A 44,303-nucleotide genomic window follows, 5' to 3' on the forward strand; every position below is an offset into this window, starting at 1 on the left:
TGCCGGTTCCCAGCGTGCCGGTGCCCACCGTGCCCGTTCTCACCGTGCCGGTTCCCAGCGTGCCGGTTCCCAGCGTGCCGGTTCCCAGCGTGCCGGTTCCCAGCGTGCCGGTTCCCAGCGTGCCGGTTCCCAGCGTGCCGGTTCCCAGCGTGCCGGTTCCCAGCGTGCCGGTTCCCAGCGTGCCGGTTCCCAGCGTGCCGGTGGCGTCCGTGCCGGTTCCGCCGGTGACTGTCCCCGTCGCGCCGGTCCCCGCTCCCAGCGACCCGACGAGCGGCAACGGCCGGCCCGCGACCGCGCCGGGCACCGCCGTCCCCGGCGCCGACACCCCCGCGACGGGGCCGTCCACGACCGGCTCGGCTCCGACCACCGGGACCGGCACCCCTGCCGTGCCCGCCGTCGACACCCCCACCACGGCGACCCCGCCGGTCGCCGTCCCGGTCGCGACGCACCCGACCCCGGTCGTCGTCCCCTCGCCGGCCGACACGACGACCTCGAGCTGCACCAGCACGACGGCGGCGGCCACCGCCCCGACGACGACCGCCACCACCGCCGGGACGGCGACCGGCGTCCCGGTGAGCTGCCCGGCTGGCACGGGCACCGCCGCAACCCCGGAGCCGGGGAGCGCGGCGACCACGACGACCGCCGCGGACCCAGGCGTCGCCATCTGCGCGGCCACGGCCGTTGGGCCGGCGACCGACCAGCCGAGCACCTGCCCGGCACCCGCCACCGGTGCACCCACCGAGGCGCCACCGGCCCCCGCCGTCTGCAGCCCCCTGCCCGCTGCGGTGGCCGCCGTGCCGGGAGCTCCTGACGTGCTGGTCGGCGAGCCGATCACCCAGCTGCGCCAGGCGCCCGCCGAGCAGCACGCCGGCCGGTCGCAGGTCACCGGCACCCGGAGCGCCGGCGGGCACGATGCCGTCAGTGGGGGAGCCCCTGCGCCGCACGGTGGCGCCGCCCCGCCGGCCGGGCTTCCCCAGCCGATCCCGGCGCCCCTCCCGCAGGCGCCCCCGCCACCACCACCGGCGCTGCCGACACCCAACACCGGGACGAGTTCCTGCGGTGGTGCCCGCGCGTCGGACGGCGGGCCGGACAGGAGCATCGGCATCGACCTGCCCCTGGTCGTGCTGGCCGCGAGCGACAGCGACGAGCTCTTCGGTTCCCTGCGGCCGTACACCGGCCGCAGCCTCCCCGTCGTCGGCGCCGCCGAGGACCCGGCGGTCGCGCCGGACTGACGAGGCCTCCGGGCCGGTGCGTCCTGCGCCGCCCGTCGAGATGCATCGTCCTCGAGAACACCGTGTCCGCCGCAGCTGCTGCGCGGGCCGGCAGCGCCGGACAGCGCCCGCCTGCTCGTCCCCCAGCGACTCAGCGCGTTCCGCACCTCACCTCTCGTCTCCTCCACTCCCACGGCTCCAGCGCGACCGGCGACCTGCCCGGTCCGCGCTCCGAGCGAAGGAAGGCCAGCCATGTCCCGGTTCCCAGTCGATCTGACCAACGCCGAAGAAGTCCGGTACGCCGACGTGCCGAACACCGTGGACGACCCGTCGCGCACCGTCCCGCCGACCGACCGGTCGGTGTCGCCGCCGGCGACCGGTACGACGGTGACGCTCGAGCAGGACCACGCCCGCCGGCAGCCGCGGGTGAGCGTGATCATCCCGACCTACAACGAGGCCAAGAACCTGCCCCACGTCTTCGCCCGGCTGCCGCTGGACGTGCACGAGGTGATCGTGGTGGACGGCCGGAGCGTCGACGGCACCGTCGAAGTCGCCCGCTCGCTGCGGGCCGACGTCCAGGTCGTGCTGCAGAACCGGATGGGCAAGGGCAACGCGATGGCCTGCGGCTTCGCCGCCGCCACCGGTGACGTCGTCGTCATGCTGGACGCCGACGGGTCCGCCGACCCCGGGGAGATCACCCGGTTCGTCGACGCGCTGGTCGCCGGCGCCGACTTCGCGAAGGGGACCCGGTTCGCCCAGGGCGGCGGGTCCGGCGACATCACCCCGCTCCGGCGGTGGGGCAACCGCTGGCTGAACCGGCTGGCCAACGCCCTGTTCGGGACCCGGTACACCGACCTCTGCTACGGCTACAACGCGTTCTGGCGGGACTGCCTCGACCACCTCGCGCTCGATCCCCGGCTCGCGGTGGGCGGTGGCAAGCAGTGGGGTGACGGCTTCGAGATCGAGACGATCATCAACACCCGCATGGCGCTGGCCGGGGCGCGGATCACCGAGGTGCCCAGCTTCGAGCACCCGCGGATCCACGGCACGAGCAACCTCAACACCTGGCGGGACGGTGCGCGGGTGCTGCGGGCGCTGCTCATCGAGCGGGCGGACCGGGAACGGCTGGTCCCGCGGGGGGTGCTCGGCCGGCGACCGGTGGCACCGGGCGGCGACGCCGCGGGCCTGGGGCAGGGGAGCCGGGATGGCCGGCGCCGCTCGGCCTGACGCGCGCTGCGGGCTGCCGGCTCGTGGTCGTCGCCGCGTCGACACCGGCTGGTCACGTGCGGCCGTTACGCTCCCCGCACCTCGGGACGCCACAGGACGGGAGCCCCACATGGACGCCGGTGCGGACACCCTGCAGAAGGCCCTGCAGGTCAACCTCGACCCCCGTTGGTACGGGACGATCGCCGAGATCGGGGCCGGCCAAGAGGTCGCCCGCTGGTTCTTCCGCGCGGGCGGCGCGGCCGGCACGGTCGCCAAGTCGATGTCCGCCTACGACATGGCGGTCAGCGACGCGGTGTACGGCAAGTCCGACCGCTACGTCTCCAAGGGCCGGCTGCAGGCGATGCTCGACCACGAGTTCGAGCTGAACCTCGACCGGCTCAGCGAGGCGCGCGGCGACGAGACGGCGTTCTTCGCCTTCGCCGACACCGTGGTGGCCCGCAGCTACCGGGGCGGGAACGAGTGCCACGGCTGGATGGGCGTGAAGTTCCAGTCCCATCCCCGCGACGAGGCCAGCCAGGTCATCGTGCACGTCCGGATGCTCGACGACGAGGCCGCGTTGCAGCAGGAGGCGCTGGGCGTGGTCGGGGTCAACCTGCTGCACGCCGCGTTCTTCCAGCACCACGAACCCGAACGGCTGGTGGAGAGCCTGCTCGACCGGCTCACCACCGGGCGCATCGAGATCGACATGATCGAGCTGCAGGGCATCGAGTTCCGCTCGGTCGACAACCGGCTGATCGCGCTGAAACTGGTCCAGCTCGGGCTCAGCGGCGCCGCCATGTTCGGTCCCGACCGGCAGGTGCTGCAGCCCAGCGAGGTGCTACGGAAGCGGGCGATCCTGGTCGAGCGCGGCAGCTTCCGGCCGCCCACGGTGGTCAACATCGACATGCTCGAGGCAGCCGGGGAGAAGTTCGCCGAGGACCCGGCGGTGGCCGGCCGGGACGTCCTGGTGCTGACCGAGCTGACCATGGCCAACCTGCGCGCCGGCGGGGACGCCGTCGACCGCCGGGACTTCCTCGCCCGCGCGGACCTGCTGGCCGCCTGCGGGATGACCGTGCTGATCTCGGACTTCGCCGCCTACCACCGGCTCGCCGCCTACCTGAGCTGGCGCACCGACGGCCGGATCGGCATGGTCATGGGCGTCCCCAGCCTCCACGACCTGTTCGACGAGGCGTCGTACTCGGCGCTGCCCGGCGGCATCCTGGAGGGCTTCGGCCGGTTGCTGAAGAACGACCTGCAGTTGTTCGTCTACCCGATGCTCCGGGACGGCGAGGTGGTCACCGTGGACACCGTCCACGTCGCCGAGGAGCTCCAGCCGCTCTACGACTACTTGGCCCGCCGCGGCAGCTTCGTCGCGCTGGACAACTACAAGCCCGACTACCTGCCGATACTCAGCCGGGACGTGCTCAAGCGGATCCCCACCGACGACGAGTCCTGGGAGGCGATGGTCCCGCCGGCGGTGAGCGGTCTGATCCGGAAGCGCGGCTTCTTCGGGTTCCAGCGCGATCGCTGAGCCGGCGGGTCAGCCCCCCGCGAAGAGCCGGACGACGGCCTCGTTGAACGCGGGGATGTCGTCGGGGTCGCGGCTGGTGACCAGGTTCCCGTCGACGCACACCTCCTGGTCGACCACGGTGGCACCGCCGCGGCGCAGGTCGCCGCGGATGCTCGGGTAGGAGGTCAGGGTGCGGCCGGCCAGCGTGCCGGCCTCCAGCAGGGTCCACGGGGCGTGGCAGATCGCGGCGACCGGCTTGCCGGCGTCCATGAAGGCCCGCACGAACGCCAGCGCGTCGTCGTCCTGGCGCAGGGTGTCGGGGTTGACCGCGCCACCGGGCAGCAGCAGCCCGTCGTAGTCGTCGGGGGAGACGTCCCCGACCAGCCCGTCGACCGGGAACGTCGTCGACGGGTGGATGTCGCCCTCGACCGCCTGGACGGCGCCGGCCTCGACGCCGTCGGGGACGGAGAGCAGGTGCGTCGTCGCGCCCGCGGCCTCGACGGCCTTGCGCGGTTCCACCAGCTCGACCTGCTCGACGCCCTTGGCGGCGAGCACCGCGATCCGCTTGCCGGTCAGTTCAGCCATGTGCCGGTCCTGCCCGGGGACGGCGGGGCGGCAAACGCCGGCTCAGGTGTCCAGCCACTCCCGGACGGCGGCGCGGAGGAAGGCGAAGTCGTCGGCGTTCGCGTCGGGGTGCGGTGCGCCGGCCCGGTGCCCCCAGATGCTCGGGATCGGCCGCAGCTCGGCGTCGGCCAGGTGCGCGAGCTCCGCGGCGTTGTCGGCGACCCGGAAGTACAGGTCGGTCTCGCCCGGCAGCAACAGCACCCGCGCCCGGATGCCCTGCAGCGCCCGGGTCAGGTCGCCGTCGTGCTCGGCGGCGCTGATGTCGGCGTGCACCCAGGTCTGCGCCTGGGCGTACAGGTCGGCCGCCGGGAGCGGGAACCCGGTCTCCCAGTCCCGGACCAGGTAGGTCTCCAGGTCCGGGGCCCCGAGCACCGTGCGGTACAGCTCAGCCCGGTAGAAGTCCTGGCTCAGCCCCCAGCCGGCGTAGACGTGCGAGAACGCCCGCAGCGCCGCGGTCGGCTCGGCGGAGAACCGGCCACCGCCCCGGTGCTCAGGGGCGGCCTCCAGGATGCGCAGCAGGCCGGACAGGAAGACCTTGTTGTGATCGGCGGTGCGGGCGCTGCCGCAGACGACGATCGCCCGCTGCACCTGGTCGGGGTAGAGCGCCGCCCAGTGGTAGGCCTGGATGCCGCCCATCGAGAAGCCGTACACCGCCGCCACGCTCGTCGCGCCGAAGTGCTCGGTGACCAGCCGGTGCTGGGCCCGCACGTTGTCCGCGGCGGTGACCACCGCGGGGTAGTCCGGCTGCGCGGACGCGCTGCTGGACCGGCCGTTGGAGAACATGTCCGGGACGACGACGAACCACCGACCGGGGTCCAGCACGCCGTCCGGGCCGATCAGCCAGGCCAGGTCGTCGGCGGTCGCGCCGTAGCTGCACGGGTAGACGACCAGGTTGTCCCGGGCCTCGTCGAGGGTGCCGTGGGTCTGCCAGGAGAGCCGGGCGTCGGTGATCGTGCCGCCGCGCTCCACCGCCAGGTCACCGAGTGCGAACGTCCCGCGGTCCACCGGCCAGCTCATGACGAGGACGCTAGGCGTCCCCGCCGTCCCGGGCCTGTCCGAACTCCGCCGCCCACGCCGGGTGCTCGGTCTCGGCCCAGCGCCGCGGCACCGTGCCGGTGCGCAGGCTGCGCAGCGCGACCGGGTCGCGCAGCGCGAGGGAGAGGTGCCCGAGCACCAGCAGCCCGACGGCGAGCGCCGTCCAGTCGTGGACCAGCGTCGCGCCGGTGCGCCAGGACAGCGGGGCGAGGTCGGTGGACAGCATCACCACGCCGGTGAGCAGCAGGACGCCGATCGCGCCGGTGCTGAGCGAGCCGTTCAGCTTCTGCCCGGCGTTGAACTTGCCGACCGGGATCCGCCCGTCCCGGCGGGTCCGCGAGCGGAGCCAGCGCCAGTCCGCGGAGGTGAACCGGTCGAGCCGGCGCAGCTCCGCCCGGTAGCCGGCCGAGGCCAGACCGAGCACCAGCGGCACCGGCAGCGCTGACCCGCACCAGACGTGCACCAGCTCGACCACCCGGCGGTGCCCGACGAGGACCTGCAGCGAGCTGTTGTAGAGCACCGCCGCGGTGAGCAGGCAGACCAGCATCAGGACGCCGACCAGTCCGTGCACCCAGCGCGCCGTCCGGCCGAACCGGGGCAGCTCCGGCTCGACCGCCCGGGCCTCAGCCGGTCGGGTCATCGTCGCGTCCGTTGGAGGAGCCGACCCAGCCGTCGACCGCGTACCCGCGCTCCTCCCAGTAGCCGGGGACGACCTCGTCGGTGAGCTCGATGCCGGACAGCCACTTGAGGCTCTTGTAGCCGTACATCGGCGCGACGTAGAGCCGCACCGGGCCGCCGTGGTCGTGGGTCACCGGGGCGTCCAGCATCCGCAGCGCGACCAGGACGTCGGGGCGGCGGGCCTGGTCGAGGGTGAGGCTCTCGGTGTACGTGCCGTCGAAGGAGCTCAGCCGCACCGCCGTCGCAGCCGGGGCCGGCGCGGCCAGGTCCAGCAGGTGTCCGAGCTGCACCCCGGCCCACGGCACGTCGGGGACCCGCCAGCCGGTGACGCACTGGAAGTCGCGCACCAGGTCGGTCTGCGGCATCGCCTGCAGGTCGGCGAGGGTGTGCCGGCCCGGTTGCGCCACCAGCCCGGACACCGAGAGCCGGTAGTCCCCGGCGTCCTGCTCGTCGACCCCGCCGGTCACCGAGTAGTAGCGGAAGGTGTTGCCGAGGGGGAGCAGGCCGCTCAGGCCGGTCGGGTCGCGGGTCTGGATCGGTGCCAGCGCCGCCCCCAGCGCGTCCTGCAGCCGCGCGCCGCCGACGATCCCGAGCGCACCGAGCCCGAGCAGGCCGAGCACCACCCGCCGGCCGACCGGAGCGCCGCCGTCGACGTCGGGCTGCTCGGTGGCCATGCCGCCACGGTAGGCCGCACTCCCGGGGCACGAGGGCGCGCGGCATCCCATGGCGCGCCACCGGTGACCAGGCCTACGGTCGGCCAGGTCAGCGTCGTGGCCACGGGGAGCGCCGATGCTCGAGAACGCAGTGCAGAACGCAGTGCCGGCGTGAGGGCGGGCTCGGGGCGTCGCCGTCGACGCGGGTTGGTCGTCGGCCTGACCGCGGGTCCGGTCGCCGCCCTGCTGGCGCTCCTGCCGACCGGTGCCGCCGGCCCGGCGGACGCCCGTGCCGTGGCGTCGCTGCCGCAGGGACCGCTGGTCGAGGTGGCCTGGCCGGAGGTGCCGGCGCAGACCCGGACCTCCACCCCGGCGGCGCGCAGGCAGCTCGCCGTCCCGCCACCGGAGACCACCGCGGCGCCGGTCGCCCCGGCGCTCGCCACCCCGGCCTCGGCCATCCCGGCCTCGGCCAGCCCGGCTGCGACCACCCCGCCGCCGGCCGATCCCGCCGAGCTGCCCGACCTGCCCCGGTCGACCGCGGCAGCGTCGGCGCTGGCGGCCAGCGGCATCCCGACCACCGCGCTGGAGGCCTACACACGCGCTGCCGACGGCGTGGACTGCGGCCTGGACTGGACGCTGCTGGCCGCGATCGGCCGGGTCGAGTCCAACCACGGCCGGTTCGCCGGTGCCGTCCTGCACACCGACGGGCTGTCGACCCCGCCGGTGGTCGGCATCGCGCTCACCGGCGCCGGGACAGCGCTCGTCCTGGACACCGACGACGGCCGGTTCGACCGCGACACCGTGCACGACCGCGCCGTCGGCCCGATGCAGTTCATCCCGGGGACCTGGGCCCGCTACGGCAGCGACGGCAACGGCGACGGACGCAAGGACCCGTTCAACGTCCACGACGCGGCCGCCGCGGCCGCGCGGTACCTGTGCGCCGCCGGTGGCGACCTGTCCGGTGTCGCCGGTCAGGCCCGCGCGGTGTTCGCCTACAACCACTCCAGCGAGTACGTCGCCTCCGTGCTCCGGCTCGCCGCGACCTACGCCGGGACGACGCCGCCGCCGATCCCGACGCCGGAGCCCGCGACCCCGCCGACCGTCCCGCCGGTGGACCCGGCCGGGCCGCCGGCCCTCGCGCCGGCGCCCGTCCCGGTCGAGGCGCCGCCCGCCCCGCCGGTCGTCGTCGCTGCCGAGGCGCCGGCCCCGCCGGCGCTCGCGCCCGCCGCCGGACCGGTACCCGCTCCTGAACCGGCGCCGACTCCGGAGCCGTCCGGCGGCGTCGAGGTGAGCGTGACACCGACGTCCGAGCCGACCGCCACCCCCCAGCCGAGCTCGACTCCCACGCCCTCGTCCGAGCCGCCTGTCACACCGACGCCCGAACCGTCGCTCGAGCCGACTGCCACGCCGACGCCCGAGACGTCGCCCGAACCGTCGTCCGAGCCGACTGCGACACCGTCGCCCGAGCCGACTGCGACACCGTCGCCCGAGCCGACTGCGACACCGTCGCCCGAGCCGACTGCGACACCGTCGCCCGAGCCGACTGCCACGCCCACCGCTGAGCCGACGCCGAGCGCTGAGCTGGCTCCCACGCCGACGCCCAGCGCGGAGGTGACTCCCGCGCCGTCGCCGACCGCGACGCCGAGCGCCGAGGTGGCGCCGGCGCCGGCGCCGAGCGCCGAGCCATCGCCGGTCCCGACGCCGAGCGCGGACGTGACTCCGACCCCAGTGCCGAGTGCCGAGCCGTCGCCGGTCCCGACGCCGAGCGCCGAGGTGGCGCCGACGCCGACGCTCACTCCCACGCCTGTCCCGACGCCCACCCCGGACGTCTGCCCGGCCGTCGGTGCCCCGGACGTCGTGGACATCGTCAACGGCACCGGTGACCCGGCGATCGCCGACGAGGTCGCGGCTCACCTTGCGGCGGCCGGGCTCACGATCGGCACGGTCACCGCGGCCGAGCCTGCCGCCTCGGGCATCGAGCACCCGGTGGGCTCGGCGTCGCCGGGGGAGTGGCTGACCGGGGCGCTCGGCACGACGCAGCTGCTCCGGCAGGGCGAGGTCGGGCACGTGACCGTCGTCCTGGCGGCCACGGACCCGGCCGACCTGCTGGCCGCCCTGCGCGCGCTGCCGGCCTGCGGCTAACCGACGGGAGCGAGCACCAGCACGCGGTCGGCATCGGCGGCCGCGACCCGCCAGCCGGCCGCCTCGGCCTGGGCCACGACCGGACGGTCGGGGGAGAGCAGCAAGCACCTCACGTCCTGCCGTGCCAGGTACGCCAGGGTGCCGGCGTCTCCGTCGATGAGGCCCTGGACCTTGGTGAGCACGGCCGCCCCGTAGGCGTCGTTGCGACCGTCCTGCGCCACCAGCACGCCGTCATCAGCCCTCAGGTAGGTGATCCACCCGCCGTCGTCGTACTCGTTGAGCACCCGGCACCCGTCGGGGATGGCCTCGACGGTGGCGCGGGAGGCGATGCTCCCCGTGGGTTCGCCGACATCAGGCAGGTGCAGGAAGGCCAGGACGACGTAGGTCGCTGCCAGGGCGGCGGCGACGCCCCGGGCGAAGAAGCGCACTCGTCCCCGGCTGCGGGCGCCGTCCCAGTCGGTGCGGGTCGCCCAGACGGCAACCGCTGGGATCGCCAGCGCAGCGGCCATGGCGGAGAACCGGGCGGCGCTGACGCCGAGGACGAGGAGGACGAGGAGCGCGCCCGCCCAGACCGGGAGTGCGACGTCCCGCGGCGCGCGCCGCCAGGCCACCAGGGTGAGGACCAACCCGAGCGCGGCGACCGCCCAGGTGGCCTGGCACAGCGCATTGGCCCGCCACAGGGGTGCCCACTCGGTGATGTACGCGGTCGACGCGTCCCGGGTCGCGAGCGCCGAGGTGATCACCGATCCGCCCAGCGGGGAGCACAGGCAACCCAGGACCGTGGCGCCCACCGTGAGGCAGGCCCGAGGCATCAGCGCCCGCCACTCCCCACGGCGGGTGGCGAACACGACAGCCATCCCGGCCGTCGTCGCGAACACCCCGCTCAGAGCAGCCAGGTGCAGGTTCACCCAGAGGGCGGACAGCGCGAGGAGCGCGGCGATCCCGACGGCGAGCCGACGACCACGCCACTCCACCGAGCGGGCGGCCAACGCCACGACGACCAGGAGCAGCCCGTAGCTCACCGACTGGGGTCGGGCGCTCAGCCACGGGACGAGCACCAGGCTCCCGAGGATCCCGGTGACCGCGAGCGCGCCGGCGCCCGCGCCCAGCACCCGTCCGGCCACGGCCACGCCGCAGCCGACGACCAGGACGCCCAGCAGGGCGGCGAGACTCAGCCCGACCCGGCCGGCGGCTGCGTCCGCCAGGTGCAAGAGCACGTCGTAGAGCCAGGCATTCGGGTGCCACAGCTGCCCGGGGATGGTCCAGGAGAAGGCGTCCGGAACGGTGACCGACCGCGCCTCGGTCACCTGCCTGCCCGCGACGACCGCCCAGAAGGTGTCACCCTCGGCGAAGGCACCCATGCGGACCATGCCGACGAGGAGGAAGGGCAGCAGCGCGCCGCACGCCTGGGCGACGTTCCCGGCGCGCCCGGCGTCGGTGCGCCCGACGAACCGTGCCGGTCGGCGGGCGGCGCCGACGAGTTGGTCTGTGCTCATGGATGCTCACTCCGTGGAAGGTCTCGCTGTCGTGGTCGGCGCTCCACGACGGGAGTTGAGCCGAGACCCAGCCCGGTCCCTCGCGCGCAGCCGCGGCGGCGGAGTGTGCACGGGTCACGCAGCGCGACCGTGCCCCTGGGCCCGTCCTCCGTGACCACCGGCGCGGGGTGGCCGCAGCGGGCCCGGGCCTCACCCGGGCGAGTAGATCGAGCCCGCGCTGACCGCTCCGGGCGGCTTCCGGCTCAAGCCATCGGGGCGGGCGACCGATGACGCAGTCACGGGGTCAGAACACCCGGCGGCGTCCTGCTGACCGGCCTGCCTCCGGGCTGAACCGTCTGCGAGGTGCCGACGGTGTCCCGAGAAGGAGTTTCCCTGGTGGTCACGATCGCGCTGCGCCGTCCGGCCCGGACGTGGTGGCCGGCCCTGCTGGCCTTCGCGCTCGTCGTTCTGGCAGGCGGGGTGGTGGTCGCCGCCGCTCCCCCCGCGCTCGCCGCACAGGACCCGGACTCCTGCGCCAAGACCATCGGGCTGGTCGACGGCGGCTTCGAGGAGCCGGTCATCGCGGTCAACACCATCCGCTTCGCGCCGCAGTCAACGGTGCCCGGTTGGAACACCACGGCCGACGACGGCGTCATCGAGATCTGGCACAACAACCACGAGGGCGTCTCTGCTGCGGCGGGCGTCCAGCACGCCGAGCTGAACGCGAACAAGCCCTCCGCGCTGTACCAGGACCTGCCGACCGTCCCGGGCACGGTGATGCGCTGGAGCCTGGCGCACCGCGGCCGCACGGGCGCGGACACGATGGCCGTCAACATCGGGCCCGCCGACGGCACCCTGGTGGAGCAGCGTCAGCTGACCGACAGCACGGACGCCTGGGGCAAGTACTCCGGCTTCTACACGGTGCCCAAGGGCCAGAAGACCACCCGCTTCTCCTTCGCGGCGGTGAGCACGAACAACGGCAGGCTCAGCGTCGGCAACTTCCTCGATGACATCTCCTTCGGCACCGACGCGTGCGTGATCGGCAACCAGAACGTCAGCTCCTCCTCCGGTGGCCCGTACGCGCAGGCCGGTGACCTGATCACCATCACCGTCGACGCCAACAGCGGCGGCGGCAGCCCGGCTCTCGGGACGACCGTGAGGAGCCCCATCCCGGCCGGCGTCACCTTCGTGCCCGGCTCGCTGCGGGTGATCAACGGCACGGTCACCACCTCGCCCACCGACGGCGCCGGGGACGACGTCGGCGAGTACGACGCGACGACACGTCAGGTGACCGTCCGCGTCGGCACCGGCGCAACTGCCGCCACCGGAGGGAGCCTCAACAACGGGGAGGTGGGCACGGTGACCTACCAGGTCCGCGTCAACCCCTCGTCCGCGCCCAGCACCTTCGACTCCGAGTCGACCATCACCTTCCTCGACCCACTCACCAACACCGTGAAGACCTCGACGACCAACTCGGCGAGCATGGTCCTCAGCCCGATCGCCGACCTGGCCGTGACCCTCGCGCGGACCGGCACCGATGCGGTCGTCGCCGGGCGGTCGGTGACGTACACCGCGACGCTGACGAACAACGGTGGAACGAGCACCATCGCCGGCCAGGACTACGCCTACGCCAGCAAGCTGACCAGCCAGCTGCCCGCTGCGTTGACCGGCGTCACCGGGACGACGTCCGGCGGCACCTGCACGGTGTCGGGCGGGACCCTGACCTGCGACGTGGGCACCCTCGCCAGGAGCGCCAAGCGCACGGTGACGCTGACCGCGACGGTGGGCTCGGACACTCTGCCGGTCACCGGAGGGCTGGTCCTGAGCGTGACCGGCGTCACGGGCAGTCGCGACCTCAACCCGGGCAACGACACCGCGTCGGTCACTTCCGACGTGACGGCGCTGGCCGATGTCGGGGTGACCCTCACCGCGAGCCCGTCGTCGCCGGTGGCCGGGACCGACATCACCTATACGGCCGTGCTGACCAACCAGGGGCCGTCGACCGCCCGCTCCGTCGTCCTCGACGACCCGCTGCCGGCCGGCACCTCCAACCCCCGTGCCTCGGTGCCGGGCGGCTCGTGCTCGGCGGCCGGCGCCGTCCCCGTGCAGTGCTCGTTGGCCACCCTGGCGCCTGGGGTGCCCACCGCCGTGACCATCGTGCTGAGGTCAGCTCCCGACCGCACCGGCACCGTGCAGAACACGGTGACCGTGGGCGCGACGACGTCAGAGCCCGCGACGGTGAACAACAAGCCGAACGACAAGGTCAACAACACAGCGAGCGTGACCAGCACCCTCCGGGCCGTGGCCGACGTGCGGGCCGAGCTCACCGTCCCGGCCGGCAACGTCCCCCTCGGCGGTTCCACCCCCTACCAGGTGACCGTCAGCAACCAGGGCCCGTCCACGGCGGTCAACACCCGGATCACCTTCAGCACCCCCGCCGGCTTCACCGTGGGCCTGCCCACGAGCCCCTACTGCACCGCTGCTGGGTGCACGATCCCCTCACTGGCACCGGGAGCCTCGGTGGTGCTCAAGGGCACCGCCCAGGTGGCCACCACGACCGCACCCGGCCGGGCTGACGTGTCCGCAACGGCCACCGCCGCGACGACCGACCCCAACACCGCCGACAACACCGGGCGCACGGTCGTCTTCGTGGGCGCTCCGTCCCTGCAGGTGTCGGTGCTCGGGGCGATCACCGACACGCGCCGCACCCGGGGCGCGGACGTCGGCGACAGCGTCGTCTGGACCTACGTGATCACCAACGCGGGCGACGTCGACGTCACCGACCCGACCGTGGTGCTGCCGGGCAGCACCACCGCGGTCCCGACGACCTGCCAGCCGGGCACCCTGCCGAAGGGGCGGACGGCCGCCTGCCGCATCGTCGTGCCGCAGTCGGTCACGACCACCGACGTCAGCGCCCTGGCCGTGAAGACGACGGTGCAGGTGACCGCCTCCTGGGTCGGCGGCACCGAGGTGCGCTCGCCGTCGGCCGGCGGGTCGCTGGCCACCGTGCTCCCGGTGGTCGTCGTGCCGGCGGCCGCGATGCAGGGCACCTCCCTGCCGGCCGCCACGGGCGCCGAGCTGCAGGAGGCGGCCACCCTCACCGACGCAGCGACCGGCGGGCGACCCGGACAGGCGGTGGTGGCCATCGGTGCGCTGCTCGCCGCCGTGGCCGGGACCGCCCTGTCCTCCCGTCCGCTGCACCGCCGGGACTGATCCACCGGTCCCGCCCGCCGCCCGCGCCTCGTCCGGAGCCACCGCTCCGGACGAGGCCTTCGGCGCGTGCGGACCTGCCGCTGCGTCGGAGCAGCCCCTGCCGCCCCCACCGGGTCACCCGGTCTGCTGGCCGGTGAACGGTGCTGCTCCGCCCCGTTGAGCTCCACCGGCCCCGCCCGCCGGTCCCGCCGAGGGCGTCCGCGAGCCGCTGGCTGCCCCGGTGCCGCCCTGTGGATCCCTGTGGATGGCTCCGGCCCTCCCGAGTGCCGTCCCGGCGCATCGGCCGGCGCCGCTGCACCGGACGTGGGACGTCCCCGCGGTGCTCCACCTGGACGGAAGGGCGCCGGCTCGTGCCGGTGCCGCCCTCGGACGACGGGGGCCCTCGACCACGAGTGCCGGGTGATCGTCGGCGACCAAGGCGTGCGGCCGTGCGCACCACGGGCTGCGGGTCCGCGCCGGCGATGCAGAACACCTCGGCCTCCCGCCCGGCGGGCCCGGTCCCGCCGACCTCGGCCCGGCGTGCGAGCACCGCGGCGACCGGGCGGGCAGCCCCGCACGCACGAGGCCCCGTCCACCCGGGGTTCGGGTGGACGGGGCCTCGGCGCGACGCAGCAGGCGGCTCCCAGCGCGGAGGATCAGCCCAGGGCCGACGACAGGCCCATGACGGCCGGGCCGACCACGATGATGAGCAGCGCCGGCAGGATGCAGACCATGAGCGGGAAGGTGACCTTGACCGGCACCTTCATCGCCGCCTCCTCCGCCCGCTGACGGCGCTTGATGCGCATCTCCTCGGCCTGGACCTTCAGGACGTCGGAGATCGACACCCCGTAGGCGTCGGCCTGGTTGACCGCACCGATGAAGCGCTGGACGTCGGGCACGTGCGCGCGGCGGACGAGGGCCTCGTAGGCCTCCCGGCGGGGCCGGCCCACGGCGATGTCCTGCACGGTCCGGGTCAGCTCGTCGGCCAGCGCACCCTTGCCGTTGGCAGCAGCCCGGGCCAGCGCGGCCTCGAAGCCCAGCCCGGCGGCCACGCAGATGACCATCTGGTCCAGGACGTCGGGCAGCTGCCGGGCGATCTGCTCCTGCCGGTCCCTGCCCATCTTGGACAGCACCAGCTCGGGCAGGTGGTAGGCACCGATCGGGAGGGCGATCAAGAGCAGTGCCCGGACCGGACCGGGGGAGGCGGAGAACCACAGGCCGACGACGACGAGGACACCCGCACCCAGGGCGATCTTGCTCCACAGCGTGCGCATCATCGTCCAGCCACTGGGCCACCCGGCGACGTCCAGCAAGCGGCGCATCCGGCGGGCCGCCGGCTCGGGCGTGAGCGTGCGCAGCAACGCCCCGGAGCCGGTGCCGCGCGACTCGAGCGACCCCACCTCGGGCAGGGCGCTGGTCGCGAGACCGCGGGTGAGGTTGCGGCGCGCGATCGCCAGGGAGCGGTTCGACTGCTGCAGCACCCCGTTCAGGGCCCAGCCGATCGGCAGCACGACCGCCAGGACGGCGGGCACGAGGAGCGGGCTCATCAGAACTCCACCTTCACGGTCTGTCGGATCCAGACGGCGCCGACGACCATCAGGACGCCGGCGATGACGACGGCGGTGATGCCGCCGGAAGAGCTGAAGAGCCGGCCGACGTACTGCGGCGAGACGAGCATCAGCACGCCCGAGATGGCGAAGGGCAGCACCAGCAGGACGACGCCGGAGATGCGCCCCTCCGCGGACAGCGCCCGGGCCTGCCGGCGCAGCTGGCCGCGCTCGCGGATCGTGCTGCTGACCCGGTCGAGCACCTCGGCGAGGTTGCCGCCCACCTCGCGGTGGATGGCGATGGCCTGGACCACCCAGGCGAAGTCGTCGCTCTGGGTTCGGTCGACGATCTCCTCCAGGGCGGCGCCGAGGTCGCGCCCGACGCGCGTCTCGTTGACCGCCCGGGAGAACTCCTCCGAGATCGGCGCCGCGGTGTCGTGGCTGACGGTGTCCAGGGCGCGGAGCACGCTGTGGCCGGCTCGGAGGCTGCCCGCCATGAGCTGCAGGGCGTCGTCCAACTGCTCGAGGAACGCCGCCTGGCGACGCCGGGTGGCCCGGCTGATCATCAGCCGGGCGCCGATCGGGGCGAGGGCCGCACCGACGAGGGCGAGCAGCGGGCCACCGGCCAGCAGGCCCAGCGCCCCGAGGCCGAGCGCAGCACCAGCGGTGATGACGACGACCTCCGAGGGCCGGCTGCGGATGCCGGCGCGCTCCAGCACGGCCTCGAAGCCCTCAGTGCGCCCGGTGTGCTGCAGCAGCCGGTCGACCTGGGCCGTGGTCCCCACGGCGGCCGAGGACAGCCCGCTCGTCGGGACGGCCTGCGCTCCGGGCGCCAGCCGGGACAGCGGCACCGTGGTGCGCCGCGGACCGGCCAGCAGGAAGACGGCGACGCCGAGCGCCAGCACGACGAGGGCTCCACCGGCCCACACGACGGTGGGCATCAGCCACGCCCCGGCGAGGTGGCCCGGTGCACCGGGGCCCCGAAGACCCGCGGCGACACGGCGATGCCCAGCTCCTCGAAGCGCTGGGTGAAGCGCGGCCGCACGCCGGTGGGCACGGCCTTGCCGATGATCCGGCCGTTGAGGTCGGTCCCGCCGGTGTAGTCGAACAGGAACGCGTCCTGCAGCGTCACCGTGTCGCCCTCCATGCCCTGCACCTCGGTCACGTGGGTGACCCGGCGGGTGCCGTCCCGCAGCCGGGAGATCTGCACGATGACGTCGACGGCCGAGGCGACCTGCTCGCGCACGGCGCGCAGCGGCAGGTCCATGCCCGCCATGAGCACCAGCGTCTCCAGGCGGGCGATGGCGTCGCGCGGGGTGTTGGCATGCACCGTGGACAGCGAGCCGTCGTGGCCGGTGTTCATCGCCTGCAGCATGTCCAGGCTCTCCCCGCCGCGGACCTCGCCGACGACGATGCGGTCGGGTCGCATGCGCAGCGAGTTGCGCACCAGCTCGCGGATGCCGATCGCGCCCTTGCCCTCGATGTTGGCCGGGCGGGACTCCAGCCGGACGACGTGCTCCTGCTGCAGCTGCAGCTCGACGGCGTCCTCGATCGTGATGATCCGCTCGGTCTCCGGGATGAACGAGCTCAGCACGTTGAGCAGGGTCGTCTTCCCGGTGCCGGTGCCGCCGGCGACGATGATGTTGAGCCGGGCCTCGACGCAGGCCCGCAGCAGCTCGGCCATCTCCGGGCTGAGAGTCCCGAAGGAGATCAGGTCGGCGACCTGCAGCGGGGTGCGGGAGAACTTGCGGATGGTCAGCGAGGAACCGCTGAAGGCCAGCGGCGGGATGATGGCGTTGACGCGGGATCCGTCGGCGAGCCGGGCGTCGACCAGCGGCGAGGACTCGTCGATGCGCCGGCCCACCCGCGAGACGATCCGCTCGATGACCCGGCGCAGGTGCGCCTCGTTCGCGAAGGCGGTCGCGGTCAGGGTGATCCGGCCACGCCGCTCGACGTAGACCCGGTCCGGGCCGTTGACCATGATCTCGGTGACGTCGGCGTCCTCGAGCAGGGGCTGCAGGGGACCGTAGCCGAGCACCTCGTCGGTGATCTCGCTCATCAGCCGCAGGCGGTCCTCGCCCGACAGCGCGGTCTGCTCGTTGGCCAGCACGCGCTGCAGCTCGGTGCGCACGAGGGAGTGCAGGTGGTCCTCGGGCAGGTCGGGGTCGTTGAGCTTGTTGCCCAGCCGGTCGAACAGCGCGCGGCTGGCGCGGTCCTTGAGCCGGGTGAGGGCATCGCCCTGACCTCCCGGGGCAGGGCTGTCGTGCCCCGGCTCGACGGTGGTGGCGACCCGGTCGGCGAGGCTCTTGGCCGGGGACGCCGCCGCCGCGGCCGCACGGGCGACGTGCACCGGCTCGGGGCCGAGCAGGTTCTCCCCCCGCGCGGTCGCGATGCGGTCGGTGAGGGTCATCGCGCGCCGGCCTTGAGACGGCCGAACAGGCCGGTGCGCGCCGGGGCCGCCTGGGGCAGGAAGCGGCTCAGCAGCGTCTGCAGGCCCTTGGCCACCGGGTCGCGACCACCGGTCTGCAGCAGCGGGACGCCGGTGTTCGTCGACATCGGCACCGCGGAGCTGCGCGGCAGCACGAGGTCCAGCGGCGTGCCGATGGTGGTCTCGATGTCCTTCATCGACAGCGCCGCGTCGGTCTCCCACATGTTGAGCAGCAGGTGTCGTCGGGCCGGCAGGAGGTCGAGCTCGGTGAGCACGTCGATCTCCTTGCGCAGCCCGCGCACCCCCGGCACGTCGGCACCGCTGAGCAGGACCAGGTCGGTGGCCTTCTCCAGCACCGTCAGGGTGTGGTCGGACAGGCCTGGCGCGGTGTCCAGGACGACGTACTGGAACTCCTGGCTGAGGGTGTGGACCAGCTGGGCGACCTGCTCGGAGGTCACCGCGTCACCGGCGGCGGGGGAGTCGCTGCCGGCCACGACGTACAAGCCGCTGGGGTGCCGGGTCAGGAAGGTCTTGAGCACGAGCGGGTCGTTGCTGGCCGCTCCGTGCACGGTGTCTGGGAGCGTGTACTCGGGCACGAGGGCCAGTGCGCTCGCCACGTCGCCGAACTGCAGGTCCAGGTCGACGATGACCGTCGACCCGGTACCGGACCGGGCCAGCCCGACCGCCAGGTTGGTGGAGACGGTGGTCTTGCCGACCCCGCCCTTGGCCGAGGCCACGACGATGACGCGGCGGTCGGAGCTCGCCTCGGTGGCGGTGGCCTGCGCGCGGGCGCGGGCCAGGTCGGCGCAGCGGCGCAGCACGGCCGCCACGTCGTCCGGGCCGGCGTCGGGGCCGAGCACGTCGCGCACCCCCGACCGCATGGCCGCGACCCACAGGTCGGGGTCCGACGGGGCGACGACGACGACGTCGGTGCCGGAGCCGGAGACGTCGAGCTGGGTGGCCAGGTGCAGCGCGCGCTGCAGCGGGACGTCTGCGCCGAACACGAGCACCTGCGGGTGCCCGGCCTCCGCGAGACGGGCGGCCAGGCCCCCCTCGGCGTCGAGGGCCTCGACCCCGAGGTGGGCCGCGGTCGTGCTGGCGGCGGCGAAGCGCTGGGCGAGCTCGGCACCGAGGCCGATGGTCAGGACGTTGCTCATGACTGGGCTCCTGCGGACGGGGTGGCGGCGGCGGTGGAGGCGGAGGTCGTTCCGGGGCGGGCCATCTCCTGCAGGGAGAGCCAGATCGTGCCCTGCTGCATCCCGGCGATGACGGCGGCGCTCTGCGGGCCGTCGAGGGCGAGGGTGACGGTGACCTGCGCGCTCGGGTCGGTGGAATCGGTCGCGCCGGACGACCGGGTGACCAGCACGCCGTCGATGCTCTGCGACGCGGGGGTGCCCGAGGCGCCCGTCCCGAACACCAGGACGCCGACCCGGTCGCCGGCCTTCAGCGCACCGTCGACCGCCTGCTGCGGCTGCAGGGTCAGGCTGACCTCCTGCGTCCCGGCCGGGGCGGCGACCGTGCCGGCCGCCAGCAGGGAGGCCGGGTCCGCGAACCGGTCGGCGAGCAGCTGCTCACCGGGCAGCAGGTCCGCGGTGGTGACGAAGCCGGCCACGGCGGACAGGTCGGACAGGCCGCCGGGTGCGGCCAGGCGGGCCGGCACCTCTTCCGTGCTGACCGAGCTGGCGACGTCGGCGGCGCCGGTGCCGGCCGGCACGGTGCGGCCGACCACCAGGACCGGGACCAGCCGTTCGCCGGCCTGGGCCCGCGCGTCAGCGGACTGCGCGTAGGTCACCAGGACCACTGCTCCGACGGCGGCGATGAGGAACGCCGCGACGGCGGCGAGGAGGCGGCGCTGCATGATGATGATCCTTAGGACAGAGGGACGGAGCGGGGTCGCGGGCCGGGGGAAGTGCACCGGTCAGGTCGTCAACCGCACAGAGGGCATCGGGGTGCCCAGGGCGGGATCGACCGGGCCGGTGGAGAAGCCCCACAGGCCGCCGTCGGGGTCGACGCCCATGACGTGGAAGCCGAGGTAGTCCGAGACGTGGTACCGGTTGCCGTGGACCTCGTCGTAGACGGGGACGACGATCTCGTAGCCGCCGTGGGGCCAGCTGGTCACGTCGCCGAACTGGCTGCTGGCGACGCAGGTCCTGGCCGCGAAGGTGACCGGTTCGAAGGCTTGGCCGGTCACGTTCCTGTCCTTGGCCGAGCTGCTGCCGCACGCGGCGCTGTCGTCGACGAGGGTCATGACGCTCCCCACGGGGAAGGTCAGGGAGCCGGTCGGGCCGTCACAGGTGTCACTGCCGGTCCAGTCGGCGGGGGAGATCTCCTGCCGGTCCGGCAGCAGCTCCAGCCCGTTCGGCTCGCTCGCGAGGTGGTACGGCGTCTCCTCGGGCAGCTGGAGGTAGCGGCAGTAGGAGATGGCCAGGGGGTAGCTCGCCGTGTAGCCGATCGTCGTGGTCCACGCTGCCTTCGAGGTCATCCGGACCTTGCCCGGTCCGATCGGGATGGGACGCGAGGCGTCCGCTTCGACGGTGACAGTGACCGTCTGGCCCTGGAGGAGGGGAGGCTTCACGGTGCTGCTGCTGCCTGCGTTGTCGGACCCCAGGCGGTCGGCCGTGGCCTTTGCAGTGGCAGCAGTCACGGGGCAGTCGGTGGCGGGGGTGGCGGTGGGGTTGGCAGCCATGTCGGCAGCCACGGCCTTGGCACATTCCATGGCGACGGCGAGGGCCGCGGCGTCCGCGGCGTTGCGCAGCACCTGCTGGTCCCGGCGGGCGGCCGACGTGTCGATGGCGACGGCCGCGAAGCCCAGCAGCACGACCATGCCCAGGGCGACGAAGACGGCGACGGCGCCGCGCTCCGGCCGCAGCCGGCTGGCGAGGGCGCCGATCACCGCTCGCATTGCATAACCGCCCTGCTGGTGAGCTCCACGCCGTTCTTCCCGAGCAGGCCGGCGGCGAAGGGCTGGGTGTAGGTGATCGTCACGGTGACGGTCTCGAGCGGGTCAGCCGGGTCCGTCGACGGGCAGGCGTCCGGGCTGATGGTGATCTGCGAGTCGGGGAGGTCGAGGGAGTCCACCGCATCGTGCACGGCCTTGTGCGCCTGGGTGAGGTCGCCGCCCACTGCCACGACCCGGGCACCTTCGCGGGCGGCGGCGCTCAACCGGGCGTGCACCTGCAGCGCCTGGCTGAACTCGACGATGCCGAGGAACAGCAGGATCAGCAGCGGCACGACCAGGGCGAACTCGACAGCTGCGGCACCGCGCTCGCCGAGCAGCCGGGCAGCGAAGCGGCTCCGGCCGGCAGGGCGAGCAGGGTGGGTGGCGCTCACGTCGGGTCCTCTCAGGTGGCGGTGTGGGAGTCGGGGTGGTGACTGCCGACCGGCGGCGGTGCGACCTGAGTCGCACCGCCTGACCGGGGCTTCATGCGTCAGTTGGAGGTCAGTCCTGGCCGCCGTTGACATCGACGTTCTGGAAGAGGCCTTCGAGCATCGGACGGAAGAACGTGACGGCGCTGACGACGGCGGCGGCGATCAGGCCGACGAGCAGGGCGTACTCGACGGCGCTGGCGCCGCGCTCCTCCTTGAGGGAGGTCACGCGTCCGGAGACGCGCTCGCCGGCGACGAGGGACAGCGTGTAGAGCGACTGGAACAGGGTGACCACGGTGCTTCTCCTGGGGGACGGGCCGTCGGCCGATCGTGTCGTGATGACCCGGGGTCGCGGCTTCTGGAGAGTTGTCGGCAACCGATCGGGGAGAGCTGAGCGGCGACCACCCGGGGTCACCCGGATGGGTGAGCTGGTGTGGGGGACCGGGTAAACGGGTGTGACACCGCGTGACGGCGCTCCGGCGCTCACCACGGCGACACTGCCCATGGCCCGCCGAGCAGTGCCGACGCCAGAGCCCCGACCAGCAGAGCCGGACCGAAGGGCAGGTCCGTGCTGAGCTGCGCCCGCCGAGCTGCGAGCAGCCACAAGCCCAGGAGACCCTGGGCGAGGAAGCCCAGGAACAGCGCCGTGACGACGCTGGACCACCCGAGCCAGCCCAGGTATAGCCCGGTCAGCGCGACCAGCTTGACGTCGCCCATGCCGAGGCCGGAGGGGCTGATCAGCGCCATCACCAGCAGCAGACCGAAGCAGGTCAGGCCGGCGAGCAGCCCCCGCCCCAGGTCGTCCCACCTGTCGGACACGGACGCCGCGCCGGTCAACAGCAGGACAGCCAGCGCGGTCCCGGGCAGCAGGACACGGTTGGGCAACCGGTGCTCTCGGACGTCCACGACGCCCAGCAGCAGACCGAGCAGGACGAACCAGAGCCAGGCCGGTAGATCGGCTGACGCACCGAAGCGGAGGACGACGGCGGTCGACGCCACAGCGCCGACCGCCGCAGTGATGGCTGGGCCCGCTGGACCGGTGCTGGCGGCGGCCCGGGGTGGCGTGGTGACTGGGGCGGACTGGACGTGGCCGTCGACGGGGGCAGGGTCCGCCGGCCGGGTGAGGGCACCACCGGACAGCCGGTGCGCAGCGCGACCGGCCAGCGCACCGAGCAGCGCGACGGCGATGCAGAGCAGCGGGATCAACGGAGGCTCGCCGGACGGACGTACCAGTTGTGTCGCCGTCGCCCGCAGGTCGTCACCGACATCTCGTCCTCCTCCCGACGCTTCCCGGGAATCCTCGGCTGCGGCAGCGACTTGTTGAGCTGGACCGCAGGTCAGGGGCGGTCATCGAGCCGGGGCGCGGGTCAGGTGTCCCAGGTGTCCCAGGAGTCCCGGGCGGCTCGGCCCGTCATCCCCGACCCGACGGCTCGGGGGAGTACCGGCTGCTGCCGTCGGGTCGCGGTGACCGGCACAGACGATCGCCGCCCGGTGGGCGGGCCTGCCGCCAGCCTGGCCGGTCCGGCGGTCACCTGGACGGCGGGCGGGGCGTCGACCGCTGGAACGGCGCAGCGGCCGGCTCCCGGAGGGGAGCCGGCCGCAGCCTCGCAGGTGCGCCTGTGCAGGCGCGGCGGTCAGGTCAGTTGGAGGTCAGTCCTGGCCGCCGTTGACATCGACGTTCTGGAAGAGGCCTTCGAGCATCGGACGGAAGAACGTGACGGCGCTGACGACGGCGGCGGCGATCAGGCCGACGAGCAGGGCGTACTCGACGGCGCTGGCGCCGCGCTCCTCCTTGAGGGAGGTCACGCGTCCGGAGACGCGCTCGCCGGCGACGAGGGACAGCGTGTAGAGCGACTGGAACAGGGTGACCACGGTGCTTCTCCTGGGGGACGGGCCGTCGGCCGATCGTGTCGTGATGACCCGGGGTCGCGGCTTCTGGAGAGTTGTCGGCAACCGATCGGGGAGAGCTGAGCGGCGCCCACCCGGGGTCACCCGGAGGGGTGACACCGCCGCGCCTCAGCCCTGCGGCGAGCTGACCTTCTCTGCCTCGATGGTGACCAGCAGCCGCTGCTGGTCGCGGCCGCCGAACCACGGGTAGGGCCCGCCCAGGTACTTCTGCGCCAGCTGGTCGATGTGCTCGGCAGCGCCTTCGGCGGTGATGCCGACGACCCGCCCGCGCACCGCGTAGTAGCGCGAGACGTCGGCCGGGTCGGCCACGTTCAGCGCCACCCGGGCGTCCCGCTCCATGTTCCGCACCTTCTGGAACCCGGCGACGGTGTTGATCTGGATGTGCGTGCCGTCGGTGTCGACCCAGGTCTGGGTCATCTGCGGCGAGCCGTCGGGCATCACGGTGGCCACGAAGCAGGGGCTGGGCTGGCGCAGCAGGTCGAGCAGTCCGGCGGGCAGCGTCACAGGGGTGCCTCTCTGGTCGGTCGGGTCGCCCCCGACCCTGTCACGCACCACCGGACCCCGCCGTCCGGTCTGGCCCGCCCGAGGCACGCCTCCGGCGCTCCGGCCGTGCGCCGGAGGCGCGCCCCGGGCGCTCAGCGCAGGGCGGTCGCCAGGCGGACCGTCAGGCCGGCACCGACGTCGATGACGTCGACGTTGTCGCAGAGCTGCCGGGCCAGCCACAGCCCCATGCCGCCGCGCGAGAGGTCGGTGCCGTGGGCCGGGCCGTAGCCGGCGAACGGGTCGTCCATGCCGCGCCCGCGGTCGCTGATCCGGCAGACCACCCGATCGGCCGACGCCCACAGCCGCAGCTGCACCGGCGGGCTCCCGTGCCGCACCGCGTTGGAGCTCATCTCGTCGATCGCCAGGTGCAGGTCCTCGACCCGGTCGGGGTCGCCACCCAGGCCGGCCAGCCGCTCGCCGACGGTGTGCCGCAGGCCGATGAAGTCCGAGACGTCGTCCACCTGCAGCAGCGGCTCGGTCGCCTCCAGCGGCTCGACCGGCACCGGGAGCGAGCGCAGGTAGTCGGCCGGTTGCACGTAGTCGGGGTTCGGCTTCCGGCCGTGCTCGGTGACCAGGTGCGGATGGGTGCGCAACCCCGCCTCGACGACCTCGTCGGGCAGCCGGCGGGCGTCGTACACGCACAGTCCCCACAGCAACTGGGCGGGCAGGGCCTGGTTGATCACCGCCTCGTACCGCTGCCACTCCAGCCAGTCCCGGGCGGACGGGCCGAAGTCGGTCTCGCCGACCACCCGGACCCGCGGGTGCCCGGCCTCGACCCGCTCCTGGGCCAGCTTGTGGAAGGCGGTGATGGCCGCGGGGGTCCGCGCCCGGTACACGCCGTGACGCTCGAGGACGACGATGCCGTCCTCGTCGCCCAGGGCGTCGAGCAGCGACCGCGCGGAGGAGTCCTCGACGGCGATGACCGCCGCCTCACCGGCCGCCAGCCCGGCGCGCAGGAAGGGGATAGCGAGAGCAACGAGCTGGTCCGGTGAGTCGTACACCGCCAGGTCGTGCTGGTAGGGCCCGGACGGGACACCGGGGCGGGTGACGGTCATCAGGCCCTCCTCTCGGTCGTCGCTGGGAGCCTCCGCCGGCATTCCACGGTAGGTCACGCGGTCACCGTGCACTGCTGTCCCGGGTCGATGGGACCACGGACCGCCGTCGGCTCAGGCAAGGGTCGGGTCCTCCGGCACCAGGTCGGGCACCCGGTTCGGTCCGGCTTCCACCGGCCGCGGCCGGTCCTGCCGGTGCAGCCGGACGGCGACGAGGGCCACGTCGTCCTCGGGCTTGCCGTCGACGAGCCGGGCGATGAGCTCGTCGCACAGCTGCTGCAGCGGCAGGTCGGCCAGGTCCGCCAGGTGCGTGCGCAGCCGCGCCAGGCCGGTGTCGAGGTCGGCGTCCCGGCGCTCGATCAGCCCGTCGGTGTAGAGCAGCACGGTGGAGCCGCGGTCCAGCGTCACCTCCAGCTCGGTCCGCTGGACGCTCGAGTCCACGCCGAGCAGGAGGTCGGCCTTCCAGTCGGCGAGCACGACGACGCTGCCGTCGGGGCGCAGGGCCAGCGGCGGCAGGTGGCCGGCGTTGGCCCACACCATCCGGGTGACGCCGCGCCGCCGCTCGTCGTCGTCCTGCTCGAACCGGGCCACCGCAGCGGTGGCCAGCGTGTCGATCTGCAGCACGGCCATCGCCGAGTCCAGTCCGCGCAGCACCTCGGCGGGGCCGGCGTCGCTGTAAGCGGCGATGCCGCGCAGCAGGCTGCGCACCTGCCCCATCGCCGCGGCGGCTGCCGTGTCGTGCCCGACGACGTCGCCGATGACCAGCGTCGTGGCCCCGCTCGGCTGCATGAACGCGTCGTACCAGTCCCCGCCGACCCGGGCCGCCTCGGCGGCCGGGAGGTACCGGACGACGATCTCCGCGTGGTCGGGCTCCGGTGGCTCGGTGAGCAGGCTGCGCTGCAGCGCCTCGGCCATCTGCTGCTGCTGACCGAAGAGCCGGGCGTTGTCCAGCGCGAGCCCGGCCCGGTCGGCGACGTCCTGGGCGACCGTGACGTCGGCGTCGGTGGGCTGGTGCCCGTCGGCGTAGAAGAGCGTCAGCAGCCCCAGCGTGCGGCCGCGGGCGCGCAGCGGGAGCGCGACCTCGGTCCGGGGGGCGAGCAGGGTGAGCAGGTCGCGCGCCCGGCCCGCCGGCAGCAGCTCCAGCACGTCGTCCCCGGCGAACCTCACCGCCTCGTTGGAGTGCAGGGCCATGCCCACCGGTGAGGTCAGCGGCATGGCGTCCAGCCGCACCTCGGCGTAGTGCTCCAGCACCGACCGCTGCGCCGGGTCGACGTGCCAGCTGCCGACGTCGCGCGGGTGCCCGTCGTCGTCGATGACGGTGAGCACGCAGTAGTCGGCCAGCGCCGGGACGACGATCCGGGGCAGCCGGGCGGTGGCCGCCTCGACGTCCAGGGTGCCGGCCAGCTCGGCGCTGACCTGGGCCAGCAGGGTGAGCCGGCGGGTGGCCCGCTCGGCCTGCGCCTCGGCCTGCCGGCGCTCGGTCACCTCGATGAAGTAGACCGACAACCCGTCGGGGGTGGGCCAGGCGCGCAGCTCGTACCAGCCGTTGAGCGGCTCGGGGTAGTGCGCGTCGAAGGCGACCGGCTGCCCGGTCGCCACCGCCCGCCGGTAGCTCTCCTCGAACACACCGTTGACCGTCGCCGGGAAGGCATCCCAGACGATCTGGCCGAGCAGCTCGTCCCGGGCGAGCCCGAGCAGCTTCTCCGCCTGGGCGTTGACGTGGGCGAAGCGCCACTCGGAGTCCAGGGAGTAGAAGCCGGCCGGCATCGCCTCGAGCACCCGGCTCACCCGGGCCTCGCTCGCCACCTCGGCGGTGACGTCGTAGGCCACGCCGATCACCCGGGCGGCCGGTCCCTCGGCGGCACCGAAGCCCTTGCCCCGGGCGCTCACCCACCGGGTGTCGCCGTCGGGCAGCAGGATCCGGTAGTCGGTGTCCAGGTCACCCTGGGTGGCGATCACCTGCTTCAGCGCCTCGGTGACCCGGGGCAGGTCGTCGGGGTGCAGTCGGGCGTTGAAGGCCTCGATGGTCTGCTCGAACGTCTCGGTGTCGTAGCCGAACATCTCGATCAGCCGGTCGTCCCAGCTGAGCCGGCCGGTCACCAGGTCCCAGTCGAAGGTCCCGATGCCGGCCGCGTCGATCGCCAGCTGTGCTCGCAGCCGGGTCGCCTGCAGGTCGGCCTGCGGGACGTCGCCGACGGTCGTCGGCTCCACGCGCCCACCCACTCACGTCGCTGCCCCGGACGGCACCGGGGGTTCCACTCGGCTCACTCTGAACCTCGTCGTCTGTTGTGTCACGGAGGGTGGGTCCGAGGCAAGCGGCACGACGCAAGTCACGTCTCGGCCGTGTCCTGTGGTGCGAGTGGGACACCGGGGCCGCCGGGTCCACGGCAGCCCCGGCGCGGGTCGGGAGCTGTTCCTGCGGTCCGTTCCGCGCAGACCTGCGCGCGGCGGGTGTCCGGACGCACGACGGCGCCGCCCCGGGGAGGGACGGCGCCGTCGCGTCGAGCGTGCGGTGACCTCAGTGACCGGCGGGCACCTGCGCGCCGGGCTGCGGCACCGGGTTGGGGCCGCTGGGGAACACCAGCAGGCTGACCACGGCGCCGAGACCGAAGACCCCGGCCGCGACCAGGAACGCGCGGGTCTCACCGGCGACCGCCGCGTCCGCGAGCACCGACGCCGACTGCTGGTGCGCGGTCACGTAGGAGGTGGTGACCGTGGCCGCGATGGTGTTCAGCAGCGCGGTGCCGAGCGCCCCGCCGACCTGCTGCCCGGTGTTGACCAGCGCGGAGGCGACCCCGGCGTCCGCGGGCCGGGTGCCCGAGGTCGCGGTGTTGAAGCACGAGGCGAAGATGAGGCCCATCCCGAGCCCCATCACGAACAGCGCCGGCAGCACGTGGCCGAGGTAGCCGCTGGTGGCCTCCAGCCGCCACAGGTAGAGCAGCCCGGCCATGCCGAGCAGCTGACCGGTGGCGATGATGAACCGCGGGCCGATCTTCGGCAGCAGCCGGGGGACGACGACCGTCGAGCTGGTCAGGATGCCGGCCACGAACGGCAGGAACGCGACGCCGCTCTTCAGCGGGCTGAAGCCCTTGGTCTGCTGCAGGTAGTAGGTGAGGAACAGGAACACGGCGAACATGCCGATCGCGGCCAGCGTGATGGCCAGGTAGGCGCCACCGCGGCGGCGGTCCAGGACCACCCGCAGCGGCAGCAGCGGGTGGGCGACCCTGGCCTGCAGGAGGACGAAGGCGACCAGCAGCAGCACCGAGACGACGATCAGCGTGACCGTGACCGGGTCGCCCCAGCCGTCGGTCTCGGCGCGGGCGAAGGCGTAGACCAGGCCACCGAGGCCGAGCACCGCGGTGACCACACCGGGGATGTCGAGGTGGACACCACGACCCGGCGCGACCTTGCGGACGAACAGCACCGCGCCCGCGCCGGCGACCAGCGCGATCGGGATGTTGACGTAGAGGCACCAGCGCCAGCTGAAGTACTCGGTGAGCACCCCGCCGAGCAGCAGGCCGATGGCCGCACCGGCGCCGGCGATCGCGCCGAAGATGCCGAAGGCCTTGCCGCGCTCCTTGGGGTCGCTGAACGTGATGGTCAGCAGCGACAGCGCCGAGGGGGCGAGCAGTGCCCCGAACACGCCCTGGACGGCGCGGGCGGCGACCAGGGTGCCGAACCCGGTGGCCGCGCCGCCGAGCGCGGAGGCCAGGGCGAAGCCGACCAGGCCGATCAGCAGGGTGCGGCGCCGGCCGAACATGTCGGCCAGCCGGCCGCCGAGCAGCAGCAGCCCGCCGAAGGCCAGGGCGTAGGCGGTGACCACCCACTGCCGGTCGGCGTCGTCGAAGCCGAGGTCGGCCTGGGCGCTGGGCAGCGCGATGTTCACGATGGTGGCGTCGAGCACGACCATCAGCTGGGCCAGGCCGAGTGCGGCGAGGGTCCACCAGCGGCGGCCGTGGTCGCGTTCGTCCTGGGCGGCCGCGGTGGCCTTGGCGTCAGCGGTCCCGGGGATGGCTGCGGCGGAGGGTGGAGCAGGATGGGACACAGGAGCTCCTGGGCGAGGTGTGCAGGGCAGAGGCGCACCGTCGCGCCGGCGTGGCTACGCCTGAGGTCATTGCTCGCTGCACGCAACCATCGGGGGTGTCGACCTGTTCCCGGCGGGGGATGACCCGGCCATGCCTTCCACCTCGTTCGACTTCGCCGGTTCCGTCGTCCTCGTCACCGGGGGTGGCAGCGGCATCGGCCTGGCGATCACCCGCGCCTTCCTCGACGCGGGGGCGACGGTGGCCGTCACCGGCCGCCGTCCCGACCGGCTCGAGCAGGCGCTGGCCGGGCACCCGGCCGAGCGCACCGCGGCACTGCCCGCCGACGTCTCCGACGGGGCGCAGGTCACCCGGCTGGTGGCGGACGTGGTGCAGCGCTTCGGCCGGCTCGACGTCGTGGTCAGCAACGCCGCCGGCTACGAGTCCGGCCCGATCACCGAGCTGGCCGACGAGGCCTGGGAGCGGTTGCGGGCCACCAACGTCGACGCCTTCTTCCACCTGGCCAAGGCCACGCTGCCGCACCTGGCCGGCTCAGGGGGCAACCTGGTGGCGGTGTCCTCGGTCTCCGGGGAGCGCGGCGACTGGGGGCAGGCCGCCTACAACGCGACGAAGGCCGCGATCAGCAACTTCGTCCGGTCCCTGGCGCTGGACTGGGGCGCAGAGGGCGTGCGGCTGAACGCGGTGGCCCCGGCGTTCACCCTCACCGAGCTCAACGAGGGGATGGGCCGGGACGAGGAGTCGCTGGCGCCGTTCGTGAACCGGATCCCGCTGGGCCGGCCGGGGGAGCCCGCGGACGTCGCGCCGGTGGTGCTGTTCCTGGCCAGCGAGGCGGCGGGCTACCTGACCGGCGCGGTCGTGCCGGTCGACGGCGGGACCAGCGCGTCGACCGGCCAGCCGCACGTCTGACCCGGGACTGCCGCGCGCACCGGTGGTGTGCGATAAACCGTGTCATGACTGCGCGCCCGGCCCCGGCATGACGGGGTCCTCCTCCGCGCCGGCGGCACCCCCTCGGGTCGAGGGCGCCGCCGTGGACAAGGGCCTCAAGAGCGGGGCCCTGGGGCTGGTCTCCTCGATCGTGCTCGCCGTCTCCTCGACCGCGCCGGCCTACGCGCTGGCCGCCACCCTGGGGTTCGTCGTCATCGCCGTCGGGGTCAAGGCGCCGGCTGTTCTGCTGCTCGCCTTCGTGCCGATGTGGCTGATCGCCGTCGCCTACTCGGAGCTGAACAAGCGCGAGCCGGACTGCGGGACGACCTTCACCTGGGCGGCCCGTGCCTTCGGTCCGCGCACCGGCTGGCTGGGCGGCTGGGGGATCATCGCCGCCGACGTCATCGTGATGGCGAACCTGGCCCAGATCGCCGGCTCCTACGGGTACCGGCTGGTCGGGCTGGACTCCCTGGCGGACAGCACGTCCTGGACGACGGTCGCCGGGGTCGGCTGGATCGCCCTGATGACCTGGATCTGCTACCGGGGCATCGAGCCGACCGCGCGGGTGCAGAACGTGCTGCTGGCGGTGGAGGTCGTCGTCCTGGTGGCCTTCGCCGGCTACGCGCTGGTCAAGGTCTGGTCCGGCACCGCCCCCGCCGGGGCTCTCACGCCGTCGCTGTCCTGGCTGTGGCCCTCCGGGCTCAGCTGGGCCTCGCTCACCGAGGCCGTGCTGCTGGCGATCTTCATCTACTGGGGCTGGGACTCCGCGGTCGCGGTGAACGAGGAGACCGCCGACCCCACCCGGTCGCCGGGGCGGGCGGCGATCATCTCCACGGTCCTGCTGGTCGGCATCTACACGGTCGTGTCGGTGGCGACCGTCGCCTTCGCCGGGGTGGGCACCGAGGGCATCGGGCTGGGCAACGAGGCCAACGCCGAGGACGTCTTCACCGCCCTGGGGACGACGGTGTTCGGCGACGACGCCTTCGGGCGCGTGTTCGAGGCGTTGCTGATCATCTCGGTGCTCACCTCGTCGGCCGCCTGCACCCAGACCACGATCCTGCCCACCGCCCGGGGCTCGCTGTCGATGGCCGCCTACGGTGCGCTGCCGCAGTCCTTCGCCCGGATCCACCCGCGGTACCTGACGCCGACGGTCTCCACGATCTGGATGGGCGCGGTCTCGATCGCCTTCTACGTGGGTCTGACCCTGGTCAGCGAGAACGTCCTGGTGGACTCGATCACCGCCACCGGCATGCTGATCGCCTTCTACTACGGGCTCACCGGCTTCGCCTGCGCCTGGGAGTTCCGCCGGTCGCTGCACGGTCCGCGGGACGTGGTCATGCGCTTCCTGCTGCCGCTGCTGGGCGGGTTGTTCATGCTCGCCGTCTTCGTGCTCGCCTGCGTCGAGTTCGCCGACCCCGAGTACGGCGAGACGGTGTTCCACGGCGTGGGCGGTGTCTTCGTCATCGGCGTCGGCGCGCTGCTGCTCGGGATCCTGCTGATGGTGGCCTACGCCCGCGTCGCGCCGGCGTTCTTCCGGGGGGAGACGATGCTGCGCGGCACCGGCGACCTGCTGCTGGCGCCCGACCCGCAGACCGTCGCGCTGCCGGACTCGCACGAGGCGACGGTCATCGCGCCGGACCGGTCCAATCTGCCCCCCGGCCGCCAGCCCTGGGACCCGCGGGCCTAGGCCTCGTCCAGAGCTCGCCCCGAGCTCTAGCGAGGGGTGAGGGGGACGGGGTCCTCCTGGAGCTCGGGCGCCGGGTCGGGGAGGCGGTGCTGGGCGGGCAGGAAGGCCAGGACGGCGACCGCTCCGGCCGCGCTCGCCGCAGCGGCCACCCAGGAGCCGGCGGAGACCCCGTCCAGGAAGGCCTGCTGGACGGCGACGGCCGCGCCGTCCGGCAGCCGGCCGGCCACCGCGAGGCCGGCGAAGACCGAGTCTGCCGCACCCTCGGCCACGGGTGCCGGGGCGCCGGCGCCGGTGAGCGCGTCGACCACCGAGGGCCCGTAGACGGTGCTCATCACCGAGCCGACGACCGCCACCCCGAGCGTGCCGCCCACCTCGCGGACGGTGTCGTTGACCGCCGAGCCGGCCCCGGCCTGCTCGGTGCGCAACGCCCCCATGACCGCCTCGGTGGCGGGGCTGGTCACCAGCCCGAGCCCACCGGCCATCAGCACCATGGCGATGACGATGCGGCCCCAGTAGGCCGACTCCAGCGAGCTGCCGGCGGCGACGGCGAACCCGGCGGCCATCGTCAGCAGGCCGGCGGCGACCACCAGCTTGGTGCCCAGCGCCCGCATGGCCAGGATCGCCAGCGGGCTCACCGCACCGATGACCAAGGCGAAGGGCAGGGTGGCCAGCCCGGCGGTGAGGGTGTCGTAGCCGCGGACCGCCTGGAAGTACTGGGTGATCAGGAAGATGAACCCGAAGAGGCTGAAGAAGGCCAGCGCGATCGCCCCGCTGCCGACCGAGACCCGCGGGTCGGTGAAGAGGCGGACGTCGAGCATCGGCTCGGGGCGGCGCAGCTCCCAGCCGATGAAACCGACCAGTGCCACCGCAGCGCCCAGGTAGCCGGCGACGGTGGTGGCCGAGCCCCAGCCGCTGCCCGGCGCCTCGATCGTGGTGACGACGAGCAGCCCGATCGCGGCGATCGACAGGGCGGCGCCGACCAGGTCGAACCGGCGCGGGCGGGGGTCGGCGGACTCGGTGAGCAGCAGCCGCCCGGCGGCGACGGCGACCGCGGCCAGCGGGAGGTTGACCAGGAACACCGAGCCCCAGGAGAAGTGCTCGAGCAGCAGTCCACCGCTGACCGGCCCGATGGCGACCGACAGCCCGGTGACCGCCGACCACAGCCCGATGGCCGTGGCCCGCTCGCGCCGGTCGGGGAAGGTGGTCACCAGCAGCGCCAGCGTGGCCGGGTAGACGGCCGCGGCGGCCACGCCCATGGCCACCCGGGCGGCGATCAGCTCGCCGGTGCTGTCGGCCAGCGCCGCCAGCGCGGACGTCGCGGCGAAGAGCACCAGCCCGGTCTCCAGCAGGCGGCGGCGGCCGAAGCGGTCACCGAGGGCGCCGCCGAGCAGCAGCAGGGCGGCGAAGGCCAGCGTGTAGCCGTCGACCACCCACTGCAGGTCGCTGGTGGTCGCCGAGAGCTCCCGGCCGATGGTGGGGAGCGCGACGTTGACGATCGTGTTGTCCACGCTGACCAGCAGCACGGACAGGCAGAGGACGAGCAGCACCCACCACCGACGGGTGGTGGGCGGGGCGGGGGGAGCGGTCACGACGACCTCCTGGTGTAGAACGTTGTGCCATCAAAGTAGAACGATGTTCTACAAAGGTCAACGGGCAGGATGAGGTCGTGACAGATGTCAGCGCCACCGGCGGCCGGACGCCGAGCCGCGCGGTCGAGCAGGCCCTGGTCGACGCCGCCGAGCGGGTGCTGGTGCGCGACGGGCTGGGCGGCCTCACCGTGCGCGCCGTCGCCGCCGAGGCCGCGGTCGCGCCGATGGGCGTCTACAACCGGTTCGGCAACAAGGACGGGCTGGTCGCCGCGGTGCTCGCCCGCGGCTTCGAGGGGCTTCGGGTCGCGACCGCCGCAGCCGACGACGCCGACCCGGTCGACCGGCTGCTGATCTGCGGCCGGAACTACCGCAGGTTCGCCCTCGACCACCCGCAGCACTACGGCGCGATGTTCGGCGCCGGCTGGGCGGCGACGGTCCCGACCGAGGAGCTGGTCGACCGCGCCGACGCCGCGTTCCAGGCGCTGGTGGACCGGGTCGGCTACGCCGTGGACCGGGGTGCGCTGCGCCCCGGTGACCCGGTGGAGACCGCGCAGCTGATCTGGAGCTCGGTGCACGGCGCCGTCTCGCTCGAGCTGGCCGGTCTCGGGAGGACCGCGGACCCCGCCGCCGGCTACGAGGCGCTGCTGCGGATGCTCCTCGACGGGCTGCGCTGACCCCAACGGGTGAGTCCTCGAGCTCCCCGGGAACGCGGACCTCCAGCGGCCCCCGGATCGTGCCGACCCCTGCACAGACGAAAGGGGCCGGTCATGTTGACCTTGGCGTGCAGTGCAGTGGCTCAGGCGGGGACCGCAGCGACGACCGCGTCGCTGGACGACACCTCCGCCGACGCCCTGGTGTTCGTGGCCGGTTGGCTGACCACGGCCGCCGAGCTGACCCAGCACGGGATGCTCATCCGCGATCTCGGGTCCACCTTCGACGTCTTCCTCTGATAGGACCCCCTCGCCCCCCACCGCTCGCGAGCTCGTGGCGGGCCCCTGCGAGTGGGCCGTCAACCGCCGCCGAGGCGGGTGGTACGGGAACCGCCGAGGTCGGCGGCGTCGGCTGCCTGCCGGCCGGCGTGCCAGCCGGCGGGGTCCACGGCGCGACCGCTGCGGCGGCGCACCGAGGGGAACAGCTCCTCCACCGCCCGGTCCACGGCCGCCTGCCGGCCGGCCAGCACCGGGGCCAGGTCGCTGCCGTAGGTGGCGGTGGCCTCCCGTCGTACCGAGTCCCGCGCGGCGGTCAGCCGCTCCTCGATCCGCTGCGCGTAGGAGTAGAGGAAGCCTCGCCGGTAGGCCGTCGACCGGCCACGTGCCCCGGCGAGCTGTGCCGCGTCGGCCAGTGACCGCCCCGACTGCAGCAGCAACGAGGTGACCAGCAGGTCCACCACGTCCAGGTCGCCGGGCATCCCGACCAGCGTGGCGATGCCGAACGCAGGCAGGAGCACCACCCGCACCCCGTTCGCCGACCCGGCCGCCTGGACGATCGCCGCCTTCGCCTCCGCGTGCGGGTCGTCGAGGTGCAACCGGCGGGCCTGGACCTGCCCGGCCGTCGCCGGCGCGCCCGCGCGCTGACCCAGCATCGCGGTGTCGATGGCGTGCCGGGCCATCAGCTCCTGCGCCTTGGCCGTCAGCGCCTCGGCCTCCGCCTCGAACTCGGTCGACTCGGCCTTCGCCAGCAGGCCCCGGATCCGGCTGAGCGCCCGCGCGTCGACGGCCTCCTCCCAGCCGCTCTCGGCGAGCAGTGCCGCCGACCAGCCCGAGGGCGGGGGCAGCAGCTGCTCCAGCCGGGGGAGACCCCGCAGCACCCCGGTCACCCGCAGCACGTCCCGCCAGGCCGCCGCCGGGGCGATCTGCTCGGCCCGCCACCAGTCGGCCACCGTGCGCGCCGGCCCGTCCAGCTCGGCCAGCTGCGCCGTCCAGGCACGAGGTGCCCGCCCGGCCGTGCCGGCAGCGGTGGCCTCGCCGGTGATCACCGCCCCGACCAGCCGGCCCGCGCGGGCGCTGACCTTCCGCCGGACCACGTGGGTGAGGTCCGCCGGTTGCCAGCCGCCCTCCCAGAGGACCGGCAGCAGCTCGAGCAGCACGTCCTGGGCGTGGCCGTGCGAGTCGACCGCCGGGTCGCGGAGCAGCAGCCGGTCGACCACCCGGTCCAGCTCCTGCCCGGTCACGCCGGGCTGGGCGGCCAGTCGGGCACCTGCCAGCAGCAGGCGCAGCACGTCGTCCACGGGCGGAGCACTCCTCGGGGTCACCGGGTCAGGATGCCGCGCCACGGACGGCGCAGGCGGGTCTGCCCGGCAGCTGGGGACGAAGCCGCCCGGTGTGGACGGCGGCGCACGGTCATGCGGGCCCCCTGTTCTGGCCGCCGCCCTCAGGGGCAGTCGCCCGGGCCGGACGCGGCGGCGCTTGCCTGCCGAGCGCCCTCCCGGCAGGCTCTCGCGGCATGAACGGGTGGACCTTCCTGTCCCGGCTCACCGCCTGGGCGTTCGCCGGTGCGGCGCTCGGGCTGCTCGCGGGGCTGGCGCTGGTCGGGCTGGACGTGCTGGACAACCCGTTCTGGCTGGTGGCCGTGGGCATCGGCGCGGCGGCGGTGCTCATGCCGGCGACCTCGCGCCGGGCCGGTGACCGGCACGGCTGAGCGGCAGCTCGGCCGGCGGGAGCGCCGGCTGCCCGCTCCGCCGGCGGTCGTGTGGCGGTCGCTCACCGAGCCGCACCAGCCGGGTGCCCGGCCGTGGCTCCGGCTGCTCGACGACGAGGTCGAGCCGCGGGTGCGCAGGGCCGGGGAACCGGGGGTGGTGGTCTGGTCCTCGCTGTGGCCACGACGCCCGGACGACGTCCTGACCTTCGACCTGCGACCGGCCGGCAGTGGGGCCGCGCTGCGCTGGACGCTCACCACGACCGGCGCGGTGCCCGACGACAGCACGACCGGGCACCTGCGGTACCGCGTCAACCACCTGCTGTGGTCCGAGCTCCGGAGCTCCTACGGCCAGTGAGGCCGTCGAGGTGGCCACCGGTGGCTACGTTGACCGGCATGGCTGACCTCGCGACCCGCGCCCGGACCCTCCTCGACCTGCACACCGCACCGGAGATCCTGACCCTGACCAACGTCTGGGACGTCGTCTCGGCCACCGTGGTCGCCGGCACGCCGGGGGTGCGGGCGCTGGCCACGGCGAGCCACTCGATCGCGGCGACCTTCGGCTACCAGGACGGCGAGAACATCCCGCTCGAGCTGCACCTGGACATGGTCGGCCGGATCGTCGCGGCGGTGGACGTGCCGGTGAGCATGGACCTGGAGGCCGGTTACGGCGACGCGGGGGAGACCGTCCGGCGGGCGATCGAGGTGGGCGTCGTGGGCGGCAACCTGGAGGACCAGATGAAGCCGCTGGACGACGCCGTCGCCGCGGTCGAGGCCGTGGTGCGTGCCGGGCGGGACGCCGGCATCGACTTCGTGCTGAACGCCCGCACCGACGCCTTCGTCACGGCGGCGCCGGACGCCGACCGCAGCGAGCTGGTCGCCGAGGCCGTCCGGCGCGGGCAGGCCTTCCTCGAGGCCGGTGCCCCGGTGGTGTTCGTGCCGCGGCTGGTCGACCGCGAGGAGATCACCGCGGTCGTCGAGGGACTGGGCCGCAACAAGCTGACGTTGATCAGCGTCCCCGGCGCGTCGCTGCCGGCGCGCGAGCTGCAGGAGCTCGGCGTCGCCCGGGTGTCGACCGGTCCCTTCACCCAGCGGGTGGCGCTGACCGCGCTCCAGGACGCGGTGACCGGGATGGTCGCCGGCGGCACGCTCCCGCCGGGCACCCGGCCGCTGAACTAGGTGGCCGCCGCGGTCTCCCCCCGGTTGGCCTGGGCGGCGGAGCTGGCCGATCCGCGGCCGGGGGACCGCGTGCTGGAGGTCGGGTGCGGGCACGGCGTGCTCCTCTCGCTGCTCGCCGACCGGCTGACCACGGGCGTCGTCCTGGGGCTCGACCGATCGGCCACGATGACGGCCGCGGCGGCGCGGCGGAACGCGCCCGCTGTCGCCCGGGGGGTCGTGGCCCTGCAGACGGCCGAGCTGCTCGACGCGCAGCTGGACGCGGGCTGGGCCGACCTCGTGGTCGCCGTGCACGTCGGTGCCTTCTGGCGCCCACCCGCGGACGAGTACGGCGCGGTCCGGGAGGTCCTCACCGGCAGCGGGCGCTTCCTGCTGGTGGACCAGCCCCTGCAGCCGGGGACGACGGAGCACCGGACGGCACGGGTGGCCGCGCTGGCGGAGCCCTCCGGGCTGGTGGTCACCGCCGTGCACGTCGCCGACACGTCACCGCGGCCGTCCCTCGCCGTCGAGCTCCGCCGCTCGGCACCTGGGGCCCGGGCGGGTTGAGCGCTGCCCCACCTGGAGGGCAGCGCTCGAGCCGTGGGAAGCCACCTGTCGCAGGGGGACGACGACCGGGTCGCCCGGGGTCGGGAACCCCTAGCCTGCGCAGGTGCGCACCGAGCGCGGCCTCGACCGCCTGGTCACCTTCCTCGACGCCGTGGTCGCCATCGCGATCACCTTGCTGGTCCTGCCGCTGATCGAGGTGCTGACCGAGGACAGCGGCGAGGACCTCGGCACCGTCCTGTCCGACAACCTCGGGCAGTTCGGCGCCTTCGCCCTCAGCTTCGTGGTGATAGCGCGGCTGTGGCTGGCTCACCACCGCATCGTCGAGTCCGTCGGCGCCTACGACGGGCTGTTCCTCTGGGTGAACCTGTTCTGGGCCTTCACGATCGTGCTGCTGCCCTTCGCCACGGCGGTGATCGCCGAGTTCGGCACCGACCGGCTGTCCCTGGGCCTGTACGTCGGCACGATCGCGGCCAGCTCCGGGGCGGCGACCACGCTCACCCTGCTGCTGCGCCGCCGCCCGGGGCTGCGCCGGCGAGGGGTCGGCGCCGACGACGTCGAGGTGGTCCCGTCCGTCGTCGTCACCGGGCTGCTGCTGGTCGCCCTTGTCCTCGGCGTCGTGTTCCCCCGGGTCAACTTCTACGCGATGTTCGTGCTGTTCCTCAGCGGTCCGGTCGAGCAGCTCGTCCAGCGCGTCCGGGTGCGGGGGTGAGCAGCACCACTCTCGGTGGCTGGCCCGGCAGATCGGGCGCAGCATCGGGGCTGCACGTCGACGTCGACGAGAGAGAAGGCACCGCTGCCATGACCGATCTGCTCCTGCCCGCCGACTTCTTCGGTTTCCAGTCGCTGCTGCCCGAGGACGAGCAGAAGGAACTGGTGGCACTCCGCGAGTTCCTGGACTCCGAGATCAAGCCCCGGGTCAACGGCGCCTGGGCCGCCGCCGAGTTCCCGCACGACCTCATCCCCAAGTTCGCCGAGGCCGACATCGTCGGCCGCTCCTACGACTGGGACGGCCGGCCCCGCGCCTCCCGGCTGTTCACCGGCTTCCAGGCGATGGAGCTGTCCCGGGTCGACCCGTCGATGGCCACCTTCCTCGGGGTGCACAACGGCCTGGCGATGGGGTCGATCATGATCCTGGGCTCCGAGGAGCAGCGGCAGCGCTGGATCCCCTCGATGATGCGGATGGAGACGATCGGCGCGTTCGGGCTCACCGAGCCCGAGGGTGGCTCGGACGTGGCCCGCGGCATGCGCACCACCGCGCGCCGGGACGGCGACTCCTGGGTGCTCAACGGTGCCAAGCGCTGGATCGGCAACGGCACCTTCGCCGACGTCGTGGTGGTCTTCGCCCGCGACGTGGACGACGACCAGGTCAAGACCTTCGTGGTGGAGAAGGGCACCCCCGGCTTCGTCGCGACCAAGATCGAGGACAAGTTCTCGCTCCGCACGGTGCAGAACGCCGACCTGACGTTCACCGACTGCCGGATCCCGGCGGAGAACAAGCTCGAGGACGGCAACGGCTTCAAGGACGTCAACAAGGTGCTCAAGGTGACCCGTGGCGGGGTCGCCTGGAGCGGTGTCGGCTGCCAGCTCGGTGCCTACGAGGTGGCCCTGGCCTACGCCAAGGAGCGCAAGCAGTTCGGCAAGCCGATCGGCAGCTTCCAGCTGATCCAGGACCTGCTGGCCCGGATGCTGGGCAACGTGACCGCCAGCCTGGGCATGACGGTGCGGATCTCCCAGCTGCAGGAGGTCGACGCGCTGCGCGACGACCAGGCGTCGCTGGCCAAGAGCTACGTGACCGCCCGGGGCCGGGAGACGGTCGCCTGGGCGCGGGAGCTGTTCGGCGGCAACGGCATCGTGCTGGAGAACGACGTGATCCGGTACTTCGCCGACGCCGAGGCGCTGTACTCCTACGAGGGCACCCGGCAGATGAACACCCTGATCGTCGGCCGCTCCATCACCGGCTTCAGCGCCTTCGTCTGAGAAAGGACCCCTTCCCGCCACGCCTCGCAGGCTCGGCGCGGGCGCCTGAGCGGGGCCATCCCGAGCCCGGGGTGGGTGGCTGCCGGTCCGGTGGGTTTCCGGCCCTGAAGTGACGATCACCTGCAGGGACGCCGGACCGGTGGACCTGCAGGTGATCAGCCATTCACGAGAAGTCGTACCGGGCCGGACCCGCGAACGGCCTCGGCCGTCGTCCCGGGGCGGCCCCGGCAGGACGGTCACCGCTGTCCGGACGCACGACGGCCCCCGGTGCGGGAGCACCGGGGGCCGTCGTGAGGTGGTGCCGGGTCAGGAGGAGGCGTGCCCCTGGACCGTCTGCTTGGCGTCCTGGGCGGTGCCCTGGACGTCCGAGGCCGCGGACTGGCCCTCGGACTTGACCGTCTGGACACCTTCCTGCGCGGTCTCCTTGACCGACTGGACGGCGTCCTGGGCCATCGGCTTCAGGTTGTCACCGATCTCCTGGGCGACGTTCTTCGCCTGGTCCACCAGCGGCTGCGAGTGCTCCTTGACCGCCGACTCCGCCTGCGCGGCGAGCTGCTTCTCCTTCTCGCTGGTGGGCAGCAGGGAGGAGACGAGCCAGCCCACACCGAAGGCGATGAGGCCCGCAGCCAGCGGGTTGCCCTGCGCCTGGCGCGTCAGGGTCTCGGGGGCGGACTGCACGGCGCCCACCGCGGAGTGGGCGGCGTCCTGCACGCTGCCGGCCGCGGAATGGGCCGCGCCCTGGGCGGAGCCGGCGACGTCGTGCGCCTTGCCGCCGACCTGCGAGCCGCCCTGCTGCGCGGCGCCGAAGACCTTGTCCTTCAGGCCGGCGACGCTGCTCTTGGCCTTGCCGACGCGACGGTCCACGACGCGGGTCGGGTTGACCTTCTCGTTCAACGCGTCGACCTCGTAGCTGAGGTTGGCGCGGGTGTCCTCGATCTGGCGGCGGATCACGTCCGGGTCACTGCTGGTCATCGTCAGTCTCCGTTCCGGGTCAGTTGGGCTTGAGAGCGCCGGGGACCTGCTGGAGGGTCTCCACGGTCTGCTCCGGCTTGGGGTTGATCTGCTTGAGCCTGGTGAAGTCGATCGTCTTCAGCGTCTTGCGGCCCACCGAGAGCAGGACGGCGGCGATGATGCCCCAGAGGACGGCCACGATCAGGGCCGCGAGGCCCGCGTCCATGATGTTCTCCAGTGCCCACCACAGGGCGCAGCTGAGGAAGACGGCCAGCATCAGCCCGGCCACGCCGGCACCCGCGAGCATCCCGGCACCCTTGCCGGCCTTGCCGGCCTGGGCCTTGACCTCCTCGGTCGCCTTGTTGGCGTCGGCGCGGAGCTCGGCCTTGGCCAGCTCCAGCTCCTGGCGCATCAGCGTCGACAGGTCACGAGTCACGTCGCCGATGAGCTGACCGACCGAGGTGCCCTCGACGTTCGGGTGCCCCTCCTCGGTCATCGGCTGCGCGGTGTTGCCGTAGTCGTAGCCGTCTGCAGCGGGCGGGACGTACGTCGAGGCTCCGGTGTCCCCGTAGCCCAGGTCCTGCTGCGGCACGCCGCCCTGGTAAGGGGTGCTCACAGCTGACCCGACCCGGGGGTGCGCGTCGCCGGGTCGTCCCAGCCGGCCGTGGTGGAGGACTGCGTGGTGGTCTCCGGCGTGCCGTACGGCGGCGGCGGGACCGAGCCGGCGGTGCCGGTGGTGGCGTAGCCGGTGGTGCCGGCCTCGTAGCCGGTGCTGGCGTACCCGGTCGACGGGGTGTCGGCGATGTAGTTCGTGTCGGTCGCGTAGCTCTGCGAGGCGTAGGGCGAGCCCGTGCCGGTGGGCTGCTGCGTGCCGCTGCCCGAGGAGCTGGTGTCCTTGTGCGCGGCGACCACGCCGGTGGTCAGCCGGCCGGCGAGCACACCGGCGACGGCGGCACCGAGCAGGAAGACGCCGGGCTTGCGACGGGCGAAGGCGCGGAACTCGTCGACCAGCTCACCGGGCTCACGGGCCTGGACCCAGTCGGCGAGCTCCTCGATCTTGTCCCCGGCCTGGCGGACGAGGTCGGCGGCGGGGCCGGACGGCGTCTCGCCGCCACCCTCCACCATGGTGCGCAGCTGCTGGGCGATGCCGGCCAGGCCCTCGCCGGCCTTCTGCTGGCCGTTGCGGGCCTGGTCCTGGAGCTGCGAGCGGCCCTGCTGGATCAGGTCGGCCGCCTGCCGCTTGGTCTCCTGGGTGACCTGCTTGGCCTGGTCGGCGGCAGTCGAGGCGACCTGGCTGCCGGCCTGGGCGGCGGTGGAGGCGACGTTGCCGGCCTGGTCCTTGGCGACGTCCTTGGTGCTGGGGCTGCCGGACACGGGGGTCGAACCGCTTTGCGGTGACTGCGTCGGGGTGTCGATGGAGTGGGTCATCGTTCCTCCTCGTCGTGCGTGGGCTGTGCTCTGGTCAGTGCTCAGTGCAGCTGGGCGTCCGTGCCCTGGCCGACCACGCCCGCTCGAGGGCACACGCCGTTGCCGGCAGGTGAGGGCCGGTGTCGGCGAGGCCGAGACGCGGGACGGCGTACGGGCGCCTGGTGGTGCCCAGTGCTGAACTCGGGGGATCCCACCTGGCCTTGGTGGGACGCCGTTCCGTTGAGATGCCTGGTACCCGTGGGCGGCTACGGCGTAAACCGGCTAGATCCACTTTTCTTGATCACGGGCGGAAGGGCGGCGTAGCAGGCCGGGTAGCCTCGATGAAGGCAAGCCTTGCCTGAGGGATCGAGGAGGACGCGTGAGCGGACCGACCAGGGGCGGGGGCGCCCGGCGCCCCCGGGTGGCACGAGTCGGGGAGGTGCTGCGGACCTCCCGGGTGACGCCGCACATGATCCGCGTCGTCCTCGGCGGCGAGGGCCTGGCCGGGTTCCCGGCCGGTGAGTTCACCGACCACTACGTGAAGCTCCTCTTCCCCCCGCCGGGCGCTCCGTACACCGCACCCTTCGACGTGGAGCAGCTGCGTGGGGAGCTCCCGCCGGAGCTGTGGCCGGTCACCCGCACCTACACGGTGCGGTCCTGGGACCCGGTCGGCGGGGAGCTCACCATCGACTTCGTGCACCACGGCGACGAGGGGCTGGCCGGCCCCTGGGCGGCGTCGGCGGCACCGGGTGACCGCATCCAGTTCTTCGGGCCCGGTGGCGGCTACGCGCCCAGCCCCGACGCGGACTGGCACCTGCTGGTCGGCGACGAGAGCGCCCTGCCGGCGATCGGCGCGGCGCTGACCCGGTTGCCGGCCGGCGTCCCGGCCCTGGTGTTCGTGGAGGTGGCGGACCCGACGGAGCAGCAGTCCGACCTCGTCCTCGGGGAGGGGGTGTCGGTCGTGTGGGTGCACCGCGGCGACGGCGTCCCGGGGGAGGCGGTGGCCACGGTGGTCAAGGCCGTGGAGCTGCCGGCGGGGACCGGGCACGTGTTCGTGCACGGCGAGGCCGGCCTGGTGAAGGACCTCCGGCTGCACCTGCGTGCCGAGCGGGGCCTCGACCCGGCCTTCACCTCGATCTCCGGCTACTGGCGCCGGGGGGACGACGAGGACCGCTGGCAGGCGGGCAAGCGGGCGTGGACCGCCGAGGTCGAGGCGGCCGAGCAGACGCTCGCCGCCGGCTGAGCGGCGGCGAGCGCCCGGCGGTCACATGTCCCGGTAGCGCTTCGCCGCCGCCGTGGCGGCGCGGAGCCCCTCGGCGTCCAAGCGCGGGCCGTAGCCGGGGGTGTCCCGCTGGATCCGCCAGCCCTCGGCCAGCGGGCCGAGGTCGACGGCGTCGAAGCCGATCGCGTCGATGAACGCGACCACCTGCTGCTTGGCCGCCGCGTCGTCGCCGGCCACGGCCAGCGCACGGCGGTGCGGGGTGCCGGCGGGAGAGCCGCCGGTGGTGATGTCCGCGGCGCCGAGGTGGTTGAACGCCTTGACCACCCGCGAGGTGCGCAGGTGGGCCTGCAGCAGCTCGGCCGTCGTCGTCGACTCGTCGTCGAGCTCGGCGATCTGCCCGTCCCGCTGCGGGTAGTAGTTGTTCGTGTCGATCACGGCCTTGCCGGCCAGCGGCTCGACCGGGACGGCGGGCACGGCCTTGAGCGGGATCGTCACCACCGCCAGGTCGGCGGCGGCCGCGGCGCCCGCGGCGGTGTCCGCGCGCACCTTCCCCCGGCGCCCCGGCCGCTGCTCGAGGGCGGTCACCAGGTCGGTGAGCGTCTCCGGACCGCGGGAGTTGCTGAGCACGACGTCGTGACCGGCGTCGAGTGCTGCCTGGGCGAGGGCCGCGCCGATGTGTCCGGCGCCGATGATCCCGAGAGTCGTCATGCCCGCGGCAACCCGGCCCGGCCGGTGTTCCTTCCGCGTCAGCCCAGGTCGTCGGTCGCGAAGGTGTCGCACTGGCGCGGGTCACCGGTGGAGTAGCCGGTGCTGAACCAGCGCTGCCGCTGCTCCGACGAGCCGTGCGTGAAGGAGTCCTGGTCGACGGTCCCGCTGCCCAGGTTCTCCTGGATGAAGTCGTCACCGATCCGCCCGGCGGTGTCCAGCGCCCGGGAGATGTCGTCATCGGTGATGTCGACGATCAGCGGCTGGCCGGTCTCGTCCGGCACCGTCTCGGCGTGGTTGGCCCAGGTGCCGGCGTAGCAGTCGGCCTGCAGCTCCAGCCGCACGCTGCCGCTGTCCGGCCCGCTCAGCCGCGAGTCCACCTGCTGGTTGGTGCCCAGCAGGTCCTGCACGTGGTGCCCGTACTCGTGGGCGATCACGTAGGCGTTGACGAACGCCCCGCCCTCGGCACCGAACCGGGTCTGCAGGTCGTCGAAGAAGGACAGGTCGATGTACACCAGCTGGTCGGCCGGGCAGTAGAACGGCCCGGAGCCGCTCGTCGCGCCGCCGCAGCCGGTCTGCACCGAGCCGGAGAAGAAGACCGTGTCGGCCGGCTGGTAGCTGCCGCCGAGGGTCTGCCCCCAGTAGTCCTGGATCGAGTCGATGTCGGCGGCGACGGCGCAGTCGACGGAGTCGTTGGCGTCGGCGACCTCGTCGCAGGACTGCTCGAGAGCGCCGTTGTCGGCGGTCTGACCCGAGCCCAGCCCCTGCAGCACGCTGGTGGCGGCCGAGGTGCTGCCCCCTCCGCCGCCGAGGACCTGGAACAGCACGACGACGACCAGCCCGACCAGGCCCAGCCCGCCACCGCCCACGGC

At 73.8% G+C, this 44,303-nt stretch carries 42 protein-coding genes and 1 pseudogene; 16 read left to right on the forward strand and 27 right to left on the reverse strand.

All coding sequences use genetic code 11. From position 1 onward, the window contains the following. A pseudogene (locus FHL79_RS26610) lies at positions 1–739 on the reverse strand (hypothetical protein); the annotation flags it as partial. Positions 740–794: 55 nt separating this feature from the next. Between FHL79_RS26610 and FHL79_RS26615 the strand changes: the two are divergent. The 3 genes from FHL79_RS26615 (at position 795) to FHL79_RS14945 (ending at position 3,948) form a co-directional block, all read left to right on the forward strand. Further along, positions 795–1,232, forward strand: coding sequence for a hypothetical protein (locus tag FHL79_RS26615; protein WP_246080817.1), 438 nt, complete (start codon positions 795–797; stop codon positions 1,230–1,232). 231 nt (positions 1,233–1,463) lie between these two features. After that, a complete protein-coding gene (locus FHL79_RS14940; RefSeq protein WP_138759379.1) occupies positions 1,464–2,438 on the forward strand; it encodes a glycosyltransferase family 2 protein in 975 nt (324 codons plus the stop codon). Between the two features lie 109 nt (positions 2,439–2,547). Then, complete coding sequence (locus FHL79_RS14945; RefSeq protein ID WP_138759380.1) at positions 2,548–3,948, forward strand: TonB-dependent receptor; 1,401 nt, start codon at positions 2,548–2,550, stop codon at positions 3,946–3,948. Between the two features lie 9 nt (positions 3,949–3,957). Here the strand turns inward: FHL79_RS14945 and FHL79_RS14950 are convergent, their stop codons facing one another. From FHL79_RS14950 to FHL79_RS14965, 4 genes are read right to left on the reverse strand one after another with little or no spacing between them, the layout of a single operon-like run. Further along, positions 3,958–4,512 carry a type 1 glutamine amidotransferase domain-containing protein gene (locus FHL79_RS14950; protein WP_138759381.1) on the reverse strand — a complete coding sequence of 185 codons (555 nt, stop codon included), beginning with the start codon at positions 4,510–4,512 and terminating at the stop codon, positions 3,958–3,960. 42 nt (positions 4,513–4,554) lie between these two features. Continuing rightward, complete coding sequence (locus FHL79_RS14955) at positions 4,555–5,568, reverse strand: alpha/beta fold hydrolase (RefSeq protein ID WP_138759382.1); 1,014 nt, start codon at positions 5,566–5,568, stop codon at positions 4,555–4,557. Positions 5,569–5,578: 10 nt separating this feature from the next. Beyond that, positions 5,579–6,226: a cytochrome b/b6 domain-containing protein gene (locus FHL79_RS14960; protein ID WP_138759383.1), complete on the reverse strand. Its 648-nt coding sequence runs from the start codon at positions 6,224–6,226 to the stop codon at positions 5,579–5,581. Further along, positions 6,210–6,938 (reverse strand): molybdopterin-dependent oxidoreductase, encoded by a 729-nt coding sequence (locus FHL79_RS14965; RefSeq protein WP_138759384.1) that lies wholly within the window; start codon positions 6,936–6,938, stop codon positions 6,210–6,212. The genes FHL79_RS14960 and FHL79_RS14965 overlap by 17 nt, the downstream gene beginning before the upstream one ends. Positions 6,939–7,088: 150 nt before the next feature. Here FHL79_RS14965 and FHL79_RS14970 point away from each other — a divergent pair, with 150 nt between their 5' ends. Further along, on the forward strand, positions 7,089–9,059 hold the full coding sequence (locus FHL79_RS14970) for a lytic transglycosylase domain-containing protein (protein ID WP_218938478.1): 1,971 nt from the start codon (positions 7,089–7,091) through the stop codon (positions 9,057–9,059). On the opposite strand, the gene FHL79_RS14975 is transcribed toward FHL79_RS14970, so the two are convergent. Beyond that, on the reverse strand, positions 9,056–10,555 hold the full coding sequence (locus FHL79_RS14975) for a hypothetical protein (RefSeq protein WP_138759385.1): 1,500 nt from the start codon (positions 10,553–10,555) through the stop codon (positions 9,056–9,058). The two genes, FHL79_RS14970 and FHL79_RS14975, sit on opposite strands and share 4 nt — an antisense overlap. A gap of 375 nt (positions 10,556–10,930) precedes the next feature. Here FHL79_RS14975 and FHL79_RS14980 point away from each other — a divergent pair, with 375 nt between their 5' ends. After that, positions 10,931–13,747: a DUF7507 domain-containing protein gene (locus tag FHL79_RS14980; RefSeq protein ID WP_138759386.1), complete on the forward strand. Its 2,817-nt coding sequence runs from the start codon at positions 10,931–10,933 to the stop codon at positions 13,745–13,747. 635 nt (positions 13,748–14,382) lie between these two features. Here the strand turns inward: FHL79_RS14980 and FHL79_RS14985 are convergent. From FHL79_RS14985 to FHL79_RS15050, 14 genes are all read right to left on the reverse strand, one after another. Beyond that, positions 14,383–15,273 (reverse strand): type II secretion system F family protein, encoded by an 891-nt coding sequence (locus FHL79_RS14985; RefSeq protein ID WP_138759387.1) that lies wholly within the window; start codon positions 15,271–15,273, stop codon positions 14,383–14,385. After that, positions 15,273–16,214: a type II secretion system F family protein gene (locus FHL79_RS14990; RefSeq protein WP_138759388.1), complete on the reverse strand. Its 942-nt coding sequence runs from the start codon at positions 16,212–16,214 to the stop codon at positions 15,273–15,275. The genes FHL79_RS14985 and FHL79_RS14990 overlap by 1 nt, the downstream gene beginning before the upstream one ends. Beyond that, the gene (locus tag FHL79_RS14995; protein ID WP_138759389.1) at positions 16,214–17,683 is read right to left on the reverse strand and encodes a TadA family conjugal transfer-associated ATPase; all 1,470 of its coding nucleotides are present in this window, start codon (positions 17,681–17,683) and stop codon (positions 16,214–16,216) included. Before FHL79_RS14995 ends, FHL79_RS14990 begins: the two co-directional genes overlap by 1 nt. Further along, on the reverse strand, positions 17,680–18,858 hold the full coding sequence (locus FHL79_RS15000; protein ID WP_138759390.1) for a CpaE/TadZ family protein: 1,179 nt from the start codon (positions 18,856–18,858) through the stop codon (positions 17,680–17,682). The genes FHL79_RS14995 and FHL79_RS15000 overlap by 4 nt, the downstream gene beginning before the upstream one ends. Then, positions 18,855–19,559 carry a Flp pilus assembly protein CpaB gene (gene cpaB, locus FHL79_RS15005; protein ID WP_138759391.1) on the reverse strand — a complete coding sequence of 235 codons (705 nt, stop codon included), beginning with the start codon at positions 19,557–19,559 and terminating at the stop codon, positions 18,855–18,857. The genes FHL79_RS15000 and cpaB overlap by 4 nt, the downstream gene beginning before the upstream one ends. Before the next feature lie 60 nt (positions 19,560–19,619). Next, entirely contained in the window at positions 19,620–20,594 is a 975-nt protein-coding gene (locus tag FHL79_RS15010; protein ID WP_171058173.1) for a pilus assembly protein TadG-related protein, read from the reverse strand. Continuing rightward, complete coding sequence (locus FHL79_RS15015) at positions 20,591–21,031, reverse strand: TadE/TadG family type IV pilus assembly protein (protein ID WP_246080819.1); 441 nt, start codon at positions 21,029–21,031, stop codon at positions 20,591–20,593. Before FHL79_RS15015 ends, FHL79_RS15010 begins: the two co-directional genes overlap by 4 nt. Before the next feature lie 109 nt (positions 21,032–21,140). After that, positions 21,141–21,362 carry a Flp family type IVb pilin gene (locus FHL79_RS15020; protein ID WP_138759394.1) on the reverse strand — a complete coding sequence of 74 codons (222 nt, stop codon included), beginning with the start codon at positions 21,360–21,362 and terminating at the stop codon, positions 21,141–21,143. A gap of 188 nt (positions 21,363–21,550) precedes the next feature. Continuing rightward, complete coding sequence (locus FHL79_RS15025; RefSeq protein WP_171058174.1) at positions 21,551–22,273, reverse strand: prepilin peptidase; 723 nt, start codon at positions 22,271–22,273, stop codon at positions 21,551–21,553. Between the two features lie 444 nt (positions 22,274–22,717). Beyond that, on the reverse strand, positions 22,718–22,939 hold the full coding sequence (locus FHL79_RS15030; protein ID WP_138759394.1) for a Flp family type IVb pilin: 222 nt from the start codon (positions 22,937–22,939) through the stop codon (positions 22,718–22,720). Positions 22,940–23,083: 144 nt separating this feature from the next. Continuing rightward, positions 23,084–23,479 carry a PPOX class F420-dependent oxidoreductase gene (locus tag FHL79_RS15035; protein ID WP_138759396.1) on the reverse strand — a complete coding sequence of 132 codons (396 nt, stop codon included), beginning with the start codon at positions 23,477–23,479 and terminating at the stop codon, positions 23,084–23,086. Positions 23,480–23,610: 131 nt separating this feature from the next. Further along, positions 23,611–24,573, reverse strand: coding sequence for a sensor histidine kinase (locus FHL79_RS15040; protein WP_246080821.1), 963 nt, complete (start codon positions 24,571–24,573; stop codon positions 23,611–23,613). 111 nt (positions 24,574–24,684) lie between these two features. Then, positions 24,685–26,781, reverse strand: coding sequence for a SpoIIE family protein phosphatase (locus FHL79_RS15045; protein ID WP_138759397.1), 2,097 nt, complete (start codon positions 26,779–26,781; stop codon positions 24,685–24,687). Positions 26,782–27,088: 307 nt separating this feature from the next. Beyond that, on the reverse strand, positions 27,089–28,615 hold the full coding sequence (locus tag FHL79_RS15050) for an MFS transporter (RefSeq protein ID WP_138759398.1): 1,527 nt from the start codon (positions 28,613–28,615) through the stop codon (positions 27,089–27,091). Positions 28,616–28,745: 130 nt separating this feature from the next. Between FHL79_RS15050 and budC the strand changes: the two genes are divergently transcribed. Together budC and FHL79_RS15060 are read left to right on the forward strand one after the other, a co-directional pair. Continuing rightward, entirely contained in the window at positions 28,746–29,519 is a 774-nt protein-coding gene (gene budC, locus FHL79_RS15055; RefSeq protein ID WP_138759399.1) for a meso-2,3-butanediol dehydrogenase, read from the forward strand. Positions 29,520–29,586: 67 nt separating this feature from the next. After that, positions 29,587–31,224: an APC family permease gene (locus tag FHL79_RS15060; RefSeq protein WP_138759400.1), complete on the forward strand. Its 1,638-nt coding sequence runs from the start codon at positions 29,587–29,589 to the stop codon at positions 31,222–31,224. A gap of 26 nt (positions 31,225–31,250) precedes the next feature. Here FHL79_RS15060 and FHL79_RS15065 read toward each other — a convergent pair whose 3' ends face one another. Further along, positions 31,251–32,813: a DHA2 family efflux MFS transporter permease subunit gene (locus FHL79_RS15065; protein ID WP_138759401.1), complete on the reverse strand. Its 1,563-nt coding sequence runs from the start codon at positions 32,811–32,813 to the stop codon at positions 31,251–31,253. A gap of 77 nt (positions 32,814–32,890) precedes the next feature. Here FHL79_RS15065 and FHL79_RS15070 point away from each other — a divergent pair, with 77 nt between their 5' ends. Both FHL79_RS15070 and FHL79_RS15075 read left to right on the forward strand, forming a co-directional pair. Continuing rightward, complete coding sequence (locus FHL79_RS15070) at positions 32,891–33,487, forward strand: TetR/AcrR family transcriptional regulator (RefSeq protein WP_138759402.1); 597 nt, start codon at positions 32,891–32,893, stop codon at positions 33,485–33,487. Between the two features lie 117 nt (positions 33,488–33,604). Beyond that, positions 33,605–33,763: a hypothetical protein gene (locus FHL79_RS15075; protein ID WP_246080822.1), complete on the forward strand. Its 159-nt coding sequence runs from the start codon at positions 33,605–33,607 to the stop codon at positions 33,761–33,763. A 59-nt stretch (positions 33,764–33,822) separates the two neighbouring features. Here FHL79_RS15075 and FHL79_RS15080 read toward each other — a convergent pair whose 3' ends face one another. After that, positions 33,823–35,040, reverse strand: a complete 1,218-nt coding sequence (locus tag FHL79_RS15080; protein ID WP_138759404.1) for a DUF2786 domain-containing protein — start codon at positions 35,038–35,040, stop codon at positions 33,823–33,825. Positions 35,041–35,255: 215 nt separating this feature from the next. On the opposite strand from FHL79_RS15080, the gene FHL79_RS15085 reads away from it, so the two are divergent. The 6 genes from FHL79_RS15085 (at position 35,256) to FHL79_RS15110 (ending at position 39,146) form a co-directional block, all read left to right on the forward strand. Beyond that, positions 35,256–35,450: a hypothetical protein gene (locus FHL79_RS15085; protein WP_138759405.1), complete on the forward strand. Its 195-nt coding sequence runs from the start codon at positions 35,256–35,258 to the stop codon at positions 35,448–35,450. Next, entirely contained in the window at positions 35,434–35,805 is a 372-nt protein-coding gene (locus FHL79_RS15090; RefSeq protein ID WP_138759406.1) for a hypothetical protein, read from the forward strand. Before FHL79_RS15085 ends, FHL79_RS15090 begins: the two co-directional genes overlap by 17 nt. Positions 35,806–35,843: 38 nt before the next feature. After that, positions 35,844–36,626 carry an isocitrate lyase/PEP mutase family protein gene (locus FHL79_RS15095; protein WP_138759407.1) on the forward strand — a complete coding sequence of 261 codons (783 nt, stop codon included), beginning with the start codon at positions 35,844–35,846 and terminating at the stop codon, positions 36,624–36,626. Continuing rightward, positions 36,627–37,169: an SAM-dependent methyltransferase gene (locus tag FHL79_RS15100; RefSeq protein ID WP_138759408.1), complete on the forward strand. Its 543-nt coding sequence runs from the start codon at positions 36,627–36,629 to the stop codon at positions 37,167–37,169. Positions 37,170–37,272: 103 nt separating this feature from the next. Further along, on the forward strand, positions 37,273–37,878 hold the full coding sequence (locus FHL79_RS15105; RefSeq protein ID WP_138759409.1) for a TMEM175 family protein: 606 nt from the start codon (positions 37,273–37,275) through the stop codon (positions 37,876–37,878). A gap of 89 nt (positions 37,879–37,967) precedes the next feature. Continuing rightward, on the forward strand, positions 37,968–39,146 hold the full coding sequence (locus FHL79_RS15110) for an acyl-CoA dehydrogenase family protein (protein ID WP_138759410.1): 1,179 nt from the start codon (positions 37,968–37,970) through the stop codon (positions 39,144–39,146). 306 nt (positions 39,147–39,452) lie between these two features. On the opposite strand, the gene FHL79_RS15115 is transcribed toward FHL79_RS15110, so the two are convergent. The 3 genes from FHL79_RS15115 to FHL79_RS15125 are packed head-to-tail and all read right to left on the reverse strand — an operon-like array spanning position 39,453 to position 41,525. Beyond that, complete coding sequence (locus tag FHL79_RS15115) at positions 39,453–40,118, reverse strand: DUF3618 domain-containing protein (protein WP_138759411.1); 666 nt, start codon at positions 40,116–40,118, stop codon at positions 39,453–39,455. A 19-nt stretch (positions 40,119–40,137) separates the two neighbouring features. Next, positions 40,138–40,713, reverse strand: a complete 576-nt coding sequence (locus FHL79_RS15120) for a phage holin family protein (RefSeq protein ID WP_218938479.1) — start codon at positions 40,711–40,713, stop codon at positions 40,138–40,140. Next, a complete protein-coding gene (locus tag FHL79_RS15125) occupies positions 40,710–41,525 on the reverse strand; it encodes a hypothetical protein (protein ID WP_138759412.1) in 816 nt (271 codons plus the stop codon). Before FHL79_RS15125 ends, FHL79_RS15120 begins: the two co-directional genes overlap by 4 nt. Positions 41,526–41,883: 358 nt before the next feature. Between FHL79_RS15125 and FHL79_RS15130 the strand changes: the two genes are divergently transcribed. Beyond that, positions 41,884–42,747 carry a siderophore-interacting protein gene (locus FHL79_RS15130; RefSeq protein WP_246080824.1) on the forward strand — a complete coding sequence of 288 codons (864 nt, stop codon included), beginning with the start codon at positions 41,884–41,886 and terminating at the stop codon, positions 42,745–42,747. A gap of 21 nt (positions 42,748–42,768) precedes the next feature. Here FHL79_RS15130 and FHL79_RS15135 read toward each other — a convergent pair whose 3' ends face one another. After that, entirely contained in the window at positions 42,769–43,434 is a 666-nt protein-coding gene (locus FHL79_RS15135; RefSeq protein WP_138759413.1) for an NADPH-dependent F420 reductase, read from the reverse strand. Between the two features lie 38 nt (positions 43,435–43,472). Continuing rightward, a partial coding sequence (ypfJ, locus tag FHL79_RS15140) for a KPN_02809 family neutral zinc metallopeptidase (protein ID WP_138759414.1) occupies positions 43,473–44,303 on the reverse strand: 831 nt, incomplete at its 5' end.

Origin of the sequence: Modestobacter altitudinis (assembly GCF_005930475.1) — a bacterium.
In the GTDB taxonomy this organism is placed as follows: domain Bacteria; phylum Actinomycetota; class Actinomycetes; order Mycobacteriales; family Geodermatophilaceae; genus Modestobacter; species Modestobacter altitudinis.

Coding starts and splice junctions, on each gene's coding strand:
- FHL79_RS14940 (WP_138759379.1), top strand. CDS start 1,464: ATGTCCCGGTTCCCAGTCGATCTGACCAACGCCGAAGAAGTCCGGTAC.
- FHL79_RS14945 (WP_138759380.1), top strand. CDS start 2,548: ATGGACGCCGGTGCGGACACCCTGCAGAAGGCCCTGCAGGTCAACCTC.
- FHL79_RS14950 (WP_138759381.1), bottom strand. CDS start 4,512: ATGGCTGAACTGACCGGCAAGCGGATCGCGGTGCTCGCCGCCAAGGGC.
- FHL79_RS14955 (WP_138759382.1), bottom strand. CDS start 5,568: ATGAGCTGGCCGGTGGACCGCGGGACGTTCGCACTCGGTGACCTGGCG.
- FHL79_RS14960 (WP_138759383.1), bottom strand. CDS start 6,226: ATGACCCGACCGGCTGAGGCCCGGGCGGTCGAGCCGGAGCTGCCCCGG.
- FHL79_RS14965 (WP_138759384.1), bottom strand. CDS start 6,938: ATGGCCACCGAGCAGCCCGACGTCGACGGCGGCGCTCCGGTCGGCCGG.
- FHL79_RS14975 (WP_138759385.1), bottom strand. CDS start 10,555: ATGAGCACAGACCAACTCGTCGGCGCCGCCCGCCGACCGGCACGGTTC.
- FHL79_RS14985 (WP_138759387.1), bottom strand. CDS start 15,273: ATGAGCCCGCTCCTCGTGCCCGCCGTCCTGGCGGTCGTGCTGCCGATC.
- FHL79_RS14990 (WP_138759388.1), bottom strand. CDS start 16,214: ATGCCCACCGTCGTGTGGGCCGGTGGAGCCCTCGTCGTGCTGGCGCTC.
- FHL79_RS14995 (WP_138759389.1), bottom strand. CDS start 17,683: ATGACCCTCACCGACCGCATCGCGACCGCGCGGGGGGAGAACCTGCTC.
- FHL79_RS15000 (WP_138759390.1), bottom strand. CDS start 18,858: ATGAGCAACGTCCTGACCATCGGCCTCGGTGCCGAGCTCGCCCAGCGC.
- cpaB (WP_138759391.1), bottom strand. CDS start 19,559: ATGCAGCGCCGCCTCCTCGCCGCCGTCGCGGCGTTCCTCATCGCCGCC.
- FHL79_RS15040 (WP_246080821.1), bottom strand. CDS start 24,573: ATGACCGTCACCCGCCCCGGTGTCCCGTCCGGGCCCTACCAGCACGAC.
- budC (WP_138759399.1), top strand. CDS start 28,746: ATGCCTTCCACCTCGTTCGACTTCGCCGGTTCCGTCGTCCTCGTCACC.
- FHL79_RS15060 (WP_138759400.1), top strand. CDS start 29,587: ATGACGGGGTCCTCCTCCGCGCCGGCGGCACCCCCTCGGGTCGAGGGC.
- FHL79_RS15085 (WP_138759405.1), top strand. CDS start 35,256: ATGAACGGGTGGACCTTCCTGTCCCGGCTCACCGCCTGGGCGTTCGCC.
- FHL79_RS15095 (WP_138759407.1), top strand. CDS start 35,844: ATGGCTGACCTCGCGACCCGCGCCCGGACCCTCCTCGACCTGCACACC.
- FHL79_RS15110 (WP_138759410.1), top strand. CDS start 37,968: ATGACCGATCTGCTCCTGCCCGCCGACTTCTTCGGTTTCCAGTCGCTG.
- FHL79_RS15115 (WP_138759411.1), bottom strand. CDS start 40,118: ATGACCAGCAGTGACCCGGACGTGATCCGCCGCCAGATCGAGGACACC.
- FHL79_RS15125 (WP_138759412.1), bottom strand. CDS start 41,525: ATGACCCACTCCATCGACACCCCGACGCAGTCACCGCAAAGCGGTTCG.
- FHL79_RS15135 (WP_138759413.1), bottom strand. CDS start 43,434: ATGACGACTCTCGGGATCATCGGCGCCGGACACATCGGCGCGGCCCTC.